Below are 56,141 nucleotides of genomic sequence, written 5' to 3'. Positions count from 1 at the left end.
CAGTGGACCGGTCCAGCCATACGCGTCCAGGCTGACATCGATCAGTCCGGGGTTGAGCGCGCGGCGGAATTGCTCGCCGTAACCCAAACGCTCCAGCGCGGCCGGACGATAGCCGTGCACCAGCACATCCGCGCGCGCCAGCAAGTCCTCAAAGATGGCACGGTCGGCCGGCTGGCGCAGGTCCAGCCGCGCGCAGCGTTTGCCTGGCGTCACCTCGGGAATCACGCCGGGCTCATTCCAATCGGGCGGATCGATGCGCAGCACGTCTGCGCCATAGCCGGCCAGAAATCGGGTCGCGACAGGACCGGCGAGCACACGCGTGAGGTCCAGCACTTTCAATCCCGCCAGTGGGCGCCCCGGCGTGGCGGCGCGATGCCAACCCTGCGCGGACGCGGCACCGTCAAGCTCCCGCGTCTCGAGCGCGACCAGCGGCTCGGCGGCGACCGCGACGCCTTGCGGATGCGCAGCCCATTCCGCCGCCGAACGCATCATCGCCGCGCAGCCGCCATTGCCGACCACCGCCGCTTCCAGTTCCCCGCCGCGCCAGCCCGCCACCGCGCGCGCCACGGCGTCGCGATCGACCTCACAGCCGAGCACCGCCAGCGCGGCGTCCCGATGATGGATGGCGTTGGTGTGCAGGCGTATCCAGCCGTCGGCGGTGGCGTAATCGCCGGCCACCGCGTCCCACAGCGGCGGGCGCTCCCAGCCGATGGGATGGATCGACCAGCCGAACCAAAGCGACGCCAGCCGCCGATCGACATGCACCGGCGCGGCATCGCCGCCCTGCGCGACGATCAACTGACGAAGCGCCAGCGCCGCCGCGCCGACCGACGCCGCCGCCAGATCGGAGACGGCGTAATATGACGGCAGCGCGCCGTTCCCTTCAAAGCGCACCGCGTCCGGCGCGTCGTCGGGAAGCGCGAGCGCAGAGGCCGCCGCTTGCAGCAGGTGACGAGAGATAACAGACATGACAGCTCCAGAACTTGATATGCTGCCCAGCTTGAACCCGCAAGCATCACGCGTCAATCTTGACTTGAACCGTCAACATAGGAAACGCCTATGGTCTGGATGACCGCCACCGAAGCCCTGAACATCCTGAACGTACGCCCGCAAACGCTGTACGCCAACGTCAGCCGTGGCAAAATCCGCGCCAAGCCCGACGACGCCGACCCGCGCCGCAGCCTCTACCACCGTGACGACGTGCTGCGCATGGCAAGGCGCGCCAACGGCCGCCGCAAGGTCGACGCGGTATCGGCGCAAGCCATGCAATGGGGCGACCCGGTGCTGCCATCGTCGATCTCCACGGCAGCCGACGGCAAGCTGCTCTATCGCGGACAAGACGCGGCGATACTGGCGAACTCCGCGACGTTGGAAGATATCGCGGCACTGCTCTGGCAATGCGCGCCATCGACAATACAAGCCGCCCCGCCCGCCAAGACCGCGACAGCGGCCGCGCGCCAAGCCGCTGGCAACGGATCGGCCGAACCCGGCCCCCTCGCCCTCGGCCTGCTAACCCTGGCAACCCTGGCCGCCAACGCTACGCCCTCGCTGGCTCGGCCATTAAACGAGCTGCACGCCGACGCCGCCACCATACTGTCCACGCTGACCGAAGCCATCACCGGCGCGCTGCCGGACGCCGCCGGCCTGACCATCAGCGCCCGCCTCGCCCGCGCGTGGCATTGCCCGTCCGAACAAGACCTGATCCGCCGGGCGCTGGTGCTGATGGCCGACCACGAGCTGAACGCGTCGACCTTCGCCACCCGCGTCGCGGTCTCGACCGGCGCCTCGCTGGCGGCCGGCGTGCTGGCCGGCCTCGCCACGCTCAGCGGTCCGCTGCACGGCGGCGCCCCGGCGGAGTTCGCCCGGCTGCTGGCCCTCGCCAGGCAGGCCGGCGCCCGTGACGCGATCGCGCAATGGCTGGCGAGCGGAAGGCCGTTGCCCGGCTTCGGCCACCGGCTCTATCCGGAAGGCGACCCGCGCGCCAAGGCCATGTTGAAGATGCTGCCGGAATTGCAACCCTACACCGATCTGGCGGCCGAGGCCGAGGCGCAGGCGGGCGAGCTGCCGACGGTAGATTTCGCGCTGCCGGCGCTGGCGGCGGCGTGCGGCCTGCCGGACGAGGCGCCGTTTGTCTTGTTTGCGTTGGGAAGATGCGTCGGCTGGCTCGCCCACGCGTTGGAGCAGGTGCAAGCCAACCGGCCGATCAGGCCGCGCGCCCGGTATGTCGGGGCCGGCCTGGCGGACGAGCTTGGTTGAACAACCTAGCGGACGAACTTGTTGACGATGCTGGTGGTGGCGGCGTCCGGATTGACGAACTGGTAGCCGATCTTGAAATGATCGCCACTGAAAATGCAATACGTGACTTTGGCACGGCTGCTGACCAGCTGGCCCTTGCCGTCCAGGAAAAGCTCAAACGTCACCTGCCCCATGTGCCCGACCGCCAGCTTGTGGTCGAACGTGAGCGACAACCCGGTGGCGCAGAGGTCGATGGTGCGTCCCTGCTGAGGCGGCATACCATCCATCACCACGACTACTTTGGCGCGTACGATCTTGCGCGCGACTGACCGTTGATCGACTAACAATTTTTCCATCCTTTAGTTACATAATGTTACGTGTTAAGCACTATTGCTGATTACAACACATAACAATACATCCTTATTGGATTTCGCGCAGCTTATTGAAGGCATCATCGATGCGATCGACGGCAATAATCGTCATGCCCTCGATCGGTTGCTTGGGCGCGTTGGAGGTCGGGATCATCGCCATCGAGAAACCCAGCTTGGCCGCCTCGCGCAAACGCTCCTGGCCGCGCGGCGCCGGCCGGATCTCGCCGGCCAGGCCGACCTCGCCGAACACGACGAAGCCGCGTGGCAGCGGCTTGTTGCGCATCGAGGAATTGATCGCCAGCAGCACCGCCAAGTCGGCGGCCGGCTCGGTGATCTTGACGCCGCCCACGGCGTTGATGAACACGTCCTGGTCGAAGGCGGCGATGCCAGCGTGGCGATGCAAGACCGCCAGCAGCATCGCCAGCCGGTTCTGCTCCAAGCCCACCGACAAGCGGCGCGCGTTGGGCAGGTGGCTGGCGTCGACCAGCGCCTGGATCTCCACCAGCAGCGGCCGCGTGCCCTCCTGCGTCACCATCACGCAGGAACCGGGCACCTGGTTGTCATGCTGGGACAAGAACAGCGCCGACGGGTTCGACACACCCTTGAGCCCCTTCTCCGTCATGGCGAACACGCCCAGCTCGTTGACGGCGCCGAAGCGGTTCTTGATCGCCCGCACCAGGCGGAAGCTCGAATGGTTGTCGCCCTCGAAATACAGCACGGTGTCGACGATGTGCTCGAGCACGCGCGGACCGGCCAGCGCGCCCTCCTTCGTTACGTGGCCCACCAGGATAATGGTGATGCCGGTCTGCTTGGCCACACGGGTCAGCTGGGCCGCGCATTCGCGCACCTGGGCCACCGAACCTGGCGCCGAGCTCAGCGCGTCGGAATAGACGGTCTGGATCGAGTCGATGACCGCCACGTCCGGCTTCAGGTCGGCCAGGGTGCCGAGTATTTTTTCCAGCTGGATCTCGGCCTGCAGTTTCAGATCGCGGGCGTCGACCTGCAAGCGCTTGGCGCGCAGCGCGATCTGGGCGCCGGATTCCTCGCCGCTGACATATAAAACTTTCTTCAAATGCGACAGATTGGCCAGCGCCTGCAGCAGCAGGGTCGACTTGCCGATGCCGGGGTCGCCGCCGATCAGCACCACGCCGCCGGACACCAGCCCGCCGCCGAGCACGCGGTCGAACTCCTCGATGCCGGTGCCGAAGCGCGGCACGTCGATGGCGTCGATATCGGCCAGCGACAGCACCGGCGCGGTCTGCGCCAGCGCCATGTGCTGCGGCTGCGAATAGCGGTTGTTGCCGCCGGTCTCGATGAGCGTCTCCACCATCGTGTTCCACTGCTGGCACGAGGAACATTGCCCGGTCCACTTGGTGGAGGTGGCGCCGCACTCGGTGCAGGTGTAATTGGTTTTAGCCTTGGCCATCCGCTCAGTCCTCGACCACGGCCACGCGCTGTCCCAGCGCGCACATCAGCTCATAGCCGATGGTGCCGGCCGCGTTGGCGACCTCGTCGATCGGCAAGCCCTTGCCCCACAAGGTCACCTTGCTGCCGACTTTGACGTCGGGCAGATCGGTCAGGTCGACCGTCAGCAGGTCCATCGACACGCGCCCGACCAGGCGGGTGCGCACGCCGTCGACCAGCACCGGCGTGTCGACCGGCGCGTGGCGCGGATAGCCGTCGGCATAGCCGCAGGCGACCACGCCGACCCGCATCGGCCCCTCGGCCTGGAAGCGGCTGCCGTAGCCGACCACGTCGCCAGCGGCGATCTGCTGCACGCCGATGATCTCGCTCGCCAGCGTCATGGCGGGCAGCAGGCCGTATTCCTCGGCCGACTTGCCGCCCGGCGTGCCGCCGTACAGCATGATGCCCGGACGCACCCAGTCGTTGCGCAGGATGTCGGCCAGCTCGTCCTGGCGCAGCACGCCGGCCGAATTCGACAGGCTGCGCATGCCCGGCAAGCCGGCGGCGGCGGCTTCGAAGCGGCGGATCTGCTCGTCGATCGGCAGCAGCAGGTGCTTGGCGTCGTCGGCGTTGGCGAAGTGGGTCATCAGGGTGATACTGCCGACGCAGGAAATGGCCACCAGACGCGCGTGGGCGGCGGCGAAGGCGTCGGGCATGAAACCGAGCCGGTTCATGCCGCTGTTCATTTTTAGATGCAAATTGAGCTTGATGCCGCGCGCCGTCAACGACTCCTGGGCCGCCTCCAGCCACGCCAGCTGCTCGTTGCAGTGGACGGCCGCCTCCAGGTTGTAGCCGGCCATGGTGTTCACATCGTCGGGACCGAAGAAACCCTCTAGTAACAGGATCGGTTTTTTCCAGCCCATCTCGCGCAGCCGCACGGCATTATCGACCTCGACCAGCGCCAGGCCGTCGGCGTCGGCGAAACCGCGCATCGCCCGCTCCAGCCCGTGCCCGTAGCCATTGGCCTTGAGCACGCCCCACACCTTGGCGCCGGGCGAACCCGCCTTGGCGCGCGCCAAATTATGCTGCATGGATGCAATGTGGATGGTCGCGACGATTGGCCTTGGCATAGTGCTATCTTTATCAGAAACAGTGGAGCCGTATTTTACCGTGCGCCCACCGCAGGCGCACCGCTCAATTCTTGGGGGTTCCGATCAAAGCGTGGTATAAAGCAAGCCAATACAAGCTTTCAGGCATCCCAGAATGAATCGTGGTTTCTATACCATCATGGCAGCGCAATTCTTTTCGTCGCTGGCGGATAATGCGTTGCTCTTTGTTGCGATTGACCTGCTGATCAATATGAACTCGCCGGGGTGGATCACGCCCCTGTTGAAGCTTTCATTTACGCTCTTTTACGTGCTGTTGGCCGCATTTGTAGGCGCCTTCGCCGATTCGATGCCAAAAGGCAAAGTCATGTTCATCTCCAACCTGATCAAGGTTGCCGGTTGCATGCTGATTTTCGCCAATGTCCACCCGCTGCTCGCGTACGCCATCGTCGGATTTGGCGCCGCCGTCTATTCGCCGGCCAAATACGGCATCCTGACCGAACTGCTGCCGGCCGAGAAACTGGTCGCCGCCAACGGCTGGGTGGAAGGCTTGACCGTCATGTCCATCATCTTCGGCACCGTCATGGGTGGCGCGCTGGTCGGCAATCGGGTCTCGTCCTATCTGCTCGGCTTCGACCTGCCGCTGATCGACACCGGCATCACCACACCGACCCAATCGGCACTGTGCGTGGTGGTCGGCATCTATATCATCGCGGCGCTGTTCAACACCCGCATCCCCGACACCGGCTGCCGCTACGGGCACCAGGAACGCAACCCGATCAAGCTGGTCACCGACTTCGCCAACTGCTACAGCCTGCTGTGGAAAGACAAGCTGGGCCAGATCTCGCTGGCGGTCACCACCTTATTCTGGGGCGCCGCGCAAACCTTGCAATTCATCGTGCTCGAATGGGCCAACCGTACGCTCAAGCTGACCTACGAGCAGTCAACCAGCTTGGTCGGCGTGGTCGCCATCGGCGTGGCGGCCGGCGCGGTCATTTCGGCGCGTTCGATCACCTTGCGCAAGTCGCTCACCGTGATCCCGGTCGGCATCGCCATGGGCGTCATCGTCATGGGCATGACGCTGGTTAAGTCGGTGGCGCTGGCCTACCCGCTGCTGGTGCTGGTCGGTTTGCTGGGCGGCTTCTTCCTGGTGCCGATGAACGCGTTGCTGCAGCACCGCGGCCACGTGCTGATGAGCGCCGGCCACTCGATCGCGGTGCAAAATTTCAACGAGAATTTGTCCATCCTCGTGATGCTGGCAGCGTACTCGCTGATGCTGCGCGGCCACCTGAATCTGAACGCCATCATCCTGATCTTCGGTCTGTTCCTGGCCGGCACGATGTTCTTCATCATGCGCAGACACCAAGCCAATCAGCGCGAATTCGATTCGATCGCCCTGATCGGCGAAGCAAAACATTAAAGATAAACGACGCGTTGCAACGTGAAACACGATACAGCGCGGAAACACGATTGAATCCGATTGGAGTTCGTTCGGCGACGTCCCAGAACGGGGTCAAGTCTGTCATTCGGACACGGGTTGGACGGTAGAAGGCGTTACTGTTCAGCTCCAGTCCGAATGACAGACTTGCCCCCGCTAAGGCTCCCCGTTACAGCCAAATTCACGAAAGCCCGCGCGTTCGCTCAAGAGCTTGTAATAGTCGAGGACAGCCAAGTACTGTGGCCGCTCGATCGGGGCAAGCATCCATCGGTTGACAGATAGGCCCAGCACCACGTCCGCCAGCGAGAACGCGTCCCCGATCACGTAGGGGCCGACAGCGGCCAGTTGACGGTCCAATATCCCGATGTGCCGGTTCCAGGTCTCGATACTCGTCTGTATCTGGTCACGGTCACGATGCGCCGGACTATCACGGACGAGCGCCATGAAGGCGTAACGCCAAGCATTGTTCAACTCAGTGGCCTGCCAGTCCATCCACTGCTCGACGCGCGCTCGCGACTGGGCTCCAGCCGGTAACAGCTGCGTGTCGCCGGTCTTATTGCACAAGTAGCGGCAAATCGTATTCGACTCCCACAGGACAAAATCGCCGTCCAGAATCACAGGCACCATCGCGTTAGGATTGAGTGCGACAAAGCTTTCCTGCGCGGTTGATTGGAAGCCAGCGCCCCAATCCTCGCGGTCGAATTCGATACCAAGTTCGGCGCACGTCCACAGCACCTTGCGCACGTTGATCGATGTGGCTTTGCCTAAAATTTTTAGCATGAAATTTCCGATTCGGTCAGTTTGATCGGCAAAGCCAAACATTGAGGTTCGTTATGTATCCTAAATGAATCCCATTGGAGTTAGGTCGGCAACGTCCCATTTTGACGCCGTTGCGCGGCTTGCGCCTGCCAATCGTCCGGCACCACGAATCCACGCCGCTCCTCCACCAGCCAGCCTCCCTCTTCCCGCATCACCGCCACCATCACCGGCGCGCTGACCTTGGCCATTTGTTCGTCCAGCGCGGCCAGCAACCCGTTCAGATCCATCGCGCCGTCGGCCGCCTTCAACGGCGCCAGCCACAGCAGGCGATGCATGATGATGAAACGCTCCCCCCTCAGACTTTGCGCCTGCGCCATCGACATCCAAAAACCATTGCAGTGCGGCTGCGAAATGCCGGCCATGCCGCGCCCGGCCTCGCCGCCGGGATAGAACAGCCAGCCTTTGACCAGCGCCAGCGCGCGCGCCACCGGTTGCGGCAACAGCGGCTGCGCGGCCGGATGTCGGGCCAGAGACAGTTGTTTATCGAAAATCTTACGCATCTTCGCGCCCAGGGTGTCGGCCAGATTCGGGCCGATCAACCCGTTGAAGCCATCCCCGGCGCTATCGGCGTCGAGCAAGTAGAACTTGGTGGCGAACTCCAGATGCACCAGATCGTCGCCGTCGCGCAGCAGGAAATCGAACTCGCCGACGGTGTCGTTGCGGTTGGCGCGCACCTGCAAGCCGTGCGCGACCAGCTTGCCGTGCTCGGCAAAGTAGAAGGCCATCAGCTTTTCCGCGTACAAGCCCAGGCGGGAGTAATGCCGCGCGCCCAGCGCCGCCTCCAGCGGAACCGGATCCTGCTCCAGCGCGGCCAGCCAGTCAGCGGTGTCCTGGGTCATCGCGCCCACGGTGGCGATGCGGCCCTGCCAGTGCGGCGAAGCCGGATCGAGCAGGTCGGGCGCGTCCAGCAGCCAGGCCAGCGCGCGCACGTGGGGACGGGTCAAATGCCCCCAACGCCGCTCGAACCGCGCCTGATAGCTATCGGGCGCGGTGCCGGGCGGCGTCGGCGGCTGCCTAGTCACGGGCCGCCTTCGCCAAGCACAAATCGCCCCAGGCCTTGGCCTTGTCTTCCGGGCGGCGCAACAGGTCGTCCGGATGGTAGGTCGCTACAACCGGTAAGCCGGCATCGCCGTAGCGCATCACCTTGCCGCGCGCGGCCGGTCCCATCATCAGGCCCTTGGCGGCGTGCTGGCCGAACGTCATCGCCATCGACGCGCCGGTCAGTTGCAGCTCGCGGTGCAGGTAGGGACGGCAGGCGGTCAGCTCGTCGATGGTCGGTGGGCGGTCGGCGCCGTCCTCGGCGGCCGGGCGGCATTTGACCAGATTGGTCACATACACGTCCGCATCGGGCTTGAGCGCGATGGCTTTGAGCATGTTGTCGAGCAATTGGCCGGCCTCGCCCGCGACCGGCTGGCTGTCTTTTTCGTCCAGGCGCGACGGACCGGCGGACAGCGCGATCCAGGAGGCATCGGTCGCGCCCCGGCCATTGACGGCGTTGCGGCGCGTGGCGCTCAACTGGCAGCGGGTGCAAGTGGACACGGCGGTGCGCAATTGCGCCCAGTCCATCGCCGCGATCGCCTCGTCGCTGACCGGCGCGGCGCGGGCCGGCACCGGCGCCTCGTCGAACCAGGCGGTCGAGTCGTCGCCGGCCATGTCGGTGCGCGGGGCGGATGGGGCAGCAGGTGCGGCGTCGACGGCCGTCACCGGGGCCGCGCGCGGGGCGCTGGCCGGTGGCGCTTCGGGCATTGGTGGGCGGGCCGCAGCAGGGGCTGGCTGCTCACGGACAGGCTGTTCGTTGACTGGCTGCGCGCGAACCGGTTGTTCGGCAACCGGAGGTTCCATTACCGCCTGCATAACCGCCTGCGTGAACGCGGCCTGCTCAGCCTCTGCATCTACTGGCGGCTCGTAGGCCGGCTCGGCGGCATCGGCCGGCGCCGGGGCGGCTGGACGGTTGCGCAGGGACCAATGCGCGCCGATGCCCATCTCCTCCAGGAAAATCGCGCTGCGGGTTGCTGTCTGACTCATATTCCGAACCGCATAACGATGGCGTCCTCGCGTTGCTGGTCGGCCGCCGGGTAATATCCCTTGCGCCGGCCGATCTGTTTAAATCCATAGCGTTCGTAAATCTTCAACGCGCGCTCGTTCGACGGCCGCACTTCCAGCAGCACCGACGTCATTCCCAGCCCGCGCGCGCAGGCCACCGCCTGGTTCAGCAGCAAGCGTCCCAGCCCCTGCCCCTGCCGCTCGGCCGACACCGCCACGTTCAGCAGATGCGCCTCGTCGACGATCGCCATCAGCAGGAAGTAGCCCAGCAACACACCGGCCTGGTCGCGCAATACCCAGGCCTCGTAGTTGCTGCTCAGCGAATCGGCGAAGTTGCCCATGCTCCAGGGATGCGGATAAACGCTCTCCTCCAGCGCCAGCACCTCGGCCAGGTCGGTCTTCTGCATCGGCTCGTAGTTCAAGCGCGCCAGATCCCACATCTGCTTCATGCCACGCCTTCCGCCGCCTTGGCAATCGCCATATCGCGGCGCTCGGCCTGGGTGTAGGCGATCTTGTTACGCAGATACAGCGGCTGCGCCTCGGCCGCCGTCACCGTGTTGCCGGCAGCGAAAGCGATGCTGGCCAGTTGCGCGATTTGTTCCGCGTGCGGCATCACCTCGGCGTGGCCGCCGGCCGGGAACGCCTCGGCATAGGCCGACAAGCCGTTGCCGCAAGCGACGGGCGTGCCCTGCGGCCGCACGCCATCGGGCGCCGACAGGGTCGGCGGCAGCACGGCGGCCGGCTCGGCGATGTTGCCCGCATCGGCCTCGAAACGGTATTGCGCCCAATAGACCTCGCCCATGCGCGCGTCCAGCACGGCCAGCACGTCGGCGGCGCCATGGCGCTGGCGGCAAGCGAGCGCCATCGCGTCGAGCGTGACGACCGGCACCACCGGCAGACTGGCGCCGAAAGCGAGTCCCTGGGCGATGCCGCAGGCGGTGCGCACGCCTGTGAACGAGCCGGGACCGGAGCCGAAGGCGATCGCGTCGCAATCCTTCAATGCGATGCCGGCTTCGGCCAGCAGTTCCTGGATCATCGGCAAGATGGATTGGGAATGGGTACGCACGCCGGACGACACGCGGCTGATCACGGTTTCGCCCCGCAGCAGCGCGCAAGAGGCCAGTTCGGACGAGGTTTCAATGGCAAGAATAATAGGCATCCCGTATTTTAACCCGGCCCGGAGGCAGGCGCGACCCCGCGCGGGCATGTAGAATATCTCCTTTGGGCGCTGAGAACGCCGTCAGTCGACGATCCTATGCATAGCTTGACCTTAAATTCCGCCAATCGCCAAGAAGTCGCGGCCGCCCTATCCGGCGACCGCTGGATCGTCGCGTGCCTGTGCGCGGCCTGGTGCGGCACATGCGAATCCTACCGCGCCACGTTCGACGAACTGGCCGCGCGCCATCCCGACAAGTTCTTCGTCTGGATCGACATCGAGGATCATGCGGATGTGGTGGGTGACTTGGACGTGGAGAACTTCCCCACCTTGCTGATCCAGCATCACGAACTGGTCACCTTCTTCGGCACCATGCTGCCGGACGGCGGGCTGGCGCACCGCCTGGTGCAGTCGCAGACCCAGCAAAGCGACGAGGAACTGCAGGCGCTGGCGCTCAACAGCGAGGAGCGGGCGCGCTGGCAGAATGATTGTAATTTGCGGACGTTGATGCGGAATGCGTTGGGGTGATTGCCTCGGCCGCGAAAGTCGAATGGCTGTTTCCGCCCCAATCCAGCCGTTCGGGGCAGCCAGAGGTACTGGCTGCTTCGCGCTGATAACGGACCTCCCTTGATTCCTATCGCACCTCCATCGCAGCCAACATCGACGGACAAACCTGCTCAGCCCTTAATCCGTCAATGACACCCTGGCGGTCGGCTGGCAACCGGTTCTGACTCACCTTCCACTTCCCCTCGATTGAACTGATGGCAATCTCGATTCCCACAATGGCTTTGAGTTGAGCCGCGATAAAGTCTTCCGGGGCATCGGAGACCTTCCAGGGACGTTCGCGTTGGCTCTCATGGTTGTTGGTCATCTCGTCGATTTGAGCCCGAACCCAGGTCGCATCATCGAAGACCTGTGGATTGCCCCGTGCTTGGACCATCGCAAAGTTCCAAGTAGGCACGACTTTGCCGTTTTCAGCTTTGGACGGATACCACGAGGGTGTCACATAGCATTCAGGGCCTTGGAAAATCACCAATGCCTCGGCTCCCTCACGAAGAGCGTCCAGTTGCTTGTTTCCCCGCGCCAGATGCGCACGCAGTATCCCGTGTTCCCCTCCGACGTGAAGCGTAAAGGGAATCAGGTTTGCCATCAGGCCATTGCTCCCGGCGGTAATCAGCGTAGCTAAGGGGTGTGCGGAAATCAGGTTATGGAGAACATCAAGACGCTCTTCTCTAAACATGGATGGGCAGTGCATTTCGGTTCCTTTCATCGGTCAATTCGTGGGTGCATTTTTCCGGAAAACCGGACTATAATTAAGAGCCAGATACCCATGAATTAAATGGTCCAGTTTTCTGCGTAAGGAGAGCCTGCTTTTGCCGCGTCGTCAGTTGTTGATAGAGATTCCTGCCCTTGGAGCGATTGACCGCACCCGAGGCGGAATTGGCCGGCAATTGGCAGAAGCGCTGCGCAACGCTATCTCCAGAGGGGAGTTGGCTGCTGGAGAGCGGCTGCCATCCACCAGGGCTTTGGCCGAGTCCTTGGGCGTGTCACGGGGAACCGTGACGGAAGCTTACGAGCAGTTGATGGCCGAAGGGTGTCTGGATGCACAGCCCGGTGCCAGCACACGAGTAGCGGCTATGCTTCATGAGCCGGATGCAGCCGTTCATCGCAGTTCAGTGGAGCATACGGATTCCATACCGTCTCCGCCCAAGGCCGCAGCACGCTATGCAGCCATTGCCGAGCGCTTGGCACCACTGCCCTCAATACCATTTTCCATTGCTGTGCCAGAGGGGGCCGTGGCGATGGATGACCACTGGCGACGGCTCAACAACCGCGTTCGGGTATCACAAGTCGCGGCGCCATCAGGTTACAGCGACCCCAGTGGCCTGCTGACATTGCGAGAAGCGATTGCGGACTATCTCCGGAAGGCACGTGCTGTTCGCTGTGGCCCAGAGAACATCATCATCACCGAAGGTGCGCAGCAGGGACTCTATTTGGCTGCCCGGGTGTTGCTGTCCCCCGGAGATGCTGCTTGGGCTGAGGACCCAGCCTACCCGGGATTGACTTCGGTACTCGAAGAACGCGGCATAGAAGTGCAGCGAATCGCGGTAGATAGCCAAGGCTTCGATGTGGCCAGAGCCCTGGAGATGTGCCCCGCGGCCAAGGCTGCCTTTGTGACCCCTTCGCACCAGTATCCGATGGGAATGCCACTGAGCATGCCTAGACGCCTGGCGCTCATTGAATGGACGAAGTCTGGTGGATGGATAGTCGAAGACGACTACGACAGTGAGTTGCGCTATTCCGGCCAACCGTTTCCTGCCATGCAGGGCTTGGATAACAGCCGGGTTATCTATCTGGGGACCTTCAGCAAGGTCTTGGCGCCATCACTTCGGCTGGGTTACGTCGTGGTACCTGATTGCTTGGTCAAGTCCTTTGTCGGGGCGCGAGCTTTGATGGGTCGAGGTTCGCCATTGACAGAACAACATGTCATCGCGGCCTACATGAAGGAAGGCTACTTCGAGACCCATATCCGGCGGATTCGCGCCATTTACGGCGAGCGACGCCGGGCGCTGATTGATGCGCTAAAAGTTGAGCTGCCCGAGCTGCGCATCCAGCCGGCCGACCAGGGAATGCATATCGTTGCCTGGCTTCCCAATGGGCTAGACGACGTGGCCGTAGCGAAGGCTGCCAACAAAGCAGGAGTTGCGTTACGAGCCTTGTCACCGATGTGCTCCAGCAATCTACCGCTATCCGGTTTGATGCTTGGCTTCGGTGGCTTCACGAATGAGCAGCTGAGGGATGGCGTACGAAGGCTACGCCAAGTGCTTGAAGAAGCTTTCCAAGTAACTCCCCCCGGGCTGCTCGTCAATTGCCGAATAGAGTCATTTGCCAAATGACCGCTCAGCAATTCATAAGCAGACGTTGCATGCCCAATTGACCAAGGTCGGCTCCTGGCCGAACTCGGTCGACGGGTATAGCATAGCAGTTTGCGTATCTACATAACCCACAAATTCTAACTTCAGGCTCAAGAGGATCCTAAGTCGACCTTGAGCTATCGGGGCGCACGCTGCTGCGTCTCCGCCTCCAGAGACGCCACGCTAATCTGCTGACCACAACAGCTAGCATCCAAAACAAAATCGAAATCCCCAGCTGTGACCATAAGACGTCATCCTCTCCTACCATTAAAGATAAAGGGTCTCGGGCCACCGAGCCTACCGGTGATATTGCCTGGCTGTCGGCGATGAACGGAAGCGGAAAACCATATGCGAGCACCGGACAATAAATGGGCATCCCTATATTCGAGCAAACTGCGATAACGCGTCCTGGTACCACCAGCGAAAAGTAGGTCAGTCCGGCCGCGACCAAACAAAATGCAGCTATTGATCTGATGTACGAAATCATGATTTTTTTGTAAATTTCCCAACTGGCAGCATTTCCAACGCATCGTGTAGAGGGTCGGCGCGGAAGGGCCGTTCATGGCCAGCTACGGTCTAAATCGCTACAGGCATGTCAATGCCATTATCAAATGCTGAAGCCCCGCCCCTGCTAAATGATTTCCATGAATGCCACTGAAGCTGGCTCGTCTCTTCAGCGTCTTTTAATGCAGTGTGAACGAAAAGTAGCCCTTGTGGGGTTTTATGCTTACGTCGAAAACCAAGAATAGAGGGTAAAAAACCGACGACTCGCTCAACAACGACATACCAGAATTCATCTCCTCCAGGACCGATGACCGCCTGATAGAGAACGCCCTCTGTCGAGAACGTTATATACCATCCAAAATCTTCGGGCTCGGGGGCTGCCACAACTTCGCTGTCAAGTGCTCGCAGGCGCGCCGCTAGCCATACTGCGACATCTTTACCGGGAGGCTCGGTCAGCTCGCTTATGTCTTCAGGTGGATACTTGAAAGTTGTCAATTCAAACGTTGCAACTATTCGCATTCGATATTTCCGTGTATTAGTTGGAGGCACCGGTAGCTTCTGGCGGACTCGGCCTATGAGCAAGGATACCATCTTGCCCAAAGGGAAAGCTCACCAATTACCACCTCACCATCGGATACGACCGCAGCCCGTCGAGCGCATAGTAAAGCTTCAACCGAGGAGGTCTACGATGAATCTCGTGAAAAGCTCCCAAAGCCAATGTACGCCGTGGAACAAGGACAAGTCGGTGGGACAGGGCCTTGAGAGGTACTGCAATTATCGATTCAATTTGTTATTACATGGCCCAGAGCCAAGCTCCAGACTTGTGTTTGTGTCTATACTTAGTTTCGACGCCATAACACACGACACGCCCTATGATCGCCCGCCAATGGCTCTTCCTGTTTAGCGCCCTTGGCGCCATCAATGGAATTTTCTGGGCCGTCTATTTTTTCATCCGTCGGCCTCGCCACGTCTCCGACCAATCCAACATCGCCGTTAGTGAAGTGTTGACTTCACCATTTGACTCTTTTAAACTGAAGTCTCAACTTCACTATCGGAGGAAGATTATGGCTCAGTCAGCGCAGTTCGATACCTTCACCATGGAGCGTACCTTCGCCGCCCCGCTGGCGCGCGTGTTTCAGGCGTTCAGCGATCCGCGCGAGAAAAAGCGCTGGTTTGCCGAAGGCGCCCAGCATGAGATCGAACAGTATGATATGCAATTCGAAATTGGCGGACGCGAACTGGCGCGCTATCGCTTCAAACCCGGCACGCCCTTCGCGGGCGTGGCGCTGGAATCAAACGGATACATCCTTGATATCGTGCCGCAACATCGCATCGTCGCCGCCGCCACGATGGCGATGGGCGAACGGCGTTTTTCCGCGTCGTTGCACACGTTCGAGTTCTTCAGCGAGGCATCCGACTCCACGCGCCTGATCTTCACCCATCAGGCGATGTACGGCGATGGCGCGGATGGCCCGGAGCTGCGACGGACCGGCTGGCAGCTGCTGCTGGACCAATTGCATGCCGCGCTAGTCGTCAAGTAAAGGGCCCGCATGAACCACTTAACGGCACTGCAGACGGAGGCGGCGGACCAGGTTTTCGCCGCGCTGGGAGACGCCACCCGCCGCGCGATCGTCAAGCTGGTCGCTCAAGGGCCGCAATCGGTCAGCTCGCTGGCCGCAGCGCTGAATGTGACGCTTACCGCCATCTCCCAGCATCTGCGCGTCCTGCAAACCTGCGGAATACTGCAGACGCGCAAGGTCGGCCGCGTTCGGGTGTGCGAACTCGACGGCCACGGACTAGACGTCCTTGCACAATGGGTGGCGGTTAACCGCCGGATGTGGGAACAGCGCTTCGATGCACTGGACGCGATATTGCAAGAGGACGCGAAGGGGAAATGAAAAGTACCCGGGCTGGCACACCAAAACCTACCCGTGCTCACCGACAATCCTCAACCCGCTCCCTCAGCAACCTGTATTGCGCATCCAACATCAGCTGGTTCGGATCATGTCCCACGCGCGGCATCAGTACGAATTCTTTGCCCGGCGCCTCGATGAAGTCGAAGTACCGCTTGCTCGGCTCCGGCATCGTCAGGAGATCCTCCTGGCCCTGCAACATGTAGAAAGGCACGCCGAACTTAGGCCCAAGCTTGTAGAGATCGATCTTCGAGGCGATCCCGTCGCCTTTCATGCCGACGTATTGCAGCCAGGAGTAATCCTCGCCCGCCGTGTAGTCGGCCTCCGCCTTGGCGGTCGTGTACTCCGGCGAGAAAACCCACCACGCCTTCGGCGCCGGCTCGGTGCGCAGCGCCTCATGCTTGCGCATTACGCGGCGCAGGATGCCGAGGTTGCGGGGATTGGTCCATGGCGGCGGGCCGAGCGCTTCCAGCTTGGCCACCGAGTCGGCGTCATTGGCGGCGCGCGCCAGCGCCAGCGTGGCCTCGTAGCTGGCGCGCTCGCCGGACCGGTTCACCACCTGCGAGGTGCTGACGTAAGCGCAGAACAGCTCGGGATTGGACTTGGCCATGTACGTCCCGATCACCGAGCCCCACGATCCGCCCATCAGGATCACCTTGCGCTTGCCGAAGCGCTTCGCCGCGTACCGCGCCACCTCGACGCCATCGTCGCGCAGGCGCTCCGGAACCAGCGGCTCGTCGTCCGTCACCGGGTTGCGGCCGAAGGTCATGCCGGCGCCACGCTGGTCCCATTGGACCACGGTGTAGTCCTTCTCCCAAGCCTTGAAGAGGTTATCGGCGAAGGGGGTATTGGGATTGCCGGGGCCGCCGTGGACGACCACGATCACGGGCTTGGCGCAACTGGCGCCCTTGATCCTCACCCACTGCTCTATGCCGCCGATGCGGACAAAGCCCTTTTCATCGACGGCTTTGCCGGCTGCGGTGCAAACGGTGTCGGGCAGAAGCCCGAACGCGGGCGCATCGGCGCTGGTAGCGGCCGTCGCCTGTCCCGCCGCCTGGGAGAGAATGAGCAATAGTAAGGCGGGTATAACCCTCGGGCGACAGGACATCCAATTCTCCACTGACAAGGCAACAAGGGCACCCATGCGCGGATGAGCGTCAAGCCGATAATATAATCGACGCGGGCTTACTAGATGCTGGTCGCGCGCGCCTTCGCCGCCGCTATCCGCACTCTCAACTCATCGACCACCGGAACCTCCTTAAATGGATTGAAGAAGAATCCGGTTGCGGGGACGAACTCGATTCGTTGGCCGAACTTGCTCACGTCGCACAGCTGGAGCACCACACTCAGGCCTTCGCCATTCACTACCTCGACGCTGTCGATTCTCGTCAACGATACAAATTCTTCCGTCCCCGCCTGAACCAATATCAGCGAATCATCCACAAGGAAGACTTCCTCGGTGAGCCGGTTGATCGCAAACTGCGCCAACATACCCAGGACGAACAGCACAACCAGCATCAACCAACCGGTGTTCTGCTTTTCCGCCGAAAAAATAAAGAAGACGAAGAAAACCGACCAAATACCAAACCAGACGAGCGGAAAAACCTTATTGATTAGTAAGGAAATACCGGATGAGATTCTTCTGCGCTCGCCCACGCTGAAGGTGGATTTCATCTCCCCCACTTACTTCCGTTCCAGTTTCCACGAGGCCCGCAAGATCGGCGGCTCGTGGTTGCTGGGCCACATGTCGGTGGCTTTCAACAGTTCCAATGCTTTCGTGCGGCGGGATTCGAAGCTCATGTTAATGACAATATTGTTCAGATGAAAAACTATACCCGACCAAGACGCCACCAAAATACGCACTTTGTCACCATTACCGATTGCAAGCCACTATTTCCCGGCATGCTGGCGCTCCAGCCACGCTTCGAACAGCGCCCGGTTCTCCGGCTGGGTGAGCGGGTACAGCCCGGTGATGCTGGCGCCGCCGCGCACCCGCTCCAGCACGAAGTCCTCGTAGCGCTCCATCGGCACCGCGTCGCGCGCGATCTCCTCCGCCAGATGGGACGGAATGCACACCACGCCGTCGTCGTCGCCGACCATGATGTCGCCCGGGTAGACGGCCACCCCGCCACAGCCTATGGGGGCGTTCAGGTCGAGCGCGTGATGCCGGATCAGATTGGTCGGCGCCGACGGCCCCGAGCACCAGGCCGGTATCTCCAGCCTGGCGATGCCGCTGGCGTCTCGCAAGCCGCCGTCGGCGACGATGCCGGCCACGCCGCGCACCTGCATGCGCGTGGCGAGGATACTGCCGGCCGCCGCGACCGTGACGTCGCCCCGGCAATCCATCACCAGCACCGCACCGGCCGGGATTTCCTCCACCGCCACCCGCTGCGGGTGACGTGGATCGAGAAAGGCGTCGAGCCCGTCGAGGTCCTCGCGCGCCGGGATATAGCGCAAGGTGAACGCCGGACCCGCGAGGCGCTGGCCCGGTTTCAACGGCCGCGCGCCCTGGATGAACACGTTACGGAACCCGCGCTTGTAAAGCAGCGTGGTGATGGTGGAGGTGGCGATCGTTTTCAACGTCGCCAACGTTTCTGCGGAGACAGGGGTGGTCATGGCTGCGCTCCATTGCGTTCGAAGATGGTGTGGCTAAAGCGCACGTGGCTACTGTTGATATTGTTCTGGCGGTAGTATGCATCCCATTTTTCCGGGCTCGAGGTGTGTTCGCCTGTGACCGGGTCGCGCGCCTGCAGGTAGTCGCCGAACTTGAAGTAGATCTTGCGCGTGTCGGGCCGGATGCTCGTGAGCGGCGTCTTGATCGTGCCGCCGGTGGCTGTGCGCGCGGTGACCTGCGCCTGGCCGGCATTAAACACGATATCGAGATCGAAGCTCTCGCCGGAACGCACCGTGCCCAGCGCGGTCGTCGCTTCCTTGCCGTCGACGCCAAGGATGCGCACCAGGATGTCGAACACGCCGTTGCCGGTCTTGCCGTCAAGCCCCTGCTTGTCTGCGGTGTCCTGCACGTACACCTTGAGTATCGTGTCGAGTCCCTCGACGTGGTACTGGGCGACGATGGTCTTGGCGACGTTTGGCAAAGTGGCCGTGATGCGTGCGGCGAAGTGTTCGCGCGTGTCTGCGAGGCTCAGGCGCTCGCTGTTGGCGACCTTCAATTCGTTGCGATAGCCGTGGCCGTTGGGCGAGGCGTACTTCGACTCGAAGGCGCTGAAGTTGAGCGTGCCGGCGTACGGCGACGGGTAAGGCGAATTACCCTCAAGCGCGAACAGGCGTTGCAAGGTAGCTTCTGGCGTAAACCCTTGCGCGCCGGCTGGTGACAGTGCGGCTGCGAGCAAGGCTACTGCGGCGTATCGGATGGCAGAGATCATTTCAACATTCCTTCAAGTAGTGGTTGCATGGCGTCGGCCCACAATTGGTAACCGGCGGGTCCGGGGTGCAGCTGATCGGGCATGATGGCCGACGGAATGCGACCATCCTTGTCCAGGAACACGGAATTAATATTCAGGAAGCGAATCGTCCTGCCATCGTCCAGCCCGGCCAGATCGCGGTTGACGGCGTCGATGGTTTGCATCCGCTTGGCCGCCTCGGCGACGCTCTTTTCGGTCACCGGCGATCCGTCGCGTTCGCGCGGGCCGCGCGGGAAGATGCCCAGCACCAGGATCTTCGTCTCGGGCAGCCTGGCGCGTATCATGCCGACGATCTTGCGGTCGGCGGCGGCGATTTCCTCCGCCGTGTAATCGAGGCTGTTATTGGTGCCCAGCATCAGCACCGTGACCTTGGGCGAGAGCCCGTCGAGTTCGCCGTGCTCGATGCGCCAGATGACGTGCTGCGTGCGGTCGCCGCCGATGCCGAAGTTGGCCGGCTGGTGGGCGCCGTAGTACTTGTCCCATATTTCCGGCGCAATACGCCAGCGCTCGGTGATGGAATCCCCAAGGAACAGCAGGCCGACCGGCCCGCTCTTGCCGCGCGCGAGGATGGCCTCGTGCTTCTTGAGGAACACGCCATTGTCCTGCTTCTCGACGGCCTCCGAGGCGCTGGCCTTGGCGCCGGCGGCGTGCGCGCCAACCTGGCCGACGGTCAACAGCGCGGCCAGCAGCATTCTGATGTAAATCGAAGTTTTCATGCATGTCTCCGGGTTAGTGTTTCGGCTGCACGCGCACCACAGGGCCGCCCAGCCAGATCGATAGGAAAACCAGCGGCAGCAGCAACGCGCCAAGGATGAAGAACGGGGTGTAGTCGCCGCCGGTCGTCAACACCGGCACCAGCTGCATGCAGATGATCACGCCGAGCACCGCCGAGGTGCCGCTCAGGCCGGCCAGGGAGCCGACCGTCCTGCCCGAGAAGAAATCGCTCGGCAAGGTCTGGATATTGGTGATGGCGGCCTGGAAGCCGAACAAGATCACGCCGATCGACAGCACGGCCAGCAGCGGGGTTTCGGCCGCCGCGCTCAGCAGCAACGCCGGGAACATGATCACCAGGCCCAATCCGATGACGAACTTGCGCGCGCGGTTGACCGACCAACCGCGCGCCAGCAGGTTACCGCAGAACCAGCCACCGGACAAGGCGCCGACCGCCGCGCCCACATACGGCACCCAGGCGAACATGCCGATTTCCTTGACGTCGAAGTGGAAGCGCTCGTTCAGGTACAGCGGCAGCCAGCTGACGAACAGCCACCACACCGGGTCAATGAAGAAGCGTGCGGCGATCACGCTCCAGCTCTGGCGATGGCGCAGCAACTGGCCCAGGGTCGGCACATAGTCGTCCTGCGCCGCAGCCATGCCGGCACGCTGGCCGGTGAGGATGTAGTCGCGCTCCTCGGTGCTGACCCATGGATGGGTGCCCGGCCCGGATTTGTAGACGATCAGCCATGGCACGATCCACAGGAAGCCCAGTGAACCGATCAGCAGAAAGGTGGTTTTCCAGCCCACGTAGGCGTACAGGAAGGCCACCAGCGGCGGCGCGATCACCGATCCCAGCGAGGCGCCGGCGCCGAAAATGCCCTGCCCCAGCGCCCGCTCGCGCACCGGGAACCATTCGGCGATGGCCTTGGTGGCGCCGGGCCAGTTGCCGGCCTCGCCCACGCCCAGCAGCACGCGGAACAGGCCGAACGACATCGCCGAGCGCGCCACGAAGTGCAGCGCGATGGCGCCCGACCAGACCAGGATCGATAGCAGGAAGCCGATCCGGGTGCCGAGCGCGTCGAACAGTTTGCCGAACAGCGACTGGCCGATGGCGTAGCCGATCAAAAACACGGTGACGATATTGGCGTAGTCGCGCTTGTCCATGCCCAGCTCGGACGCGATGCCGGGCCACATCACCGCCAGCGCCGAGCGGTCGATGTAGTTGATGATGGTGGCGATGGCCACCAGCGTGATGACCAGCCAGCGCAAACCTTTGATAGTTGTCATGCAATTGTCTCCATTATTTTTTTGTTGCGGTGGTTTGTCAGGCCGCCGCTAATTGGGCACGCGTCGGCAGGCCCTCGCAGTCGCCGCGAAATTGCACCACGCGCGCGCCGATCGCGTTGCCGCGCGCGGCCGCCTGGTGCAGCGGCAAGCCGTCGAGCAGCGCGCTGATGACGCCGACCGCGAAGCCGTCGCCGGCGCCGACCGTGTCGACCACCGTGCGCACCGGCCGGCCGGGCACCAGGTCGGCGCGGCCGTCCGAGTCGGCAACGTAGGCGCCCTCCGGCCCGAGCTTGACGACCACCCGGCCTGCGCCCCTTTCGAGGTAGTACGCCGCGATGTCGGCGGCGTCCTGCCGGCCGGTCAGCAACCGCCCCTCCGCCATACCGGGCATGACAACGTCGGCCTGGCTGGCAAGCGCGTTGACGGTGGCGATCATCTCCGCCGGTGAACGCCACAGGCGCGGCCGCAGGTTGGGATCGAAGCAGACCAGGCGTCCGTCGGCCCGCGCCTGCCTTGCCATGGCCAGCACCAGCTCGCGGCAGCCGGCCGACAGCGCTGGCGAGATGCCGGTCAGGTGCAGCACCCGCGCGCGCTGGAAGTCGCCACCCTGCTCCGGCAGGTCCAAGGGCGACAGCCGGCTGGCGGCCGAACCGCGCCGGAAATACTCGACCTGCGGATCGGCGCCGTCCTCCGCCATCTGCTTGAGCATGAAGCCGGTCGGGCCGTCTTCATCCATGCGCAGGTGGCGCAGGTCCAGCCCCTCGGCCTCCATGAACGCGCGCAGGTGCCGGCCCAGGCTGTCCTGCCCCAGCCGGCTCAGATACCCGACCTTGAAGCCCAGCCGGCTCAGCCCCACCGCCACATTCAGCTCGGCGCCGGCGGTGGCGCGTTCGAACTCGCGCACCGCCTCCAGCGGCCCTGGCTCGCGGGCGATCATCAGGGCCATCGCCTCGCCCACGGTTACGACATCGGGTATTCCCATGCGTTGACCTCTTCAGAACGTGAGGGTTGTGGTCAAGGTGGCGTCCTTGGCGGCCGGCAGCGACAGCTTCAACACGGTGCCGCGTTCCTCCCTCGGCCCCTTGTCGACATTGCCCGGCGGGCCGGCCGCCACCAGCACGCCTGGCGCGATCTCGGCGCGCGCGGTGGTCGTCGCCACGGCCACCTTGAGCGACTTGGGCGTGCCGGCGACGACGAAGCTGCGTGCGCCGGTCTTGGTGATGGCGCGATCGCCGTGCACCAGCGCCGTCAGCACCACCGGTTTGCTGGCGCGCAGCGTGTCGGTCACGGTCCAGACGCCGCCCTCATACCTGAAGCGGCGCTCCAGCTTTTCCACGCCGAGTTCCGGGCGGTAGGCGCCGGCCAATTCGGCGACGATGTCGGCCCGGCCGCTCTCCAGCTTTGCGCTGGCGATGCGGATGGCGTCGAGCCGCGCGTACGGGTAGCCGCGGAAGGCGTCGTGCCCTCCCCCTTCGTTGGCCTGGCCCTGGCCGTCGATCAGCAAGGTGTTGCTCAGGTCGCTCTTGGGGATGCCGGCGTAGCCCATCGGGCCGGTGAGATAAGTGCCGCCGCCGTACAGGATGAAGCTGCCGGCATCCGGATGGGCGTGGCCCATCTCCAGATGCCAGTCCGGCAGCTTGTCGAGGATGGCGGCGACGTGGTGGCCCTCCGGCGGCCCGGCGCGGAAGGCGAAGGCGGTGGCCTTCGGCGTCCAGTCGCTGCGCCAGTAGACCGTGCCCAGGTCGTCGAAGTGATGATGCGGCGCGAGCGCCGACATCGGCGTCGATTTCAGCGCCGGATCGCGCCACAGCAAGGTCCAGAAGTCTTCTGCGCAGACGTGGCCCAGCGATGCCATCCAGTCGGCCACGCCTTGCGCGTCCTGGCTGTTGAAGCGCGCGGCCAGCCGGTACAGGATGTTGTAGTTGGAATTGAGCTTGCCGCCGGGGTGCGTGCGGGCCGGTTCCTCGCCGACGCGCGAGCGGGTGATGGCGCCTTCGAAGGCGTCGCCGAAGTCGTAGATGTCCTGGCCGTTGGGCGTGATCGAGTGGGCCATGTACAGGTGCGCCTTGCTCAAGGCCGGCGTGTCGTACATATCGTCGCCGGCGGCGTGGGCGAAGGCGTCGAGCGCGTGGATAATCCACGGCATCGAGAAGATCCAGTATTCCACGCCCTCGTAGAAGTAACCGTCCGGCGACGCCACTTCCAGTACGCGGCTGAAGATGGCGCGCGACAGCGCCGCCCAGTTGGCCGCTTCGGGCGTGTCGTCCCAGACCGCATAGGCGGCCACCGCCAGCCCGGCGATCGGGATGAAGCAGTGGTTCTGACTGTACGAATACGATTTGCCCGGCTTGGGCGTGAAGTGCTTGGCCAGTATCGTCGCCTGGCGTATGAGTTTGTCGCGATAGCGTTTACGTTCCTCCTCCGTCAGCGCGTCGTACAGAAGGTCGTAGCCTGCGCCCAGGCCGTACAGCAGGTGGCCGGCGGCGAGATCGATGTCCGGCTTGCTGTAGGTGTAGCCCCACACCTCGTAGCTGACCGCCGCGTCCATGTAGCGCTTGGCCGCTTCCAGGTATTTGGCGTCGCCTTCGATCTGGTAGGCCAGCGCGGCGCCGATGATGCCGATGGCGGTGTTGTTCTGCGCGCGGCGCTTTTGCGCGGGCGCGGCGGCAGGCGCGGTGCGCAGCGCGGTCAGGCCGGCCAGCGCCTTCTGCCACGCGGCGCGCTCGCTGCCTTGTGCGCGCTGGCGCAACGCGGCCAGGCCGGCCTTGGTGGTGTAGACGCGCGGATGGACGCCGCGCAGTTCCGCGCGCAAGGCCGCCGGATGCGCCTTCATCAACGTTTCCAGCGGATGCGGACCGGCGCCCGCCTTGCGCTGCATCGTGCCCAGCGATTCGAGCGCGTCCTGCGCCAACGCATCCTGCAACGAAAACGCCGGCAAAGAGAGGGCCGCGGCACCGAGGAAACGGCGCCGTGAGAAGGTGTGGTTCATCGATTGCTCCGAAAGGGATCAGTAGAGGCCGAGGCCACCGTTGACCTGGACGATCTCGCCGGCCAGGAAGGCGGCGCGCTCGGACGCCAGGAACACGACCACGTTGGCCACGTCCTCGGGCGCGCCTTCGCGCCGGGCCGGCGTGCGCTCGGCAATCGCCTGGCGGTTGGCCGGGGTGTTGAAGGTGTCGTGGAAGCGCGTGGCGATCAGCCCCGGCGAGACGCCGTTGACGCGGATGCCCAGCGGGCCGACCTCCTTGGCCAGCGCGCGGGTGAAGGTGGCGACGGCCGCCTTGGACGCGGCGTAGTGCGCCGAGCCGGGGCCGCCACCGTCGAACGCGGCCAGCGACGACATGGTGATGATGGCGCCGCGTCCGCGCGGCTCCATGCGCTTGAGCGCCGCCTGGCAGATCAGGAAGGTGCTGGTGAGGTTGAGGTTCATGGCCTCGTTCCACAAGGTCAGCGGCATGTCCGCCACGCGGCAGCGCTGGATCAAGCCGCCGATGTTGGCGAACAGGATGTCGATCTCGCCGATGGCGCCTTCCGCTTCGGCGAACACCCGCTCGGCGACGGCGCCGTCGGTCAGGTCGGCCTTGATCGCCTGGGCCTGGCGGCCGAGCGCGCGGATCTGCGCCACCACGTCCTGCGCCTCGTCGGCGCTGCTCCAATAGGTCAGCACGACGTCGGCGCCGGCCTGCGCCAGCGCCAGCGAGCTGGCTTTACCAATGCCCGAGGCGCCGCCCATGACGAGGGCGCGTTTTCCGATAAGTTCCATGGCGATGTTCTTTCTAGTGAGTGGTTGGGTGGTGAATGCTTACGTGGGTGGCGCCGCGGTCGACGCCCGCACGATCAGCTCCGGCGCGAACAATTCGCCGCCGACGCTGGCCGCGCCCGGCGCCAGGATGCGCTGGACGGCGGCGTCGGCCATGGCCTGGATCGGCTGGCGCAACGTCGTCAATGGCGGATCGTTGGCGGCGGAGAAGAAAATATCGTCGATGCCGATCAGCGAGAAATCCTGCGGCAGCCGTTTGCCGAGCTGCTTGAGGCCGATGCCGATGCCGATCGCCATCATGTCGTTGATGGCGATCGCCGCCGTCGGCTTACTGCGGGCCGCCAGCAACAGCGCCGCCGCGCTGCGTCCCAGCTCGAACAGCCGGGTGTCGCCGTGCAGGTCGGCCGGGGCGTCGGTGGCGTCGGCGATCACCAGCTCGCCGCTGATGCCGGCCGCCGCCACCGCCTGCTCGAAGCCCTTGACGCGGTCCTGGCGGTTCAGGGTGTATGGCGGCGGCGTCACCAGCGCAATGGCGCGGTGGCCCAAGGCCACCAGATGCTCGACCGCCATGGTGGTGGCGGCGACGTTGTCGACCGAGATCGTGGTGATGCGCTCGTGGCTGTCGTCGGAGCGCTTGATGTCGAACGCCACCACCGGGCAGCGCGCCGTCATGCCGACCAGGTGGCCGGTGTCGTTGAGCGCGGAGCCGGTGATGATGCCCTGCGCGCCATAGGCCAGCAGATCGGCCATGACGGCGCGCTCGCGCTCGGGATCGCGGAAGGTGCTGAAGGTCATCACGTGGCAATGGTGGCGCGCGGCGGCCGTCTCCACCGCGCAGGCCAGCGAACCGAAGAACTGATTGGCCAGCGACGGCACCAGCAGGCCGACCATGGAGGCGACCCCGGTCTTCAACTGGCGCGCGGCGTTGTTGGGCCGGTAGCCCAGCTGCTCGATCGCCTGCTGGATCTTGCGCTGGGTATCGGGCCGCATCTGCCCCATACGGTTGTTCAGAAAATTCGAGACGCTGGTGGTCGATACGCCGGCCAGTCTCGCTACGTCCTGAATCTTTGATTCGCTCATGATGTCCTTGTTAAGTGTTATGCGCTCAGAACGCCATATCCAGACGGATCGTGGCGTAGCGGAACGCGTCGCGGGCCGGCTTCCAGCCGTAGGACCGGATGTCGGGGCCGCCGCCGGCCCGCTTGAAATTGAGGAAGGAGCCGCTGCTGCCGGCTTCGTAATGGTGGTCGAACAGGTTTTTCACGCCGATCGACAGTTTATAGAGTCCCTTGACGTCCTTGAACGAGGCGCCGAGATCGAAAATACCATAGCCGGGCCGCACCAGCGACGGGTCCTGGCTGATCGCGCCCTGCACCGTCGACTGCGTGCGCCACTGGGCGTTGATCGCGGCGATAACCGGCAACCCGGCCAGGCGCGGCAGCGTGTATTCGCCGCCCATGCTCAGCTTCCATTTGGGCGCGTTGGGCATCATGCCGCCGCTGGCGTCGCGCAGGAACGATCCGGGCACCAGCTCGTTGGGAATGGTGCAATCGGTGGCGCCGCTGTAGCACGGCCCCTGGTTCCAGTCGCGCACCACGGCGCGCGTATAGGCGAAGCTGGCGTTGAGCAGCAAGGCGCGCGTGGCCAGCACCGTGGCGTCGGCCTCGAAGCCGCGCGTTTGCAGCGATGGAATGCTGTACAACACGCTGGCCTGGCTGCCGTCGGTGAAGCGTTCGGTGGCCGAGGTCTGGTAGTCGCGGAAGCGGGTCTGGAAGATAGCCGCGTTGAAGGTGGCGCGGTTGTTCCACAGGTTGGCCTTGAAGCCGGCCTCGAAACTGGTGGCCTTCTCCGGCGCCAGCGGCAGGCGGGAAAACACGTTGACGTTGTTGGCGCCGCTGGTCATGTCGTAGGCCACGCCCTTGTGGCCGGTGGAGGTGGTGCCGTACACCATCATCTCGTCGTTCAGATGGTAGGTGTAGCCGAGTTTGCCGGTGACGGCGTTTTCCTTGTTTTGCGGCGCGATGTACAGGTGCTCGCCGGTGTGCACGTTGTCCGGCGCGCTCGACGACAGGCTGTCGATGGTGTGGAACAGGTAATCGTTGGCCTCGCGGTTGAAGCGCAGGCCGGCGCTCAGGCTCTGCTTCGGCGCGAAGTCCCAGTTGGTGTTGGCGTAGAGCGCGTGCGTCAGGCTGCCCGAGTTGGTGTCGTAGTTGGTGTAGTTGCTTTCCTTGACGAAGGCGTTGCCGCGCAGGTAGGTGCGGTACAGCGAGTTGCGCGCGATCCACACGCCGACCAGGTAGCGGAAGGCACCGCCGTCCGGCGACGTCAGGCGGAATTCCTGGGTCGACGTCTTGCTGGCGATGGTGCCGTTGATCATCGGCGGCTCGGCGATGCCGGACGGCTTGCCGCTGGCGTCGACCTGGTAGAAGGTGGAAATCAGGTCGATGTTGTCGTTGTCGCGGAAATCGTTGGACAGGTTGTTGTCGACCGACGTGATCGAGGTCAGCGCGTGGCCGGCCAGCGGCGAGCTGTCCGGGAAGGCATAGTTGACGCGCACGCCGATGGCGCGGTCGGTGGCGTCCAGGCCGGTCGGCGAGTCGTTGCGGATCTGGCGGTTCCAGCGGCTGACGTTGATGCCGCGCAGCACCTCGGTGTTCGACAGCGCGGTGTACCTGCGGTTGTACAGGTAGCCGACGCCCTCGCCGATCGAAGTGATGGCCTCCGTGTTGCCGGTCGCGCGGGAGTGGTCGTAGCGCGGCGTGATCAGCACGTCGAGGTCCGGCGAGATCTTCCACTGCAGCTTGGCCATGAAGGTCTTGCCGCCCGAGCCGTTTTGCATCGAATCGTTGGTCAGGTTGTGCAGCAGGCCGGGGAAGTTGGTCTTGCTGGCGTACAGGCGCAGGCCGACCGTGTCCGACAGCCGGCCGCTGAGCGAGGCCGAGGCGCGGTATTCCTGGTCGCTGGTGTGGTACAGGCTCACCTTTGTCTGCATCGGCCCGGCGCCGATCGGCTTGGTGGTCATCACCACCGCGCCGGCGATCGCACTCTTGCCGAACAGGGTGCTTTGCGGTCCCTTGAGCACCTCGACGCGGGCCATGTCGGACATGTCGCGGAACGCTTGCTGGGTTTGCGCGTAGGGGATGTCGTCGACCATGATGGCGACGTCGCCCTCGATGCCGAGGTTGTTCGAGGTAGTGCCGATGCCGCGCATGTTGATGCTGTTGGTGCCGACCTGCGTGCCGACCGACACCGACAGCGCCGGCGACAGGTTGATGATGTCGACCAATTCGCGCACGTTGTTGCGTTGCATGTATTCCTCGCCCAGCACCGAGATCGAGGCGGGCACGTCTTCCAGTTTTTCAATGCGGCGGTTGGCGGTCACCACCACCGATTCCAGTTTGGGCTGGGCGGCCGGATCCGGCGCGACGCCGGACTGCTGCGCCTGCGCTGGGAAGGCGCCGATCAACAGCAGCGCCACGGCTGAGGCGATCGGGGTGGGCCGGCAGCGCGCGGCGCCGGGCATGGTTGGTCCAGTCATCATTGTCTCCGTATCTTATAGTTATCTTGTTCGTACTGCAACGGTTTACTGTAACGTTACAGTAACCCGGTAAAAAAGATGGGGGTGAAACCCCCGTTTTTACGCTACTGATGCTCGTTTCTGAAACACGTAGGGCGGATTAGGCGGAACGCCGTAATCGGCCATGCGTGAGTTGTCGGCGGCCCATGCATGGCCGATTACGCTGCGCTAATCCGCCCTACGTGTCTCAACGTGTTCCGGGCTTCCGTGGCCAACAGCTTCGCCAGCGAATCACTGTAACGATTTACTGTAACGATGCAGTAAGAATAAACGAACGGCCGCCGATGTCAACATTTTTTCGCCGAGCGGGTGCTCGGCGATTGTTGGGGTTGCTTTACGCCGCGGTCACTGCGGGGACTTGCCGCGCGCGTACCATTCGACGATGCGCTGGTACTCTGGCCACATATTGCCGGCTGGCGCGCCGGCCGGCAGCAGGTTGTGGCCGGCGTTGGGGAGGCGCCGCATGGTCACGTCGTGGCCGGCGCCCAGCAGTTCGGCTGCCATCGCTTCGCCCGACATGATGGGCACGCTGGTGTCCTTCATGCCGCCGACGATGTAGACCCGCGCCTGCGATTTCAACAGCGACTGCGTCGACGACGCGCGGAAGAAGCTGGTCCAGCGCTTGTACGGGTGGCCCCAGGCCAGCACCTTGGCATTGTCCGGGTCGGCGGCGATCTTCTGGCGCGTCGCCTCCAGTTCGTCGAGGCGGCGCTTGATCACCACGTCGCCGCCCCCGGCGGCATAGGCGCCGGCGACGAAGTCGTAGTACTGCGACGGGCCGCTGCCGGAGACGATGGCGACGTCGGTCACGCGCCCTTCCTTTTCGGCCAGGCCGGCGGCGGCGGTGGCGCCTTCCGACACGCCCAGCACCAGCGACGAGCCGGCGCGCACCCACGGCTGCTGTGCGGCGTGGTCGTAGGCCCGCCCCAGATCGCGCACCCAGTTCTCCAAGGTGAAGTAGTCATTGAATTCGGTCGGGCACGCGATGATGCCGCCACCGGCCGGCGCTTCCTTCGGCGCGTACGGCTTGTTGACGACCATGACCGCGTATTTGCCCTGCTGCGCCAGATCGATGTAGCCGAACACGTTGGACGAGCGGCGCAAGGTGTCCAACCCGCTGAACACCGGCGCGCAGCCGGAGCCCTGGATCAGCAGCACCAGCGGCGCCGGTTCCCTGGTCTTGGAGATGAAGTACTCGACGTCGGGCGCGCCCTCCTGGCTCAAACGGTAGCCCACCACCTCGGTCGTGCCGACGGTGAAGCCGCCGGTTTCCGTCACCTCGGCGGCACCGGCCAGCGCCGATACCAAGCATGCTCCCAACAATAAAACACTCTTCATCCAACTCTCCTATAACGTCAACGGCAGGCTGCGCAAGCGCTTGCCGGTTAATTTGAATACGGCGTTGGCCACCGCCGGCGCGATCGGCGGCGTGGCCGGCTCGCCCATGCCTTCCGGGTGTTCCGCACTCGGCATGATAATCGTTTCGACGACCGGGGCCTGGTTCATCCGTGCGACCGGGTAGTCGTGGAAGTTGGTTTGCTCGACCTTGCCGTCCTTGATCGTCACCGCGCCGTACAGCGCCGCCGACAGGCCGAACACCACGCCCGATTCGGCCTGCTGGGCGATGATGTTGGGGTTGACGGCGATGCCGCAGTCGATGGCGCAGACCACCCGGTGCACACGGATCTCCGTGCCCTCGACCGTGACCTCGGCTACTTGCGCGACGATGGTGCCGAACGACTGATGCAGCGCCACGCCGTGCGCGCGGCCCTCGGGCGCGGCGCCGGCCCTGGCGACGGCGGCGTCGAGCACCGCCAGATGGCGCGGGTGGCGCTTCAGCAGGCCGCGCCGGAACTCGACGCCGTCCTTGCCGGCGGCGTGCGCCAGCTCGTCGATGAAGCTCTCCTTGAAGAAGGCGTTGTGCGAATGCCCGACCGAGCGCCAGTAACCCAGCGGCACCGGGCTGTCGACGATCACGTGGCGGATGCGCTGGTTGACAAACTCGTACTGCATATCGAATTCGCCTTCGGCGGTGGTCTTGTCAGGGCCGCCGGCCGGCAGGCCCAGGTTGCGCTTGAAGAACTGGTGCGACACCGAGCCGCTGGCGGACTTGTTGTCGTAGCCCAGCACATTGCCCGCCGCGTCCAGGGTGGCGACGAAGCGCGCCAGCGCGGCCGGACGATACACGTCGTGGGTGGTGTCGTCCTCGCGCGACCAGATCATCTGCACCGGCGCGCCGCCGCACTGGCGGGCCACCGCCACGCACTGCGCGACCATGTCGACGTCGAGCCGGCGCCCGAAGCCGCCGCCCAGCATCGTCACCTGCAGCACCACGTTCTCCACTTCCACCCCGCCGGCGGTGGCCGCCGCTTGCACCGCGAAGCCCGGCGACTGCGTCGGCGCCCAGACATAGACCTTGCCATCCTTGATCTGCGCGGTGCAGTTGACCGGCTCCATGGCGGCATGCGCCAGATACGGGGCGCGGTACTCGGCGCTGACGGTCCTGGCGATGCCGGCGACCTGTCCCTCGACGGCGTCCATGTCGCCGCTCTGGTGGTAGGCGTAGCCGGATTCCTTGTCCAGCAGGGCCGCGAATTGGGCGTAGACGCCGGCGCTGGACAGGCCCGCATGCGGACCGCCGGTCCAGCGCACCGGCAAGGCTTGCGCGGCGGTCTTCGCCTGCCAATAAGTCTTCGCCACCACCGCGAGGCCGGCGCCGGCGCCCGCGTGCGGCCCGAGCGCGGCCGAAAAATCGACCACGCGCAGCACGCCCGGCATCGTCAGCACCGCGTTCGTATCGGCACCGGCGACGGCGCCGCCGATCACCGGCGACATGCGCACGGCCGCGTACAACATGCCTTCGGGCCGCACGTCGATGCCGAACACGGCGCGCCCGTTGACCTTGGCCGGGGTGTCGCGGCGCGGCTGCGGGCGGCCGATCAGGCGGAATTCCTGCGGCGTCTTGAGGCGCACCTCGCCGGGCCGCGAGGTGGCCGCCGCCGCGGCCAGCGAACCGTACGCGAGGCGCCGGCCGTCGGCGTGCACCACGTGGCCGTCCTCGGTGCGGCAGTCCGCGGCGCGCACCTTCCATAGCTCGGCGGCGGCGGCCACCAGCATCGCGCGCGCCGTGGCGCCGGCCTCGCGCATCGGCCCCCACGCGTCCTTGACGCTCGACGAGCCGCCGGTGATGACCAGCCCCAGCTCGCGCGCGACCTTGCCGACGGTCCATTGCGCGACCGCCTTCAGGCGGCCGTCATCGTCGGGATGGAACGGCAGGCCATCGCGCAGCATGGCGACGTTGCCGAAGATTTTATCCATCGGCGCCTGCACCAGGCGGACGGCCGACAGCGGCACGTCCATCTCCTCGGCCACCAGCATCGGCAGCGCCGTGTGCACGCCCTGCCCCATCTCGCTGCGCGGCATGGCGACGGTGACGGTGCCATCCGGCGCCACGCCCACCCAGCCGTTGAGCGCCAGCGCGCCGCCCGTCAGCGGCAGCGGGTGGGCGCTGTCGAGGCGCTGGCGCGCCGGCAGCACGCCCCAGCCGACCACCAGGGCGCCAACGGCCGCCACGCCGCCGAACAGGAAGCGGCGGCGGGAGCGGTTCTTTGCTACGGACATGTGCTCTCCTAACTTTGTTAACCCAACTTCCCTTTGGCGATACGCCCGCCGCGCCACTTAGGGGACGTACCCGAACGGGTACGTCCCCGCTTGGCCGTGCGGGTTGGCCGTCTCAGGCTGCCAGCGCGCCAGCATGTCGGCGGCGGCCAGCGGTTTGCTGTAGAAGTAGCCCTGGGCCAGGTGGCAGCCGTGGCGCAGCAGGAAGGCGGCCTGCTCCTCGGTTTCCACGCCCTCGGCGATGACCGACAGGTTCATGCTCTTGCCCAGCTGGATGATGGCGATGGCGATCGCCTCGTCGTTGGCGTCGGTCGAGATGTCCTTGATGAAGGAGCGGTCGATCTTGAGCGTCTGCACCGGCAGCTGCTTCAGATACGCCAGCGACGAATAGCCGGTGCCGAAATCGTCGATCGCCAGGCCGACGCCGATCGAGTGCAGGTCGTTGATGAAGACCATGGCGTCGCCGGTGTTCATGATCACCGATTCGGTCACTTCCAGTTGCAGGCGCTGAGGCTCCAGTCCCGTCTCGCGCAGGATGTCGGCCACCATGTTGACGATGCTGCCGCGCTCGAACTGCTTGGCCGACAGGTTGACGGCGATCTTGGGCACGTGCAGGCCGGCCTCCTGCCAGCGCACCATCTGGCGGCAGGCCTCGTGCAGCACCCACTTGCCCAGCTGATTGATGAAGCCGGTGTCCTCGGCCAGCGGGATGAAGCGGATCGGCGGGATCAGGCCCAGCTCCGGGTGGTTCCAGCGCACCAGCGCCTCGACCCCGACCAGGCGCCCGCTGTCGATCTCCACCTGCGGCTGGTAGTTGAGGAAGATCTCGTCCTTCTCGATCGAGCGGCGCAGGAAGGTCTCCAGGCGCAGGCGCTCGACCCCCTCGCCCGTCATCGACGGCGCGTAGAAGCTGTAGCCGTTGCGTCCGCGCGCCTTGGCCTGGTACATGGCCACGTCGGCGTTGCGGATCAGCATGTTGAGGTCGGTGGCGTCGTCCGGGAACAGGCTGATGCCCACGCTGCAGGTGACGAACAATTCGTGGCCGGCCACCATGAACGGCTGGTCGAACATCTGCACCAGTTTTTCGGCCACCTGGCTGGCGCCGAACTGGTTGTCGATGTCCTCGAGCAGTACGATGAATTCGTCGCCGCCCAGGCGCGCCAGGGTGTCGCCCTCGCGCAGGCGCTCGAGCAGCGCGTTGGCGACCTGCTTGAGCAGCTCGTCGCCGATGTGGTGGCCCAAGGTGTCGTTGACGTTTTTAAACCGGTCCAGATCGATGAACAGCAACGCCAGCTGCTCGCCGTCGCGCGCCGCGCGCAGCAGCGCGTGCTGCAGGCGGTCGTGGAACAGCAGCCGGTTCGGCAGCGCCGTCAACGGGTCGTGGTGGGCCAGGTGGTCGAGCTTTTCCTGCGACTCCTTGGCCTTGGTGATGTCGCTGAATACGCCGACGTAGTGCGTGCCCACGCCGCGGCTGTCGCGCACCGCGCTCACCGTCAGCCATTCCAGGTACAGCTCGCCGTTCTTGCGCTGGCTCCACAGCTCGCCGCGCCAGAAGCCGGTGTCGACCTGCTCCTGCCACATCGCGTCGTAGAACTGCTGCTCGTGGCGGCCCGAGCGCGTCAACGTGTAGTGCCGGCCCAGCGCCTCGGCCTCCGAGTAGCCGGTGATCTGGGTGAAGGCCGGGTTGATGGCGACGATGGTGCCTTCCTTGTCGAGCACCACCACGCCATCGGCGATGTGCTCGATGACGGTGGCCGACAGGCGCAGCTTCTCCTCGGCCTCCTTGCGGGCGGTGATGTCGGCGTAGACCCAGATGCTGCCCTCGTTGGCGCGGTGGCGGTCGAGCGCGTAGCCGCTGACCATGCACCAGAACATGCTGCCGTCGCCGCGCCGGTAGTTGCGCTCCTCGTTGAAGTAGTCGCCCTCGGCCAAGGACGGGTACTGGCGCGCGCCGGCCGCCTCGAAGTCGAACGAGTCGGGGAACAGGATGGCCGTCGAGGCGCCCGTCATCGCGCCCGGCTCGTAGCCGAACAGCTCCTCGCAGCGGCGGTTGACCGAGACGATGTGCCGGTTGCGCACGAACATGACGCCGAACATGACGTTGTCGAGGATGGCGCTCTGCTCGGCCAGCAGGCCCTCGATGCGCATCTCGTTGTGCTTGCGCTGGCTGATGTCGGAGATGATGCCGTCGACCCAGGGCGAGTTGCCGTCGGCGCCGCGCGGCTGCGGCTGGCCGTTCTCGGCCAGCCAGCGCTCGGTGCCGGCGGCGTCGACGATGCGGTATTCGACCTCGTACGGCAGGCCGTCGCCGAGCGCCTGCGTGATCGTGCGGCGGTGGCGCTTGCGGTCCTGCGGCGCGATCAGATTGGTCCAGGCATCGGTGTTGCCGCGCATAAACTGCGCGGCCGGGTAGCCGGAGATGTCCTCGATGGCGTCCGAGACGAACTCGATCGGCCCGTCCGGGCGGAAGCGGAACACCGCCCCCGGCACCTGCGTGACGATGGTGCGGAAGCGCTCCTCGCGCTGGCCGACGTCCTCGAACAGCCGCTTGATGGCCACCCGCATCTGCTCGAGCTGCATGGCCAGGCGGCCCAGCTCGTCGCTGCCGGACAGGTCGAGCCGGGTCTCGAAGTCGCCGCGCGAGAGGCGGTCGGAAAAGCCCATCAGCTTGCGCAGCGGCTTGATCAGGCGGGAATTGAGGAACAACACGATCAGCAGCAGCGACACGGTCAGTTGCGCGGCCAGCACGAACACGTAGGACCATTGTTTTTCGCGCAGTTCCTGCTGGCTGCGGGCGTCGTCCATCTCGACCATGATGCGGCCGATCTTCTCGCCGCGCACCAGGATCTCGCGCTCGGCGCGGTAGACGTTGCCGGCCGCGCGGCGCGGCGAGTGCACGTGGATGAACTGGGCGTCGGCCTGGCCGACCACCTGCACCTGCAGCACCGAGCGGTCGCGCATGACCGATTCGACCAGCGAATGGGCCGACTCGGAGTTCATGTTCCACAGCGATTCCTGCATGCCCAGCGCCAGGATGTCGGCGTTGCGCTGGAGCGACTCGTCGAGCGCCACGCGCGCCGACTGCTGCTCGTGCACGCCGATGAGCAAATAACTGCCGATGATGGCCGGGATCACCAGCCCGCCGAACACGACCAGCAGCAAGGCGCCGTAGATCGACAGCCCGTACAGCGCCCCCAGCCTGGTCCGCAGACGGTGGATCACGCTAGTCATCGAGGGGCGAACAAAATCGCGGCAGGGGGAAAGGTCGCATCGTCGTCGGGGTCATGTTACAAAATTACTTAGTGGAATTATGCACGGAAAATTGCCCTGCAAGTCACACACCAAGCAAAAAACCTCGGGGCGGGCTATTATCGCGGCTCAATTTCCACATAGATTCCACATAGGACACCGCCATGACCACTTTTTCCATGTATTCCGCCTCGATTCCCGTGTTCAAGCAGATCCTCAACAGCCTGCTGGCCATCCTGGACAAGGCCGAGGCCCATGCCACCGAGAAAAAGATCGAGCCGGCCGCGCTGCTGCAGTTCCGTCTGTTCCCGGACATGTTGCCGTTCACGCGCCAGATCCAGATCGCCTGCGACTTCGCCAAGGGCGCGGCCGCGCGCCTGGGCGGCCTGGACGTGCCGTCGTACGAGGACACCGAGGTCACTTTCGCCGACCTGAAGGCGCGCATCGTCAAGACCTTGGCCTACATCGACGGCGTGCCGCAGGCGGCCATCGAGGGCAGCGAGGGACGCGCCATCACCACCGGCAGCGGCGAGAAGACCAAGCATTTCACCGGCCAGACGTATTTGTTCCACTACGCGCTGCCGCACTTCTTCTTCCACGCCACCACCGCCTACGACATCCTGCGCCACAACGGCCTGGACATCGGCAAGAAGAATTTCATCGGTACATATTGATCGATACGGCCGGGGACCCCGGCGTCGTCTGAACCACGTAGGGCGGATTAGCGCAGCGTAATCGGCCATGCGTGTTTACTTTTACTTATTCCGGCGCGGGTAGCCCTGCGCCAGGATGCGCTGCCACACCAGCTCCTTCTGCTCGGCGCTCATCGACACCCAGTGCGCCACCTCCACCACGCTGCGTCCGCAGCCGCGGCAGATCTCGTCGAACGTGGTCGAACACACGGCCACGCACGGTGTGTCCGGCCGCACCGGCGGGTCGCCCTTGCCTTCGCTCATCCCTTCACCTGCAGCAACTTGTCCCAGGCGTCGTGCCCGAGCGCGCGCAAGGTGGCGATGTTCTTCTCGAAAATGTCGGACGCCTCCGGGAACGCCTCGACGGCGCGCTCGACGCTGTCCTCGCGCAGCAGGTGCAAGGTCGGGTACGGCGAGCGGTTGGTGTAGTTCTCGATGTCGTTCCGGTGCGTGTCGGCGAACTGGTAGTCCGGGTGGAAGCTGGCCACCTGCAGCTCGCCGTCGAGCTGCAAGTCCTCCAGCGCGGCGTCGGCCACGTCGAGGAACTCGTTGTAGTCCTCGAAGTCGCCCAGCACGTTGGGGTGGATCAGCAGGGTCGTGTCGACCTGCTCCGGGTCGGCGTCGGCCAAGTATTGCAGCTCCTCCATCAGCTTTTCCAGCAGGGCCTCCGGCGTGTCGGCGTCCGACACCACGTAACGGATCTGTCCCTTGACGTGGACGGCCTTGGCGAACGGACACAGGTTCAGGCCGATGACGGCCTTCTCCAGCCAGTCGACGGTTTTTGCGACGACGGCGTCGTGGGCGCTACTACTCATGATGCGATTCCTTGAAGACTCTCTTAAAGGGGGAATTGTACGCATTCTTTGCGCCATCTCATACTCCGCGCAATTTGCCGGCATCTGCGCCTTATATGCCGGGAACTGTTGCATAAAATAAAGGTCACATGCCTGACATAATCCTTGACTCATCAGGACGACCTTCGTACACTCCACGTTTATTCATGGTCGGTTCGATGTTTCACAGTCGACAACAATGGAAAACTATGCATCCTCGAATTCCTAAACGCGCCGCGCTGGCGGCGCCCCTGGCGACCGTGCTGGCGCTGCTGGCGCCGACCGCCAGCCACGCCTACGACGAGGCGGCCAGCCTGCCGCCGTCGGCGCCCGTGCCGCTGACCGCCCTGCCGAAGTCCCCCGCCCTCGACCTGTCCTCCCTGAAAATCAACAAGCCGGCCAAAGTGGCCGAGGACGACGCGTTCCGCGAGAAGGACGTGTGGGGCCGCATCCGCAGCGGCTACGCCATTCCCGACCTCAACAACGACCTGGTGGCCAAGCACACCAAGTGGTACACGGCCCGGCCCGACCACATGGCCATCACCACCGGGCGCGCCTCGCGCTACCTGTTCCACGTCGTCACCGAGCTCGAAAAGCGCGGCATGCCGACCGAGCTGGCCTTGCTGCCGTTCATCGAGTCGGCCTTCAACCCGGAGGCGCTGTCGCACGCCAACGCCGCCGGCATGTGGCAGTTCGTGCCCGGCACCGGCCGCGACTTCAACCTCAAGCAGGACGCCTTCAAGGACGAGCGCCGCGGCATCCTGGCCTCGACCGACGCCGCGCTGACCTATCTGCAGCGCCTCTACGACATGTTCGGCGACTGGCAACTGGCGCTGGCCGCCTACAACTGGGGCGAGGGCTCGGTGCAGCGCGCCATCGCCAAAAACCAGGCCGCCGGCAAGCCGACCGACTTCCAGAGCCTGTCGGAGCTGATGCCGACCGAGACGCGCGAATACGTGCCGAAATTGCAAGCCGTCAAGAACATCATCGGCAACCCGACCCAGTTCGGCGTGACCCTGCCGCCGGTCGACAACACCCCGTATTTCACCGCCGTCGACAAGACCAGCGACATCGACCTGACCATCGCCGCCCACCTGGCCGAGCTGTCGGTGGCCGAGTTCAAGGCGCTCAATCCGCAGTTCAAGCGCCCGGTCATCACCGGCGACGAGCAGACCAAGATCCTGTTGCCCAAGGAAAACGCCGCCAAGTTCCAGCTGAACCTGGCGCAATGGGGCAAGGATCTGTCGACCTGGACCACGCACAAGATCACCAGCGCGCGCGAGAGCATCGGCGCGCTGGCGTCGCGCTTCCACACCACGCCGGAAGTGATACGCCAGGCCAACAACATTCCGCAGCGCTCCATGCTCAAGGCCGGCTCGACCATCCTGGTGCCCAAGGTGTCGACCTCGGCCTACCTGGACATCGCGCCCGAGGTGGCCGACAACGCCACGATGGCGTTCGAGGCCGAGCGTTCCGTGTCCAAGTCGGGCTACAAGCGTGCCGGCGCCACCAAGGCCACCAAGGGCGGGCCGGTGTCGCTGGTCAAGGCGCGCGTGCCGCGCGACGCGGCCAAGGGCAAATCGGGCCGCAAGACCAGCAACTGACCCCGGTCCGGCTTCCCGCCGCCGCCGGCCGGCCCGCATGGCGCCGGGGGCGGCGGCGATCAAAGGTTGCAGTCAACGCTGACACGTCCTACAATCTCGCACTTGCGTGGCAGGCGAACGGCCTCACACCCTAAAAACAACCCCCACTGACGTCGCCCCGCCCGCTGTCCGAGCCGGCGCCGGCGCGCAGTCGCAATCGGAGTCATCATGGCGTTCTTGCAAGGCAAAAAAATCCTCATCACCGGTCTGCTGTCGAACCGTTCCATCGCCTACGGCATCGCCAAGGCTTGCCACCGCGAAGGCGCCGAACTGGCGTTCACCTACGTCGGCGAACGTTTTAAAGACCGCATCACCGAGTTCGCCGCCGAATTCGACAGCACCCTGGTGTTCGACTGCGACGTCTCGAGCGACGAGCAGATCGCCGCCGTGTTCGCCGACCTGGGCAAGAGCTGGCCGCAGCTCGACGGCCTGGTGCACGCGATCGGCTTCGCGCCGCGCGAGGCGATCGCCGGCGACTTCCTCGACGGCCTGACGCGCGAGAACTTCCGCATCGCCCACGACATCTCGGCCTACAGCTTCCCGGCCATGGCCAAGGCGGCGCTGCCGCTGTTGAAGGAAGGCTCGTCGCTGCTGACCCTGTCGTACCTGGGCGCCGTGCGCGCCATTCCGTACTACAACACCATGGGCCTGGCCAAGGCCTCGCTGGAGGCGTCGGTGCGCTACCTGGCCGAGAACCTGGGCAAGCTGGGCATCCGCGCCAACGGCATCTCGGCCGGCCCGATCAAGACCCTGGCCGCGTCCGGCATCAAGGACTTCGGCAAGCTGCTCGGCTTCGCCTCGTCGCACGCGCCGCTGCGCCGCAACGTCACCATCGAGGAAGTGGGCAACACGGCCGCCTTCATGCTGTCGGACCTGGCCTCGGGCATCACCGGCGAGATCACCTACGTCGATGGCGGCTTCTCGCACGTGATGGGCCTGAACGCGGAAGACTACCTGTAAGCCCTTCCCGGCGGTCCCCGCAGCCAAACGCCCCGCACGCGGGGCGTTTTCACGTCCGCCCCCCCAAAAAACCGGGGTCAGGTCCGACATTCGGACATTGGGACCCAAATGGGGAACTTTTAGGCCTCAAAAAGTTCCTCGATGTCCGAATGTCGGACCTGACCCTCCCGTCTTGCATGACCCTCCCGTCTTGTGGGCCTCCCGGCCCGGAAGTGACATTTACGACAATATTTAGATGTCCTGGCGCAACAACTGATGCAATCAGGATGCAAGCCGCTTTGGTTCCCGCCCGATTGTTGCTATTGTCTTTCCCACCAGAACAGATCATCCACTTTTCTTAGAACAGGCGCGGCCACGAGCCGCCCGGGATCACGGGGACCACCATGCTCGACCAGGTAAACGTCAGGACGCGTTTTCTCATCCTTATCGGCTGCTTCGTGGCCGGCTTCGGCCTCTACGGCGCCTGGTCGTTCAAGGCCCTCAACGAAATCCAGGTCAACGGCCCGATCTACCAGCGCATCGTGCAAAGCAAGGACTTGATCGCCGATATCCTGCCGCCGCCCGAATACATCATCGAGTCCTATCTGGTGTGCCTGCAGATGGCCAACGTCGGCCAGTCAGATGGCGCCACCGCCGGTGATGCGCGCCAGGCGCTGGCCGGGCGCCTGCGCGCCCTCAAGGCCGACTACGACACCCGCCACGCCTACTGGCGCGGCCAGGACCTGCCCGGCCAGATGGGGCCGCTGATGCTGGAGCAGGCCCACGCGCCCGCGCTGGCCTTCTACGCCACCGCCTTCGACACCTTCCTGCCGGCGCTGGCCAAGGGCGACCAGGACGGCGCGGCGGCCGCGCTCAAGCGCCTGGGCGGCCTGTACGAGACGCACCGCAAGGTCATCGACCAGGTCGTCCAGCTGGCCACCGCCCAATCCGCGCTCGACGAGGCGGCCGCGCGCGAACGCATCGCCGCCGCGCAGTGGCAGTGCGCGCTGATCCTGGCCGCCGCCGTGGCCGCCAGCGTGGCCGCCGCCAACCTGATCATGCGCGGGCTGCGCCGCCAGCTCGGCGGCGAGCCGGCGCTGGCGGCCGGCATCGCCCGCCGCATCGCCGCCGGCGACCTGGCCGTCGACGTCGAGCTGGCCGCCGGCGACCGGGCCAGCCTGCTGCACGCGATGCGCGACATGCGCGACCAGCTGGGCAGCATCGTCACCCAGGTGCGCACCGGCACCGACGCGGTGGCCTCGGCGTCGGGGCAGATCGCCGCCGGCAACGAGGACCTGTCGTCGCGCACGGCGAAGCAGACCAGTTCGCTCGAGGCGACCGCCGAGGCCATCGGCGCGCTCAACGGCGCCGTCCAGCGCAACGCCGACAACGCCCGGCGCGCCAACGCGCTGGCGCTGTCCGCCTCGGACGTGGCGGCCCAGGGCGGCGCCGTCGTCGCCCAGGTGGTCGACACGATGGGCGCGATCAACCGGGCCTCGCGGCGCATCGCCGACATCATCGGCGTCATCGACGGCATCGCCTTCCAGACCAACATCCTGGCCCTGAACGCGGCGGTCGAGGCCGCGCGCGCCGGCGAGCAGGGGCGCGGCTTCGCCGTCGTCGCCGGCGAGGTGCGCAACCTGGCCCAGCGCAGCGCGGCGGCCGCGCGCGAGATCAAGGGGCTGATCGAGGAATCGGTCGAGCAGGTCGACACCGGCGCCGCGCTGGTGGACCGGGCCGGCGCGACGATGACCGAGATCGTCGCCAGCGTGGCGCGGGTGACCGACATCATGGGCCAGATCGACGCCGCCAGCCGCGAGCAGACCGACGGCATCGCCCGCATCGGCGAAGCGGTCGGCGGCATCGACCAGGCCACCCAGCAGAACGCCGCGCTGGTCGGGCAGGCGGGCGCGGCCGCCGCCCTGCTGCACGCGCAAGCCAGCCACCTGGCGCGCGTGGTGGGCGTGTTTTCGCTGGCGCCGAGCGGGAACTCCGGGGTCAGGTCCACTTTTTCTACACAAGCTCTGCACTAATAGGCCGCCGGCGCGGTGCCACGGCCGGGTCCGTGTAGAAATGGTGGACCTGACCCCGGAGTGGTTTTGCTGCGGCGCACGCTAAAACGGCAATTAACTGTACAGGCAGCCCCAAACTACTGTATAGTGTCGCCTGTGCGCTGCAGTGAGCGCGCCGCGACAAGCAGCGGCGCCGATTGATCAGCCAGGTATTACTAGCAGCTACGCAAGCCTTAGCGCATCATCCTGATGTCGCTTATGAAGCCCTCCCGCCTTTGGTGTCGCACCTGACACCGTCCCGGCGCAAAGCTTTTGTGCCGAAATTTCTTTCGATTTTGATTGAGTCATTTCGTTTTGGTAGGCGTTGCTATTTCGCGTTCGGCGTTTGCACGGGCGCAGGTTTTTTACGAAAGAACAGCATGACATTTGAAGCACTAGGTCTCAACACGTCCATCATCAAAGCCCTGACCGACGCCGGCTACACCGCGCCGACCCCGGTTCAGCAGCAGGCCATCCCTGCCGCCATCGCAGGCAAGGACTTGTTGGTTTCCTCGCAAACCGGTTCCGGCAAGACCGCCGCATTTATGCTGCCGTCGCTGCACCGTTTGTCCGAGATCGACCCGGCCGCCGCCGGCAAGACTCCCAACCAAGAAATGCAGGCCGCCCGCGCCCGTGGCGAGCGTCCCCGTTTCAAAGCCGCACAGCCAAAAATGCTGGTGTTGACCCCGACCCGCGAACTGGCCCTGCAAGTGACCTCCAATACCGACAAGTACAGCGTCAACCTGCGCCGTTTGAAGGCCGTGTCGATCCTGGGCGGTATGCCTTACCCGAAACAGATGCAATTGCTGGCCAAGAATCCTGAGATCCTGGTCGCCACCCCTGGCCGTCTGATCGACCACATGGAATCGGGCAAGATCGACTTCTCGCAACTGGAAATCCTGGTGCTCGACGAAGCCGACCGCATGCTGGACATGGGTTTCATCGACGACATCGAAAAAATCGTCGACGCGACGCCGTCGACCCGTCAAACCATGCTGTTCTCGGCCACGCTCGACGGCGTCGTCGGCAACATGGCGCGCCGCATCACCAAGGATCCGCAAGTGATCCAGATCCTCAGCGCCGCCAACAAGCATGAGAACATCACCCAGCGCGTGCACTTCGTCGACGACCTGTCGCACAAGAACCGCCTGCTCGACCACCTGCTGCGCGACGACTCGCTCGACCAGGCCGTCGTGTTCACCGCCACCAAGCGCGACGCCGACACCATCGCCGACCGCCTGAACATCGCCGGCTTCTCGGCCGCCGCGCTGCACGGCGACATGCACCAGGGCGCCCGCAACCGCACCCTGGACAGCCTGCGCCGCGGCCAGGTCAAGATCCTGATCGCCACCGACGTCGCCGCCCGCGGCATCGACGTGCCGACGATCACGCACGTGTTCAACTACGACCTGCCGAAGTTCCCTGAGGACTACGTCCACCGCATCGGCCGCACCGGCCGCGCCGGCCGCAACGGTCTGGCGATCTCACTGGTGAACCACGCCGAAGGCATGAACGTCAAGCGCATCGAGCGTTTCACCAAGCAGTTGATCCCGGTCAACGTCATCGAAGGCTACGAGCCGAAGAAGACCGCCTCGGCGGCGCGTTCTACCTCGCGTCCGGGCGGCTGGAAGCCGGGCGACAACCGCACCGGCGCCAAGCCGGGCCAGCGCACGTTCAGCAAGCCTGGCGCCCCGCGCAAGGAAGGCAGCACCGGCGGCGGCTACAAGGGCAGCAACCCGCGCAGCACCGACGGCGCCCGCCGCAGCTACGGCGACCGTTAATCGTCATCGTTAGCGTAGCGTAAAGCGACAATCAAAGCGGCCACCGGAGCGATCTGGTGGCCGCTTTTGCGTCCGGGCGCCGGACGGCTGGCGCGGCAGCCGGCTTTTCAGCTAACATGGCTGTCTGCACCGGCGCGCCCGCCGCCGGTGACGCCAAACCAAGGATTCATTTTTGCTAGTTCGCCAGCTTATCCGCACGATCCGCACGATCCACGTCATCCGCGTCGCCGCCGGCCTCTGCCTGGCCATCGCCAGCTTGCAGGGCGCCGCCGCCGAGGGCGCGGCGGCACTGCTCGCCCAGGCGCGCGAGGCGGTCGGCGGCAACGCCTGGCGGCAGGTCAAGACCCAGCACACGCAGTTCGTGCGCACCTACCTCGACCACGACGAGGCGGGCAGCAGCGACATCGATTTCGCCAGCGGCCGCTACGCGCAACGCATCCCCTCGTCGGCGGTGGCGCGCCTGATGTCGCGCTCGGACGGCCGGAATTTCTGGCGCCAGCGCATGGGCAAGCTGGAAAAGCAGGAAGGCCCGGCCAGCGATCCCGAGTTGCACCTGGGACGCCAATCGTACGCCTGGTGGTTCGCGCGCGGCGGCAAGGCGCGCCGGCTCGAACTGAAGGCGCCGCGCCGCCATGCCGGCGTCGACTACGCGGTCGTGCGCGTCGAGCTGGCGTCGGGCATCGCCTTCGACTACTGGATCAACGACACCACGCGCCGCATCGAGCGCCGCCAGGAAGTGGTCGACGGCAAAACCTTCACCATCGACTACCGCGATTTCCGCCGCGTCGGCGCGATCACGCTGCCGTTCGAGGAAAGCGTGCGCGACGCGCGGGACGGCGCCGACGAGGAAACGCTGCGCGTGTCCACCATCGTGCTCAACCGCCCCGCCGCGCAGATGGACTTCTCCCTGCCGCAGCCGGCCGTCATGCAGGGCTTTTCGGCCCAGAAGCCGGCGGTGACGGTGCCGTTCGAACCGTGCGAGGCGCATATCTGCGTGATGCTGACGTTGAACGGCCAGGGTCCGTTCAAGTTCATCCTCGACACCGGCGCCCGCAACGTCATCAGCGACAAGCTCTACCGGCGTCTGCGCCTGCCCGCCCAGGGCGTGGCCGTCTTGTCCGGCCTCGGCCAGCAGACCGAGCGCGGCGTGCTGACCACGGTCCAGCAGATCGGCATGGCCGGCCTGACCCTGGACCGCCAGGCCTTCTTCACCAGTTCGACGCTCGACAACCTGCCGATCGACGGCACCATCGGCTACGAATGGCTGTGGCTGACGCCGACCTTGATCGACTACGCCGCGCGCCAGCTGACCTTCCACGACCCGGACAGCTTCGTGTATCGCGGCCGGGCCGCCGCCACGCCGCTGTCATTCCATGACAAGACGCCGCAGATCGAAGCGGTGCTCGACGGCCTGTCCGGCAAGTTCACCATCGATACCGGCAGCGATTTCTCGCTGACAATGAGCAAGCCGTTCGTCGACCGCTACGGCCTGGTGGAAAAATACCAGGCGGGCGACACGGTCCAGACGGCGCAAGTCATCGGCGGCACCACCCAGGTGCTGAAAACGCGCGGCAAGCTGTTCGAGATGGGCGGGGTGCAAATCGCCGCCCCAACGCTGGAACTGCCGACGCGCGGCGGCGGCACGCTGAACAGCCCCACCCTCGCCGGCAACATCAGCAACGGCATCCTGCGGCAGACGAGCATCCTGTTCGATTACCAGGGTGGCAAGGTGTATATCGAGCCCAACAAGGTGATGTCGGCCGAATAACGGGTGCGCAGTGGGCGTGCCCCACACCAGCCCTTCGGGGAACGAGTCTCTTTCGCCCGTCTCTTTCAGTCTCTTTTGGTCTTTTTTGAACTCCTGCGTCTTCTTGCGGTCGAAGAGACTGAAAGAGACCAAAAAAGACCAAACCCTCAAGGAGAAAGAGTATGGTTCCCCCACGTCCCCGTTATCTACCACCCGCCACCCTCCTCCAGCTCGAAACCTTCCTGCGCGAAACCGCCAGCCCGCTGTCGGTGACCGAGGCCGTGGCGGCCGCCGTCAGGCAGTGGATCGAGCAGACGCGCAGCGCCGCCTACCCCGCGCGCGGTTATCAATGGAAGCTGCTCTTCCTTCCGGAGCACACGCTGGTCCGCATGTGCCACGCCGAACGCTGGCACGTCGCCAGAGTCGTCGGCGACGAACTGATCTATCAAGACGAGGCCGTCTCGCCGCACAAAATGGCGCAGGAAGTGGCGGGCGACGGCCGCAACGCCTGGCGCGTGCTCTGGCTGCGCTTCCCCGGCGAAAAAAACTGGCACAATGCCGATCTGCTGCGCGCGCGACTGCGACGGCGCGCCGCCAAGCCGGCGCCGACACCCGCCGAAGCGATGACCGCTGCCGCCGAAACCATGAGCCACGCGTTGAATGCGGCCCTGGTCCTCATCGAACACGTCGACCACCAATCGCGCAACACGCTGGAGCGCCGCGTGCCCAAGAGCCGGCGTGACTACGACGAGTTGGACGACCTTTCTTGAGGGCGACGGCAACACAGGCATAATGGAGGGATCGCAGCCCAACAGGCAACAATTTGTATCGTTCACACAATATCCGCGACGGCTGGCCGTCTTCACCTACATGCCGCCGCCTATCCCCACCACCGCCGACCAGGACCAAGCCATCACCGCGACGGTGTTGCGCGAGCGCTCGAAGCTGGGCAGCTTCATCCGCCGCCGGGTCGCCGACCAGACCGACGCCGAAGACATCCTGCAGGACGTCTTTTACGAATTCACCCAGGCCCACCGCCTGCCCGAGCCGATCGAGCAAGTCAGCGCCTGGCTCTACCGCGTCGCCCGCAACCGCATCATCGACCGCTTCCGCAAGAAGAAGGAAGTGCCGCTGGACGACATGGTCGACGAGGATGGCGAAGCCTACCGCCTCGACCTGCTGCTGCCGGCGGCCGACGCCGGCCCCGAACACGCCTATCACCGCGCCATGCTGCTCGAGCAACTGCAGGCGGCGCTTGAAGAACTGCCGCCCAACCAACGCGACGTCTTCATCGCCCACGAACTGGACGGGCTGAGCTTCAAGGACATGGCGCTGCAAAGCGGCGTGTCCGTCAACACCCTGCTGGCGCGCAAGCGCTATGCCGTGCTGCATCTGCGCGCGCGGCTGCAGGACCTGTACAACGAATGAAAGGAGAGTTGAAATGATGAAATACAAACTGCTGCTCATCCCCAAGATGCTGGTGATCCTGGCGCTGCTGGGCTGGATCGTCATGCTGCTGTGGAACTGGATCGTGCCCCACCTGTTCGCCGGCGGCGCGCCGCTCGATTATTGGCGCGCGCTCGGCCTGCTGGTGCTGTGCCGCATCCTGGTCGGCGGCTTCGGCGGCCGCCACCACCACGAAGGGGCGCAACGCTGGCAGCGCTGGCAGGCGATGACGCCGGAGGAGCGCGAACAATTCCGCGCCGCGCACAAGGGCCGCTTTTGGGGCCACGGCCGGGAATGGAGCAAAGAAAACACCAAGGAATAACAATGACAAAAACCAACGCCGCCGTCGCGGCGAATTTCACCCCGTATCAAAAAACCGTCGTCGCGATGCTGGCCTTCCTGCAGTTCGCGGTGATCCTCGACTTCATGCTGATGTCGCCGCTGGGCGCGGTCATCATGCCGGCCCTGAACATCGGGCCGATGGAATTCGGCCTGGTGGTGTCGGCCTACGCCTTCAGCGCCGGTGCCTCCGGCCTGCTGACGGCCGGCTTCGCCGACCGCTACGACCGCAAGAAGCTGCTGCTGTTCTTCTACACCGGCTTCATCCTGGGCACCGTCTGGTGCGGCCTGGCGCAAAGCTTCGAGAGCCTGCTGGCCGCGCGCGTGGTCACCGGCCTGTTCGGCGGCGTCATCGGCTCCATCGTGCTGGCCATCTCGACCGACCTGTTCCCGCCGCAGATGCGCGGCCGGGTCATGGGCCTGATCCAGACCGCCTTCGCCGCCAGCCAGGTGCTCGGCATCCCGATCGGCATCTACCTGTCGAACCAATGGGACTGGCACGTCCCCTTCCTCGCCATGGCCCTGTTCGGCCTGGTCGGCGGCCTGCTGGTCGCGTGGAAAATGCAACCGGTCGACGCCCACCTCGGCCAGCCGCAACGCCACAGCCCGTGGGCCCACCTGTACCACACGGTGACGGTGCCGCGCCATCTGCTGGCCTTTTCCATCACCGCCCTGCTGACCACGGGCGGCTTCATGCTCATGCCCTTCAGCAGCGCCTACATCGTCAACAACCTCGGCATCGACATGCACCACCTGCCCACCGTCTACCTGATCACCGGCGTGTGCACCATCTTCGCCGGCCCGCTGATCGGCAGGGCCGCCGACAAGCACGGCAAGTTCCCCGTGTTCTTGTTCGGCACCGCGCTGTCGATGGTGATGGTGGTGGTCTACACCCACCTGGGCACCATCCCCATGTGGGCGCTGGTGGCGGTCAACGCCCTCATGTTCGTCGGCATCTTCTCGCGCATGATCCCGTTCCAGGCGATGGCCGCGTCGGTGCCGCCGGCCACGCAACGGGGGGCCTTCAACGCCATCAGCGCGTCGATCCAGCAACTGTCGGGCGGCGTGGCCTCGGTCGTGGCCGGCCACATCGTCACCCAGGCCCCGGACGGCAGGCTGCAGCACTTCAGCGTGATCGGCTACGTGGTCGTGGCCACCTCGCTGGTGGCGCTGGCGCTGGTGTGGCAGCTGCAGCGCCGAATGTTAACGCGCCCCTAATATTGATCGAAATTCCAGCTCATTAAGAAAACTCAACATAGTTGCCACACGGAACTATTTTCCTACTATAATGGCTGGAACGATTATCAATACCTCAACTCGAAGGGAGCAAGTGCATGAACGCCAGAAATATGGATGCGGCCTGTTTGCGGGCGCTGCGCCGCCGCGGACATTCCGACAGCAGCATCAACGCGATGAGCCCGGAGGAGGCGTTTTGCGAGTACTGCGCCTACCACGGCATCATGAACCTGGTGCCGGCGACGCTGCAGATGCTCGACAAGCTGCGCAGCGAACACCGCCCGCAATAAGAAAAGGCCGCCGGGAACAACCAGGCGGCCTTTTTTTCGGAACGGTGGATTAACGGTAAAACGCTTCGACCTTGCCCTTGAGCTTGATCAGCATCGGATTGCCCTTGCGGTCCAGGCTTTTGCCGGCCGGGACCTTGATCCAGCCTTCGCTGATGCAATATTCGTCGACGTCCAGACGCTCTTTGTCGTTGAAACGGATGCCGACGTCGTGTTCGAACACGGCGGCGACATGGTGCGGGCTGCGCGGATCGATCGACAGACGATCCGGCAGCGGAGGGAGTTGAGTAGTATCGTTCATCCCGCCATTATATCAGCTGGTTTTGAAGATCAGCTGCGCCACGCGCCGCAATTTCGGATACACCACCGGCACCGTCAGCATGGTGCTGCCGATGGCCATCAACAGCAGCGCCGTGAAGGTGCCGTTGGTGATGATGCCCTTGTCGAGCAGGATATTGACGAAGATGATCATGATCAGGGCCTTCGTCTGCAGCAGCCAGCCGATGATCGACGCCTCGCCCGGTCCCCACCGGAGGATTTTGCCGGCCAGGTGGACGCCGGCGAGCTTGCCGCTGACCGACGCCACCAGCAGCACCGCCGCCGCCACGAACACGGCCGAACCGCCCACCTCCCAGTTCGTGCGCAGGCCGGTGCTGAGGAAAAACACCGGCATCACGGCCATCAGCACGTTGGCGCGCAGGAAGTCCATCTTCTCCTGGTTGAACCAGTCCGTGTCCATGACCGCGCCGGCCAGGAACGCGCCGACCATGTAGTGCAGGCCCGCCCAATCGGCCGCGAAGGCGCACGCGGCCAGCCAGATGAACGAGATATACCAGCGGTCGCGCTCCTCGAGCCGCACCATCATCGCGCGGAACAGCTTGGTCGTCAGCGCGAACACCAGCAGGAAGCCGGCCTGGCGCCCGACCCGGTCCCAGTCGAGCAGGATCACGGCCAGCACGCCCCAGATGGCGATGTCGTCCAGGCTGGCGTAGCGCAGGATGCGCTGGCCGATCGGCTGGCGCAGGATCTCCAGCTTTTCCATCAGCAGGATCAGGATCGGCAGCGCGGTGACCGCGCACGCCATGCCCACGCCGAGCACGAACTGCCATTGCTGCGCGTTGGGACCCACCCAGCCGGCGTAACCGAGCATGCCGAGCGCGGCGACGCAGCCGAACGCCAGCGGCATGCCCAACGCCAGGCCGGCCGTGATGGTGCTCTCGCGCCGGTGCTCCCACGCCTTACGCAGATCGAGCTCGATCCCGGCGATCATCACGAAGATCATCACCGCCCACCAGGCGATGCCGTTGAGCGACTGCACCACCTGGGGATTGAAGACGAAACTGTAGTACTCGGGATAGGCGCGGCCCATGATGCCGGGCCCGAGCAAAATGCCGGTGATGATCTGCACCACCACCAGCGGCGCGTAGTAATCGGTGCGGCCGAAGCGCCAGATCAGATACGGCACGCTAAAGATAATCAACATCGCGATCAAAAAGATCTCGGTGGTCCCCATGTGCATAATTGTCCCCTGCTTATTGTAGTTTGAGTAAAAGTCGCGCGGCCCTGTGGAGCATAACTTTAGGCAATATTGTATGGTGAAAGCGCCGCTGGAAGCGATTCCAAGTTGTTCTTTTCATCATCGCGCCCCGTCCCGCCCGTGTAGTCGCGATCACATCGTGTGGTAAACGCGACAGCGCACCGGCCGGGTCCTGCCAAGACGCTTGCTTTCCCGGGCCAAACGCATATAGTTGCATACTCAAGCATTAGTCAAACAAAACTCAACAACAAAAGGATATTGTATGGACAACCTCGATAACGACCTTCCCGCGCCCGCCGCCGTCAGCCCCAGCCTGGAGTTCGCGCTGCGCCTGGCGCGCGCCCAGGCCACGCTGGTGCGCCGGCTCGACCAGGTGCTGGGCGGCTACCACGGCATCAGCTTCGGCGACTTCATGCTGCTGCACTACCTCAACCGCGCGCCCGGCGGCCGCCTGCGCCGGGTAGACCTGGCCGAGCGCCAGGGCCTGACGGCGTCCGGCGTCACCCGCACCCTGCTGCCGCTGGAAAAGATCGGCCTCGTCGACCGCCAGCAGGACCCGCGCGACGCCCGCGTCGCCTACGCCGCCATCACCGCCACCGGCCGCGAACTGCTCAACAACGCCGTCGTCGTCGCCGAGCAGATCAGCAAGGACTTGCTGCGCAACTGTCCGCGCGAACAATTCGACGCGCTGAGCGAGGCGCTCGGCCTGATCGCCGGCATGAACGCCTCGAACTCTTAACCTCCCCCACCGCCCCGGAGCCCACCATGTCCGAACCGATTCCGCCGCGCGCCGCGCTGCTGCGCGACCCCAACTTCCAATGGCTGCTGCGCGGCGGCGTGGTCTCCATGCTGGGCGACCAGCTGACCATGATCGCGCTGCCCTGGCTGGTGTTCCGGCTGACCGGCGACACCGTCGCGCTGGGCCTCGTCATCGCGCTGATGAGCATTCCGCGCGCGGTCTTCATCCTGGTCGGCGGCGCGCTGGTGGACCGCCACTCGCCCAAGCGCGTGCTCATGCTCAGCAAATACGCCAACGCCGCGCTGCTGGCCGTCCTGACCTTGCTGGTGCTCGACCACCAGCCCGCACACACGCTGGACGTCGGCGCGTCGGTCTCGCTCACCGTCGTCATGACGCCGCATCTGACCTTGATGGCCATCTACGCGCTGGCCTTGGGCATCGGCCTGGCGCAGGCGTTCGGCATCCCGTCGGGCACCTCGATCATGCCGCTGGCGATCGCGCCGGAACAGCTGCAGGCGGCCAACGGCATGCTGATGGGATTGCGCCAGCTGTCGATGCTGGTCGGCCCCCTGATCGCGGCGGGCCTGCTGGCGCTCGGCGGCGACGGCCATGCCCCGGGCCACGGCGGCGGCGCGGTGGTGGCCGACGCGCGCGGCCTGGCGCTGGCGTTCGGCCTCGATTGCCTCAGTTTCCTGGTGTCGGCGTGGACCTTGTCGAAAGTGCGCCTGCTGGCCGCGCCATCGGCGCAGGCGCCGGCCTCCGTGCTGCGCGCCGTCGGCGCCGGCCTGGCGATGGTGTGGCGCGACGTCCCGCTGCGCACCTGCTTCATCTACTGGGGCGCCGTCTCGCTGTTCGTCGGCGGCGCCATGCAGGTGGCGCTGCCGGTGCTGGCCGCCGCGCTGCACGGCGCCACCACGCTGGGCCTGCTGATGGGCGTGCACGGCGCCGGCACCCTGCTCGGCATGGGCGCGGCGGCGATCGGCGGCGCGCGCCTGCGCTTCGCCACCTTCGGCACCTTGATCCTGCTGATCGACGGCGCCGTCGGCCTGCTCGTCATGCCGCTCGGCGCGGTCGACGCGGCGTGGCAGGCGGCCTTGCTGATGCTGGCGATCGGCGTGCTGGCCGGCTTCATGCAGATCAACGTCTTCACGTGGATACAGCGCCGCGTGCCGCCGTCCATGATGGGCCGCGCCATGAGCATCTTCATGTTCATCTTCATGGGCCTGGCGCCGCTGTCGGCCGGCGCCGCCGGCTGGCTGCTGACGATGATCCCGCTGTCGCAATTGTTCGCCGGCGGTGGCATGATACTGGTGCTGTGCGCGGCGCTGGCGTATGTGTTCACGCCGATGCGCCGCATCACGTCGAACCCGCACTAAGCGAAAGGTAATAAGGGATAACCCGTATGGAAACCAAATGGCTGGAAGACTTCATCTCCCTGGTCGAAACCAATAACTTCAGCCGCTCGGCGGCGCTGCGCCACGTCACGCAGCCGGCCTTCTCGCGCCGCATCCAGTCGCTGGAGAACTGGCTCGGCACCGACCTGGTCGACCGCACCTCCTATCCCACCCGCCTGACGCCGGCCGGCACCGTCTTCTACGAGCAGGCGCTCGAAATGCTCGCGCAGATCAACGGCGCGCGCGACATGCTGCGCTCCAAGCGCGCCGCCGCCCAGACCAGCATCGACCTGGCCGTGCCGCACACCTTGTCGCTGACCTTCGTGCCCAAATGGCTGTCGGCGCTGGAGCGCGACTTCGCGCCGATCAGCAGCCGCCTGATGGCGCTCAACGTGCACGACGCCGTGCTGCAGCTGGTCGAAGGCGGCTGCGACCTGCTGCTGTGCTACCACCATCCGCGCCAGCCGGTGCAGCTCGACCCGGGCCGCTACGACATGCTGGTGCTGGGCCGCGAATCGCTGCGCCCCTACGCCCGCTGCGACAAGAACAAGGTGCCGGACTTCACGCTGCCGGGCACCAAGAAGGCGCCGCTGCCGTTTTTATCGTACACCAACAACGCCTACCTGGGCCGCATGGTGGAGCTGATCCTCGGCGACGCCAAAACCCCGCTCCACCTGGAGCCGCACTACGAAACCGACATGGCCGAGGGCTTGAAAATGATGGCGCTCGAAGGCAGCGGCGTCGCCTTCCTGCCCGAATCGGCCGTCACCCGCGAGCTCAAACAAAAGCTGCTCGCGCGCGCCGACAACGACAGCGCGGAGTGGGAGATCGAAATGGAGATCCGCCTGTACCGCGAGCGGCCGTCGCCGCAGCGGCGCGGCAAGGCCATCGTCGAACGGCTGTGGGATTTCCTCGAACGGCAGCAGAACGACAGCGGCCGCAAACGCCGCGTCGCCGTCTCGGAACGCTAACGCGTTTAAATTAACTTTATAATAACTATGCGCGAAACGCATGGTCGAATGCGCATACAGCATTGGCCCGTTGGAGCGGCTCCGCCCTATGATTCGTTCCACTGATCGCCGCCACAAGCGGCGCTCGCCAAAACAAAATCCTACGGAGCCCGAGCATGACCACCGCACACCAACAGCACGCACTGCCTTCCTACCTCAACCCGGAAGATCTGGGTCCATGGGGCGTCTACCTGCAACAGATCGACCGCGTCACGCCGCATTTGGGCAGCCTGTCGCGCTGGGTCGAAACGCTCAAGCGCCCCAAGCGCATCCTGACCGTGGACGTGCCGATCGAGCGCGATGACGGCTCGATCGCCCACTACGAAGGCTACCGCGTGCAGCACAACATGTCGCGCGGTCCGGGCAAGGGCGGCGTGCGCTTCCACCAGGACGTGACCTTGTCGGAAGTGATGGCGCTGTCGGCGTGGATGACGGTGAAAAACGCGGCGGTCAACGTGCCGTACGGCGGCGCCAAGGGCGGCATCCGGGTCGACCCGAAGACCCTCTCGCGCGGCGAGCTGCAGCGCCTGACGCGCCGCTACACCAGCGAAATCAGCCTGATCATCGGACCGAACAAGGACATCCCGGCGCCCGACGTCAACACCAACGAACAGGTGATGGCATGGATGATGGACTCCTACGCCATGATCGAGGGTAACCTGTCGACCGGCGTCGTCACCGGCAAACCGATCTCGCTGGGCGGCTCGCTGGGCCGCCGCGAAGCGACCGGCCGTGGCGTGTTCGTGGTCGGCCGCGAAGCGGCCATCAAGCGCGGCGTCGCCATCGAAGGCGCCCGCGTCGCCATCCAGGGCTTCGGCAACGTCGGCGGCGTGGCCGCCACCATGTTCGCCGACGCCGGCGCCAAGGTCGTCGCCGTGCAGGACCACACCGGCACCGTGGTGCACCAGGGCGGCCTCGATATCGCCCGCCTGCACCACCACGTGGCCGAATGCGGCAGCGTCACCGGTTTCGCCGGCGCCGAGGCCTTCCTCGACCGCGACGCCTTCTGGGACATCGAGACCGAGATCCTGATCCCGGCCGCGCTGGAACAGCAGATCACGGCCGACAACGCGCAGCGCATCCGCACCAAAATCATCCTGGAAGGCGCCAACGGCCCGACCACGCCGGAAGCGGACGACATCCTCACCGACAAGGACGTGCTGATCGTGCCGGACGTGCTGGCTAACGCCGGCGGCGTAACTGTGTCATACTTTGAGTGGGTGCAGGATTTCTCCAGCTTCTTCTGGAGCGAGGACGAGATCAATGCCCGCCTGACGCGCATCATGCAGGAGGCGTTCAACGCCGTGTGGTCCGTGTCACAAGAGAAGAAGGTTACGCTGCGCACCGCCACCTTCATTTTGGCGTGCACGCGCGTGTTGCAAGCCCGCGAGGTTCGCGGCCTGTACCCATGATTTAACGAATCCCAGCAATTTGCGCCTGCACCGGCTTTGGCCCGTGCGGGCGTTTTTCGCATATAGAGCGTCACCAGAAAATAAGGACACCATGAGCACCATCGAACAGAAAGCACTGGCCTATCACCGCGCCGGCAAGGCCGGCAAGATCGCCATCGAAGTGACCAAGAGCGTCGGCACCCAGGAAGACCTGGCGCTGGCTTACTCGCCGGGCGTTGCCGCCCCCTGCGTGGAAATCCAGCGCGAGCCGGCCAAGGCCTACGAATACACCGCCAAGGGCAACCTGGTGGGCGTCATCACCAACGGCACCGCGGTGCTCGGCCTGGGCAACATCGGCGCGCTCGCCGGCAAGCCGGTGATGGAAGGCAAAGTGGTCCTGTTCAAAAAATTCGCCGGCATCGACGCCTTCGACATCGAGATCGACGAGACCGACCCGGACAAGCTGGTCGAGATCATCGCCGCGCTGCATCCCACCTTCGGCGGCATCAACCTCGAAGACATCAAGGCGCCGGAATGCTTCTACATCGAGCGCAAGCTGCGCGAGCGCCTGTCGATCCCGGTGTTCCATGACGACCAGCACGGCACCGCCATCGTCGTCGGCGCCGGCATGCTCAACGCGATCGAAATGACGGGCCGCGATATCGCCACCGTCAAAATCGTCTGCTCCGGCGCCGGCGCGGCCGCCATCGCCTGCCTCGACCTGCTGGTCGACCTGGGCGCGCAAAAGCACAACATCTTCGTCTGCGACAGCAAGGGCGTGCTGACCACCGCGCGCGCGCTGGACGGCGAAAAAGCCGCGTGGGCGCGCAACACCGACGCGACGACACTGTCGCAGGTGATGGAGGGCGCCGACGTCTTCCTGGGCGTCTCCGGTCCGGGCGTGCTGTCGCAGGCCGACATCACGCGCATGAACGCGCATCCGATCGTCTTCACCTTGGCCAATCCGGAGCCGGAACTGCGCCCGGAACTGGTGCGCGAAGTGGCGCCCGACGCCATCATCGCCACCGGCCGTTCGGACTATCCGAACCAGATCAACAACGCGCTGTGCTTCCCCTACCTGTTCCGCGCGGCGCTCGACTGCGGCGCCTCGACGATCAACCAGGAAATGAAGCGCGCCTGCGTGGTGGCGCTGGCCGACATGGCGCGCGCCGACGCGCGCTTCGGCAAGGACTACGTGGTGCCGGGATTGCTGGACCCGCGCCTGCTGCGCGGCGTCACGCCGAAGATCGCCACCGCCGCGTACCGCAGCGGCGTCGCGCGTAAAGAGCTGATCGAGATCGACTACGCCAACGACCTGGCCGATCTGGCCGAATCGCTGATTTAAGATCCAAAACCCGCACCCCGGACGCTGGGGTCGTACCCGTCGGGTACGACCCCGCATGGCCTTGCGGGTTTCCCCGATCACCGCCGAATCACTTCCCCACCCTTCATCACGAACGACACCTTGGTCAATTCCGCCGCGTTCTCGGCCGGATCGCCCTTGACCGCGATGATGTCGGCGTATTTGCCTGCGCTGATCGACCC

53 protein-coding genes (2 of these 53 cut by a window edge) are annotated in these 56,141 nt (G+C 64.9%); 22 read left to right on the top strand and 31 right to left on the bottom strand.

Features of this window, described 5'->3' with window-relative positions:
• A protein-coding gene (locus MRBLMU1_RS27085) for a CoA transferase (RefSeq protein WP_363508414.1) crosses the window boundary here: on the bottom strand, positions 1-969 show its 5' portion. It extends 426 nt beyond the left edge of the window; 969 of the gene's 1,395 nt are visible here — the first part of the coding sequence; it begins with the start codon at positions 967-969; its stop codon lies beyond the left edge, outside the window.
• 90 nt (positions 970-1,059) lie between these two features.
• On the opposite strand from MRBLMU1_RS27085, the gene MRBLMU1_RS27080 reads away from it, so the two are divergent.
• Complete coding sequence (locus MRBLMU1_RS27080) at positions 1,060-2,256, top strand: citrate synthase family protein (RefSeq protein WP_363508411.1); 1,197 nt, start codon at positions 1,060-1,062, stop codon at positions 2,254-2,256.
• Positions 2,257-2,261: 5 nt separating this feature from the next.
• On the opposite strand, the gene MRBLMU1_RS27075 is transcribed toward MRBLMU1_RS27080, so the two are convergent.
• From MRBLMU1_RS27075 to alr, 3 genes are all read right to left on the bottom strand, one after another.
• Positions 2,262-2,591 (bottom strand): PilZ domain-containing protein, encoded by a 330-nt coding sequence (locus MRBLMU1_RS27075; RefSeq protein WP_363508409.1) that lies wholly within the window; start codon positions 2,589-2,591, stop codon positions 2,262-2,264.
• Between the two features lie 64 nt (positions 2,592-2,655).
• The gene (gene radA / locus MRBLMU1_RS27070) at positions 2,656-4,032 is read right to left on the bottom strand and encodes a DNA repair protein RadA (protein WP_363508407.1); all 1,377 of its coding nucleotides are present in this window, start codon (positions 4,030-4,032) and stop codon (positions 2,656-2,658) included.
• A 4-nt stretch (positions 4,033-4,036) separates the two neighbouring features.
• Positions 4,037-5,140 (bottom strand): alanine racemase, encoded by a 1,104-nt coding sequence (alr, locus tag MRBLMU1_RS27065; protein ID WP_363508404.1) that lies wholly within the window; start codon positions 5,138-5,140, stop codon positions 4,037-4,039.
• A 133-nt stretch (positions 5,141-5,273) separates the two neighbouring features.
• Here alr and lplT point away from each other — a divergent pair, with 133 nt between their 5' ends.
• The gene (gene lplT / locus MRBLMU1_RS27060) at positions 5,274-6,536 is read left to right on the top strand and encodes a lysophospholipid transporter LplT (RefSeq protein ID WP_363508401.1); all 1,263 of its coding nucleotides are present in this window, start codon (positions 5,274-5,276) and stop codon (positions 6,534-6,536) included.
• 174 nt (positions 6,537-6,710) lie between these two features.
• On the opposite strand, the gene MRBLMU1_RS27055 is transcribed toward lplT, so the two are convergent.
• The 5 genes from MRBLMU1_RS27055 to tsaB form a co-directional block, all read right to left on the bottom strand.
• A complete protein-coding gene (locus MRBLMU1_RS27055) occupies positions 6,711-7,334 on the bottom strand; it encodes a glutathione S-transferase family protein (RefSeq protein ID WP_363508723.1) in 624 nt (207 codons plus the stop codon).
• Positions 7,335-7,414: 80 nt separating this feature from the next.
• The gene (locus MRBLMU1_RS27050) at positions 7,415-8,395 is read right to left on the bottom strand and encodes a DUF1853 family protein (protein ID WP_363508398.1); all 981 of its coding nucleotides are present in this window, start codon (positions 8,393-8,395) and stop codon (positions 7,415-7,417) included.
• Positions 8,388-9,398, bottom strand: coding sequence for a uracil-DNA glycosylase (locus MRBLMU1_RS27045; protein WP_363508395.1), 1,011 nt, complete (start codon positions 9,396-9,398; stop codon positions 8,388-8,390). The genes MRBLMU1_RS27050 and MRBLMU1_RS27045 overlap by 8 nt, the downstream gene beginning before the upstream one ends.
• Positions 9,395-9,865, bottom strand: a complete 471-nt coding sequence (gene rimI, locus MRBLMU1_RS27040; protein WP_363508392.1) for a ribosomal protein S18-alanine N-acetyltransferase — start codon at positions 9,863-9,865, stop codon at positions 9,395-9,397. The genes MRBLMU1_RS27045 and rimI overlap by 4 nt, the downstream gene beginning before the upstream one ends.
• Entirely contained in the window at positions 9,862-10,575 is a 714-nt protein-coding gene (tsaB, locus tag MRBLMU1_RS27035) for a tRNA (adenosine(37)-N6)-threonylcarbamoyltransferase complex dimerization subunit type 1 TsaB (protein ID WP_363508389.1), read from the bottom strand. Before tsaB ends, rimI begins: the two co-directional genes overlap by 4 nt.
• A gap of 96 nt (positions 10,576-10,671) precedes the next feature.
• On the opposite strand from tsaB, the gene MRBLMU1_RS27030 reads away from it, so the two are divergent.
• Entirely contained in the window at positions 10,672-11,100 is a 429-nt protein-coding gene (locus tag MRBLMU1_RS27030; RefSeq protein ID WP_363508386.1) for a thioredoxin family protein, read from the top strand.
• 106 nt (positions 11,101-11,206) lie between these two features.
• Here the strand turns inward: MRBLMU1_RS27030 and MRBLMU1_RS27025 are convergent, their stop codons facing one another.
• Entirely contained in the window at positions 11,207-11,842 is a 636-nt protein-coding gene (locus MRBLMU1_RS27025) for an FMN-binding negative transcriptional regulator (protein WP_363508383.1), read from the bottom strand.
• A 103-nt stretch (positions 11,843-11,945) separates the two neighbouring features.
• On the opposite strand from MRBLMU1_RS27025, the gene MRBLMU1_RS27020 reads away from it, so the two are divergent.
• Positions 11,946-13,469, top strand: coding sequence for a PLP-dependent aminotransferase family protein (locus MRBLMU1_RS27020; protein ID WP_363508380.1), 1,524 nt, complete (start codon positions 11,946-11,948; stop codon positions 13,467-13,469).
• Positions 13,470-14,063: 594 nt separating this feature from the next.
• On the opposite strand, the gene MRBLMU1_RS27015 is transcribed toward MRBLMU1_RS27020, so the two are convergent.
• Positions 14,064-14,510, bottom strand: a complete 447-nt coding sequence (locus MRBLMU1_RS27015; protein WP_363508377.1) for a hypothetical protein — start codon at positions 14,508-14,510, stop codon at positions 14,064-14,066.
• 353 nt (positions 14,511-14,863) lie between these two features.
• Between MRBLMU1_RS27015 and MRBLMU1_RS27010 the strand changes: the two genes are divergently transcribed.
• The gene (locus tag MRBLMU1_RS27010; protein ID WP_363508374.1) at positions 14,864-15,532 is read left to right on the top strand and encodes an SRPBCC domain-containing protein; all 669 of its coding nucleotides are present in this window, start codon (positions 14,864-14,866) and stop codon (positions 15,530-15,532) included.
• A 9-nt stretch (positions 15,533-15,541) separates the two neighbouring features.
• Positions 15,542-15,889: an ArsR/SmtB family transcription factor gene (locus MRBLMU1_RS27005; protein WP_363508371.1), complete on the top strand. Its 348-nt coding sequence runs from the start codon at positions 15,542-15,544 to the stop codon at positions 15,887-15,889.
• 37 nt (positions 15,890-15,926) lie between these two features.
• Here MRBLMU1_RS27005 and MRBLMU1_RS27000 read toward each other — a convergent pair whose 3' ends face one another.
• The 15 genes from MRBLMU1_RS27000 to MRBLMU1_RS26930 form a co-directional block, all read right to left on the bottom strand.
• The gene (locus MRBLMU1_RS27000; RefSeq protein ID WP_363508368.1) at positions 15,927-16,976 is read right to left on the bottom strand and encodes an alpha/beta fold hydrolase; all 1,050 of its coding nucleotides are present in this window, start codon (positions 16,974-16,976) and stop codon (positions 15,927-15,929) included.
• 116 nt (positions 16,977-17,092) lie between these two features.
• Positions 17,093-17,578 (bottom strand): hypothetical protein, encoded by a 486-nt coding sequence (locus tag MRBLMU1_RS26995; protein ID WP_363508365.1) that lies wholly within the window; start codon positions 17,576-17,578, stop codon positions 17,093-17,095.
• Between the two features lie 9 nt (positions 17,579-17,587).
• Entirely contained in the window at positions 17,588-17,704 is a 117-nt protein-coding gene (locus MRBLMU1_RS26990) for a DUF6404 family protein (RefSeq protein WP_363508363.1), read from the bottom strand.
• A 90-nt stretch (positions 17,705-17,794) separates the two neighbouring features.
• Entirely contained in the window at positions 17,795-18,520 is a 726-nt protein-coding gene (locus tag MRBLMU1_RS26985) for a ribonuclease activity regulator RraA (protein WP_363508360.1), read from the bottom strand.
• Positions 18,517-19,197, bottom strand: a complete 681-nt coding sequence (locus MRBLMU1_RS26980; protein ID WP_363508358.1) for a polysaccharide lyase family 7 protein — start codon at positions 19,195-19,197, stop codon at positions 18,517-18,519. The genes MRBLMU1_RS26985 and MRBLMU1_RS26980 overlap by 4 nt, the downstream gene beginning before the upstream one ends.
• A gap of 86 nt (positions 19,198-19,283) precedes the next feature.
• Complete coding sequence (locus MRBLMU1_RS26975; RefSeq protein WP_363508355.1) at positions 19,284-20,042, bottom strand: GDSL-type esterase/lipase family protein; 759 nt, start codon at positions 20,040-20,042, stop codon at positions 19,284-19,286.
• 13 nt (positions 20,043-20,055) lie between these two features.
• On the bottom strand, positions 20,056-21,327 hold the full coding sequence (locus tag MRBLMU1_RS26970) for an MFS transporter (protein WP_363508352.1): 1,272 nt from the start codon (positions 21,325-21,327) through the stop codon (positions 20,056-20,058).
• 37 nt (positions 21,328-21,364) lie between these two features.
• On the bottom strand, positions 21,365-22,309 hold the full coding sequence (locus tag MRBLMU1_RS26965; RefSeq protein ID WP_363508349.1) for a sugar kinase: 945 nt from the start codon (positions 22,307-22,309) through the stop codon (positions 21,365-21,367).
• Positions 22,310-22,321: 12 nt separating this feature from the next.
• Complete coding sequence (locus MRBLMU1_RS26960; protein ID WP_363508346.1) at positions 22,322-24,316, bottom strand: DUF4962 domain-containing protein; 1,995 nt, start codon at positions 24,314-24,316, stop codon at positions 22,322-22,324.
• Positions 24,317-24,334: 18 nt separating this feature from the next.
• Positions 24,335-25,090, bottom strand: a complete 756-nt coding sequence (locus MRBLMU1_RS26955; RefSeq protein ID WP_363508343.1) for an SDR family NAD(P)-dependent oxidoreductase — start codon at positions 25,088-25,090, stop codon at positions 24,335-24,337.
• Positions 25,091-25,129: 39 nt separating this feature from the next.
• Positions 25,130-26,167 carry a LacI family DNA-binding transcriptional regulator gene (locus MRBLMU1_RS26950; RefSeq protein ID WP_315218455.1) on the bottom strand — a complete coding sequence of 346 codons (1,038 nt, stop codon included), beginning with the start codon at positions 26,165-26,167 and terminating at the stop codon, positions 25,130-25,132.
• 25 nt (positions 26,168-26,192) lie between these two features.
• Positions 26,193-28,628 carry a TonB-dependent receptor gene (locus MRBLMU1_RS26945; RefSeq protein WP_363508339.1) on the bottom strand — a complete coding sequence of 812 codons (2,436 nt, stop codon included), beginning with the start codon at positions 28,626-28,628 and terminating at the stop codon, positions 26,193-26,195.
• A gap of 381 nt (positions 28,629-29,009) precedes the next feature.
• Complete coding sequence (locus MRBLMU1_RS26940) at positions 29,010-30,002, bottom strand: alpha/beta hydrolase family protein (protein ID WP_363508336.1); 993 nt, start codon at positions 30,000-30,002, stop codon at positions 29,010-29,012.
• Between the two features lie 9 nt (positions 30,003-30,011).
• Positions 30,012-32,285: a xanthine dehydrogenase family protein molybdopterin-binding subunit gene (locus tag MRBLMU1_RS26935; protein ID WP_363508333.1), complete on the bottom strand. Its 2,274-nt coding sequence runs from the start codon at positions 32,283-32,285 to the stop codon at positions 30,012-30,014.
• A 57-nt stretch (positions 32,286-32,342) separates the two neighbouring features.
• Positions 32,343-35,513: a bifunctional diguanylate cyclase/phosphodiesterase gene (locus tag MRBLMU1_RS26930; RefSeq protein ID WP_363508330.1), complete on the bottom strand. Its 3,171-nt coding sequence runs from the start codon at positions 35,511-35,513 to the stop codon at positions 32,343-32,345.
• 182 nt (positions 35,514-35,695) lie between these two features.
• Between MRBLMU1_RS26930 and MRBLMU1_RS26925 the strand changes: the two genes are divergently transcribed.
• The gene (locus MRBLMU1_RS26925) at positions 35,696-36,205 is read left to right on the top strand and encodes a DUF1993 domain-containing protein (RefSeq protein ID WP_363508327.1); all 510 of its coding nucleotides are present in this window, start codon (positions 35,696-35,698) and stop codon (positions 36,203-36,205) included.
• A gap of 81 nt (positions 36,206-36,286) precedes the next feature.
• Here MRBLMU1_RS26925 and MRBLMU1_RS26920 read toward each other — a convergent pair whose 3' ends face one another.
• Together MRBLMU1_RS26920 and MRBLMU1_RS26915 are read right to left on the bottom strand one after the other, a co-directional pair.
• Positions 36,287-36,487, bottom strand: coding sequence for a DUF1289 domain-containing protein (locus tag MRBLMU1_RS26920; protein WP_363508324.1), 201 nt, complete (start codon positions 36,485-36,487; stop codon positions 36,287-36,289).
• Positions 36,484-37,038 (bottom strand): DUF1415 domain-containing protein, encoded by a 555-nt coding sequence (locus MRBLMU1_RS26915; RefSeq protein WP_363508321.1) that lies wholly within the window; start codon positions 37,036-37,038, stop codon positions 36,484-36,486. Before MRBLMU1_RS26915 ends, MRBLMU1_RS26920 begins: the two co-directional genes overlap by 4 nt.
• Before the next feature lie 227 nt (positions 37,039-37,265).
• On the opposite strand from MRBLMU1_RS26915, the gene MRBLMU1_RS26910 reads away from it, so the two are divergent.
• From MRBLMU1_RS26910 to MRBLMU1_RS26865, 10 genes are all read left to right on the top strand, one after another.
• On the top strand, positions 37,266-38,660 hold the full coding sequence (locus tag MRBLMU1_RS26910) for a transglycosylase SLT domain-containing protein (protein WP_363508318.1): 1,395 nt from the start codon (positions 37,266-37,268) through the stop codon (positions 38,658-38,660).
• Positions 38,661-38,867: 207 nt separating this feature from the next.
• The gene (fabI, locus tag MRBLMU1_RS26905; protein ID WP_330919408.1) at positions 38,868-39,659 is read left to right on the top strand and encodes an enoyl-ACP reductase FabI; all 792 of its coding nucleotides are present in this window, start codon (positions 38,868-38,870) and stop codon (positions 39,657-39,659) included.
• Between the two features lie 383 nt (positions 39,660-40,042).
• On the top strand, positions 40,043-41,671 hold the full coding sequence (locus MRBLMU1_RS26900) for a methyl-accepting chemotaxis protein (protein WP_363508315.1): 1,629 nt from the start codon (positions 40,043-40,045) through the stop codon (positions 41,669-41,671).
• Between the two features lie 398 nt (positions 41,672-42,069).
• A complete protein-coding gene (locus MRBLMU1_RS26895; RefSeq protein WP_363508312.1) occupies positions 42,070-43,470 on the top strand; it encodes a DEAD/DEAH box helicase in 1,401 nt (466 codons plus the stop codon).
• Positions 43,471-43,642: 172 nt separating this feature from the next.
• Entirely contained in the window at positions 43,643-45,238 is a 1,596-nt protein-coding gene (locus tag MRBLMU1_RS26890) for a pepsin/retropepsin-like aspartic protease family protein (protein WP_363508309.1), read from the top strand.
• A gap of 161 nt (positions 45,239-45,399) precedes the next feature.
• On the top strand, positions 45,400-45,987 hold the full coding sequence (locus MRBLMU1_RS26885; protein ID WP_363508306.1) for a hypothetical protein: 588 nt from the start codon (positions 45,400-45,402) through the stop codon (positions 45,985-45,987).
• A gap of 100 nt (positions 45,988-46,087) precedes the next feature.
• Positions 46,088-46,645: an RNA polymerase sigma factor gene (locus MRBLMU1_RS26880; protein ID WP_363508303.1), complete on the top strand. Its 558-nt coding sequence runs from the start codon at positions 46,088-46,090 to the stop codon at positions 46,643-46,645.
• A 16-nt stretch (positions 46,646-46,661) separates the two neighbouring features.
• A complete protein-coding gene (locus MRBLMU1_RS26875) occupies positions 46,662-46,985 on the top strand; it encodes a hypothetical protein (RefSeq protein ID WP_363508720.1) in 324 nt (107 codons plus the stop codon).
• Positions 46,986-46,987: 2 nt separating this feature from the next.
• Positions 46,988-48,220: an MFS transporter gene (locus MRBLMU1_RS26870; protein WP_363508300.1), complete on the top strand. Its 1,233-nt coding sequence runs from the start codon at positions 46,988-46,990 to the stop codon at positions 48,218-48,220.
• A 116-nt stretch (positions 48,221-48,336) separates the two neighbouring features.
• Positions 48,337-48,528, top strand: coding sequence for a hypothetical protein (locus MRBLMU1_RS26865; RefSeq protein ID WP_315218435.1), 192 nt, complete (start codon positions 48,337-48,339; stop codon positions 48,526-48,528).
• 49 nt (positions 48,529-48,577) lie between these two features.
• On the opposite strand, the gene MRBLMU1_RS26860 is transcribed toward MRBLMU1_RS26865, so the two are convergent.
• Entirely contained in the window at positions 48,578-48,826 is a 249-nt protein-coding gene (locus tag MRBLMU1_RS26860; RefSeq protein ID WP_090320741.1) for a DUF3297 family protein, read from the bottom strand.
• A gap of 12 nt (positions 48,827-48,838) precedes the next feature.
• The gene (locus MRBLMU1_RS26855) at positions 48,839-50,044 is read right to left on the bottom strand and encodes a cation:proton antiporter (protein WP_363508296.1); all 1,206 of its coding nucleotides are present in this window, start codon (positions 50,042-50,044) and stop codon (positions 48,839-48,841) included.
• Between the two features lie 280 nt (positions 50,045-50,324).
• On the opposite strand from MRBLMU1_RS26855, the gene MRBLMU1_RS26850 reads away from it, so the two are divergent.
• From MRBLMU1_RS26850 to MRBLMU1_RS26830, 5 genes are all read left to right on the top strand, one after another.
• Positions 50,325-50,801, top strand: coding sequence for a MarR family winged helix-turn-helix transcriptional regulator (locus MRBLMU1_RS26850; protein WP_363508293.1), 477 nt, complete (start codon positions 50,325-50,327; stop codon positions 50,799-50,801).
• 26 nt (positions 50,802-50,827) lie between these two features.
• Positions 50,828-52,177 (top strand): MFS transporter, encoded by a 1,350-nt coding sequence (locus MRBLMU1_RS26845; protein WP_363508291.1) that lies wholly within the window; start codon positions 50,828-50,830, stop codon positions 52,175-52,177.
• A 26-nt stretch (positions 52,178-52,203) separates the two neighbouring features.
• Positions 52,204-53,166: a LysR family transcriptional regulator gene (locus MRBLMU1_RS26840; RefSeq protein ID WP_363508288.1), complete on the top strand. Its 963-nt coding sequence runs from the start codon at positions 52,204-52,206 to the stop codon at positions 53,164-53,166.
• A gap of 155 nt (positions 53,167-53,321) precedes the next feature.
• Positions 53,322-54,617: a Glu/Leu/Phe/Val family dehydrogenase gene (locus MRBLMU1_RS26835; protein WP_363508285.1), complete on the top strand. Its 1,296-nt coding sequence runs from the start codon at positions 53,322-53,324 to the stop codon at positions 54,615-54,617.
• Positions 54,618-54,708: 91 nt separating this feature from the next.
• Positions 54,709-55,941: a malic enzyme-like NAD(P)-binding protein gene (locus MRBLMU1_RS26830; protein ID WP_315218420.1), complete on the top strand. Its 1,233-nt coding sequence runs from the start codon at positions 54,709-54,711 to the stop codon at positions 55,939-55,941.
• A 77-nt stretch (positions 55,942-56,018) separates the two neighbouring features.
• On the opposite strand, the gene MRBLMU1_RS26825 is transcribed toward MRBLMU1_RS26830, so the two are convergent.
• Positions 56,019-56,141: the end of a metal-dependent hydrolase family protein gene (locus tag MRBLMU1_RS26825; protein ID WP_363508282.1), read on the bottom strand. The gene runs 1,167 nt beyond the window's last position; only the last 123 of its 1,290 coding nucleotides appear in the window; its start codon lies beyond the right edge, outside the window — the gene reads right to left on this strand; its stop codon occupies positions 56,019-56,021.

It is taken from the genome of Burkholderia sp. LMU1-1-1.1 (assembly GCF_040675865.1).
In the GTDB taxonomy this organism is placed as follows: Bacteria; Pseudomonadota; Gammaproteobacteria; order Burkholderiales; family Burkholderiaceae_D; genus Rugamonas.
The sequence above is the reverse complement of the archived record's forward strand: the minus strand, read 5'-3'. Positions and strand labels throughout refer to the sequence as shown.

Bases quoted from the DNA above. Each gene is read 5' to 3' on its own strand.
- MRBLMU1_RS27080 (WP_363508411.1), top strand. From the start codon at position 1,060: ATGGTCTGGATGACCGCCACCGAAGCCCTGAACATCCTGAACGTACGC.
- MRBLMU1_RS27075 (WP_363508409.1), bottom strand. From the start codon at position 2,591: ATGGAAAAATTGTTAGTCGATCAACGGTCAGTCGCGCGCAAGATCGTA.
- radA (WP_363508407.1), bottom strand. From the start codon at position 4,032: ATGGCCAAGGCTAAAACCAATTACACCTGCACCGAGTGCGGCGCCACC.
- alr (WP_363508404.1), bottom strand. From the start codon at position 5,140: ATGCCAAGGCCAATCGTCGCGACCATCCACATTGCATCCATGCAGCAT.
- lplT (WP_363508401.1), top strand. From the start codon at position 5,274: ATGAATCGTGGTTTCTATACCATCATGGCAGCGCAATTCTTTTCGTCG.
- MRBLMU1_RS27055 (WP_363508723.1), bottom strand. From the start codon at position 7,334: ATGCTAAAAATTTTAGGCAAAGCCACATCGATCAACGTGCGCAAGGTG.
- MRBLMU1_RS27045 (WP_363508395.1), bottom strand. From the start codon at position 9,398: ATGAGTCAGACAGCAACCCGCAGCGCGATTTTCCTGGAGGAGATGGGC.
- rimI (WP_363508392.1), bottom strand. From the start codon at position 9,865: ATGAAGCAGATGTGGGATCTGGCGCGCTTGAACTACGAGCCGATGCAG.
- tsaB (WP_363508389.1), bottom strand. From the start codon at position 10,575: ATGCCTATTATTCTTGCCATTGAAACCTCGTCCGAACTGGCCTCTTGC.
- MRBLMU1_RS27030 (WP_363508386.1), top strand. From the start codon at position 10,672: ATGCATAGCTTGACCTTAAATTCCGCCAATCGCCAAGAAGTCGCGGCC.
- MRBLMU1_RS27025 (WP_363508383.1), bottom strand. From the start codon at position 11,842: ATGAAAGGAACCGAAATGCACTGCCCATCCATGTTTAGAGAAGAGCGT.
- MRBLMU1_RS27015 (WP_363508377.1), bottom strand. From the start codon at position 14,510: ATGCGAATAGTTGCAACGTTTGAATTGACAACTTTCAAGTATCCACCT.
- MRBLMU1_RS27010 (WP_363508374.1), top strand. From the start codon at position 14,864: ATGATCGCCCGCCAATGGCTCTTCCTGTTTAGCGCCCTTGGCGCCATC.
- MRBLMU1_RS27005 (WP_363508371.1), top strand. From the start codon at position 15,542: ATGAACCACTTAACGGCACTGCAGACGGAGGCGGCGGACCAGGTTTTC.
- MRBLMU1_RS26995 (WP_363508365.1), bottom strand. From the start codon at position 17,578: ATGAAATCCACCTTCAGCGTGGGCGAGCGCAGAAGAATCTCATCCGGT.
- MRBLMU1_RS26990 (WP_363508363.1), bottom strand. From the start codon at position 17,704: ATGAGCTTCGAATCCCGCCGCACGAAAGCATTGGAACTGTTGAAAGCC.
- MRBLMU1_RS26985 (WP_363508360.1), bottom strand. From the start codon at position 18,520: ATGACCACCCCTGTCTCCGCAGAAACGTTGGCGACGTTGAAAACGATC.
- MRBLMU1_RS26975 (WP_363508355.1), bottom strand. From the start codon at position 20,042: ATGAAAACTTCGATTTACATCAGAATGCTGCTGGCCGCGCTGTTGACC.
- MRBLMU1_RS26970 (WP_363508352.1), bottom strand. From the start codon at position 21,327: ATGACAACTATCAAAGGTTTGCGCTGGCTGGTCATCACGCTGGTGGCC.
- MRBLMU1_RS26965 (WP_363508349.1), bottom strand. From the start codon at position 22,309: ATGGGAATACCCGATGTCGTAACCGTGGGCGAGGCGATGGCCCTGATG.
- MRBLMU1_RS26960 (WP_363508346.1), bottom strand. From the start codon at position 24,316: ATGAACCACACCTTCTCACGGCGCCGTTTCCTCGGTGCCGCGGCCCTC.
- MRBLMU1_RS26955 (WP_363508343.1), bottom strand. From the start codon at position 25,090: ATGGAACTTATCGGAAAACGCGCCCTCGTCATGGGCGGCGCCTCGGGC.
- MRBLMU1_RS26950 (WP_315218455.1), bottom strand. From the start codon at position 26,167: ATGAGCGAATCAAAGATTCAGGACGTAGCGAGACTGGCCGGCGTATCG.
- MRBLMU1_RS26945 (WP_363508339.1), bottom strand. From the start codon at position 28,628: ATGATGACTGGACCAACCATGCCCGGCGCCGCGCGCTGCCGGCCCACC.
- MRBLMU1_RS26940 (WP_363508336.1), bottom strand. From the start codon at position 30,002: ATGAAGAGTGTTTTATTGTTGGGAGCATGCTTGGTATCGGCGCTGGCC.
- MRBLMU1_RS26935 (WP_363508333.1), bottom strand. From the start codon at position 32,285: ATGTCCGTAGCAAAGAACCGCTCCCGCCGCCGCTTCCTGTTCGGCGGC.
- MRBLMU1_RS26930 (WP_363508330.1), bottom strand. From the start codon at position 35,513: ATGACTAGCGTGATCCACCGTCTGCGGACCAGGCTGGGGGCGCTGTAC.
- MRBLMU1_RS26925 (WP_363508327.1), top strand. From the start codon at position 35,696: ATGACCACTTTTTCCATGTATTCCGCCTCGATTCCCGTGTTCAAGCAG.
- MRBLMU1_RS26920 (WP_363508324.1), bottom strand. From the start codon at position 36,487: ATGAGCGAAGGCAAGGGCGACCCGCCGGTGCGGCCGGACACACCGTGC.
- MRBLMU1_RS26915 (WP_363508321.1), bottom strand. From the start codon at position 37,038: ATGAGTAGTAGCGCCCACGACGCCGTCGTCGCAAAAACCGTCGACTGG.
- MRBLMU1_RS26910 (WP_363508318.1), top strand. From the start codon at position 37,266: ATGCATCCTCGAATTCCTAAACGCGCCGCGCTGGCGGCGCCCCTGGCG.
- fabI (WP_330919408.1), top strand. From the start codon at position 38,868: ATGGCGTTCTTGCAAGGCAAAAAAATCCTCATCACCGGTCTGCTGTCG.
- MRBLMU1_RS26900 (WP_363508315.1), top strand. From the start codon at position 40,043: ATGCTCGACCAGGTAAACGTCAGGACGCGTTTTCTCATCCTTATCGGC.
- MRBLMU1_RS26895 (WP_363508312.1), top strand. From the start codon at position 42,070: ATGACATTTGAAGCACTAGGTCTCAACACGTCCATCATCAAAGCCCTG.
- MRBLMU1_RS26885 (WP_363508306.1), top strand. From the start codon at position 45,400: ATGGTTCCCCCACGTCCCCGTTATCTACCACCCGCCACCCTCCTCCAG.
- MRBLMU1_RS26880 (WP_363508303.1), top strand. From the start codon at position 46,088: ATGCCGCCGCCTATCCCCACCACCGCCGACCAGGACCAAGCCATCACC.
- MRBLMU1_RS26875 (WP_363508720.1), top strand. From the start codon at position 46,662: ATGAAATACAAACTGCTGCTCATCCCCAAGATGCTGGTGATCCTGGCG.
- MRBLMU1_RS26870 (WP_363508300.1), top strand. From the start codon at position 46,988: ATGACAAAAACCAACGCCGCCGTCGCGGCGAATTTCACCCCGTATCAA.
- MRBLMU1_RS26865 (WP_315218435.1), top strand. From the start codon at position 48,337: ATGAACGCCAGAAATATGGATGCGGCCTGTTTGCGGGCGCTGCGCCGC.
- MRBLMU1_RS26860 (WP_090320741.1), bottom strand. From the start codon at position 48,826: ATGAACGATACTACTCAACTCCCTCCGCTGCCGGATCGTCTGTCGATC.
- MRBLMU1_RS26855 (WP_363508296.1), bottom strand. From the start codon at position 50,044: ATGCACATGGGGACCACCGAGATCTTTTTGATCGCGATGTTGATTATC.
- MRBLMU1_RS26850 (WP_363508293.1), top strand. From the start codon at position 50,325: ATGGACAACCTCGATAACGACCTTCCCGCGCCCGCCGCCGTCAGCCCC.
- MRBLMU1_RS26845 (WP_363508291.1), top strand. From the start codon at position 50,828: ATGTCCGAACCGATTCCGCCGCGCGCCGCGCTGCTGCGCGACCCCAAC.
- MRBLMU1_RS26840 (WP_363508288.1), top strand. From the start codon at position 52,204: ATGGAAACCAAATGGCTGGAAGACTTCATCTCCCTGGTCGAAACCAAT.
- MRBLMU1_RS26835 (WP_363508285.1), top strand. From the start codon at position 53,322: ATGACCACCGCACACCAACAGCACGCACTGCCTTCCTACCTCAACCCG.
- MRBLMU1_RS26830 (WP_315218420.1), top strand. From the start codon at position 54,709: ATGAGCACCATCGAACAGAAAGCACTGGCCTATCACCGCGCCGGCAAG.